This window comes from Anaerotignum sp. (assembly GCF_051877975.1).
Taxonomy (GTDB): domain Bacteria; phylum Bacillota; class Clostridia; order Lachnospirales; family Anaerotignaceae; genus Anaerotignum_A.
Window position 1 is genome coordinate 1 of record NZ_JBJEJK010000010.1, and the last position, 56,306, is coordinate 56,306.

At 45.6% G+C, this 56,306-nt stretch carries 59 protein-coding genes and 4 tRNA genes (1 of these 63 running past the window's edge); 32 read left to right on the forward strand and 31 right to left on the reverse strand.

The window, feature by feature from the left end; genetic code table 11:
* Positions 1-339 precede the first annotated feature (339 nt).
* The 5 genes from ACI39P_RS01060 to ACI39P_RS01080 form a co-directional block, all read right to left on the reverse strand.
* Positions 340-427 (reverse strand) — tRNA-Ser (locus tag ACI39P_RS01060).
* Positions 428-618: 191 nt separating this feature from the next.
* Positions 619-692: transfer RNA gene (locus ACI39P_RS01065), tRNA-Met, on the reverse strand.
* Positions 693-705: 13 nt separating this feature from the next.
* Positions 706-786: transfer RNA gene (locus tag ACI39P_RS01070), tRNA-Tyr, on the reverse strand.
* A gap of 12 nt (positions 787-798) precedes the next feature.
* Positions 799-871, reverse strand: a tRNA-Thr gene (locus tag ACI39P_RS01075).
* A gap of 83 nt (positions 872-954) precedes the next feature.
* A complete protein-coding gene (locus tag ACI39P_RS01080) occupies positions 955-1,164 on the reverse strand; it encodes a hypothetical protein (protein WP_439718868.1) in 210 nt (69 codons plus the stop codon).
* Between the two features lie 183 nt (positions 1,165-1,347).
* On the opposite strand from ACI39P_RS01080, the gene ACI39P_RS01085 reads away from it, so the two are divergent.
* Genes ACI39P_RS01085 through ACI39P_RS01095 form a run of 3 tightly spaced genes read left to right on the forward strand, consistent with a single transcriptional unit; the run spans position 1,348 to position 3,303 of the window.
* A complete protein-coding gene (locus tag ACI39P_RS01085) occupies positions 1,348-2,295 on the forward strand; it encodes an alpha/beta fold hydrolase (protein ID WP_439718869.1) in 948 nt (315 codons plus the stop codon).
* A 30-nt stretch (positions 2,296-2,325) separates the two neighbouring features.
* Positions 2,326-2,796, forward strand: coding sequence for a hotdog domain-containing protein (locus ACI39P_RS01090; protein ID WP_439718870.1), 471 nt, complete (start codon positions 2,326-2,328; stop codon positions 2,794-2,796).
* 12 nt (positions 2,797-2,808) lie between these two features.
* Positions 2,809-3,303, forward strand: a complete 495-nt coding sequence (locus tag ACI39P_RS01095; protein WP_439718871.1) for a hotdog domain-containing protein — start codon at positions 2,809-2,811, stop codon at positions 3,301-3,303.
* Positions 3,304-3,379: 76 nt separating this feature from the next.
* Here the strand turns inward: ACI39P_RS01095 and ACI39P_RS01100 are convergent, their stop codons facing one another.
* The 3 genes from ACI39P_RS01100 to noc form a co-directional block, all read right to left on the reverse strand.
* Complete coding sequence (locus tag ACI39P_RS01100) at positions 3,380-4,492, reverse strand: integrin alpha (protein WP_439718872.1); 1,113 nt, start codon at positions 4,490-4,492, stop codon at positions 3,380-3,382.
* A 45-nt stretch (positions 4,493-4,537) separates the two neighbouring features.
* Positions 4,538-4,795 carry a helix-turn-helix domain-containing protein gene (locus ACI39P_RS01105; protein WP_439718873.1) on the reverse strand — a complete coding sequence of 86 codons (258 nt, stop codon included), beginning with the start codon at positions 4,793-4,795 and terminating at the stop codon, positions 4,538-4,540.
* 63 nt (positions 4,796-4,858) lie between these two features.
* Positions 4,859-5,707 (reverse strand): nucleoid occlusion protein, encoded by an 849-nt coding sequence (noc, locus tag ACI39P_RS01110; protein WP_439718874.1) that lies wholly within the window; start codon positions 5,705-5,707, stop codon positions 4,859-4,861.
* Positions 5,708-5,765: 58 nt separating this feature from the next.
* On the opposite strand from noc, the gene ACI39P_RS01115 reads away from it, so the two are divergent.
* Entirely contained in the window at positions 5,766-6,050 is a 285-nt protein-coding gene (locus ACI39P_RS01115) for a hypothetical protein (RefSeq protein WP_439718875.1), read from the forward strand.
* On the opposite strand, the gene rsmG is transcribed toward ACI39P_RS01115, so the two are convergent.
* The 11 genes from rsmG to rpmH form a co-directional block, all read right to left on the reverse strand.
* Positions 6,028-6,747, reverse strand: coding sequence for a 16S rRNA (guanine(527)-N(7))-methyltransferase RsmG (gene rsmG, locus ACI39P_RS01120; protein ID WP_439718876.1), 720 nt, complete (start codon positions 6,745-6,747; stop codon positions 6,028-6,030). The two genes, ACI39P_RS01115 and rsmG, sit on opposite strands and share 23 nt — an antisense overlap.
* Positions 6,748-6,749: 2 nt before the next feature.
* Positions 6,750-7,190 (reverse strand): hypothetical protein, encoded by a 441-nt coding sequence (locus ACI39P_RS01125; protein ID WP_439718877.1) that lies wholly within the window; start codon positions 7,188-7,190, stop codon positions 6,750-6,752.
* A 14-nt stretch (positions 7,191-7,204) separates the two neighbouring features.
* Positions 7,205-9,085 (reverse strand): tRNA uridine-5-carboxymethylaminomethyl(34) synthesis enzyme MnmG, encoded by a 1,881-nt coding sequence (mnmG, locus tag ACI39P_RS01130; RefSeq protein WP_439718878.1) that lies wholly within the window; start codon positions 9,083-9,085, stop codon positions 7,205-7,207.
* A 97-nt stretch (positions 9,086-9,182) separates the two neighbouring features.
* On the reverse strand, positions 9,183-10,550 hold the full coding sequence (locus ACI39P_RS01135) for an MATE family efflux transporter (RefSeq protein WP_439718879.1): 1,368 nt from the start codon (positions 10,548-10,550) through the stop codon (positions 9,183-9,185).
* A gap of 167 nt (positions 10,551-10,717) precedes the next feature.
* Positions 10,718-11,515: a carbon-nitrogen hydrolase family protein gene (locus ACI39P_RS01140; protein WP_439718880.1), complete on the reverse strand. Its 798-nt coding sequence runs from the start codon at positions 11,513-11,515 to the stop codon at positions 10,718-10,720.
* A 30-nt stretch (positions 11,516-11,545) separates the two neighbouring features.
* The gene (mnmE, locus tag ACI39P_RS01145) at positions 11,546-12,937 is read right to left on the reverse strand and encodes a tRNA uridine-5-carboxymethylaminomethyl(34) synthesis GTPase MnmE (protein WP_439718881.1); all 1,392 of its coding nucleotides are present in this window, start codon (positions 12,935-12,937) and stop codon (positions 11,546-11,548) included.
* Positions 12,938-13,083: 146 nt separating this feature from the next.
* Positions 13,084-13,701: an RNA-binding cell elongation regulator Jag/EloR gene (jag, locus tag ACI39P_RS01150; protein ID WP_439718882.1), complete on the reverse strand. Its 618-nt coding sequence runs from the start codon at positions 13,699-13,701 to the stop codon at positions 13,084-13,086.
* A complete protein-coding gene (locus ACI39P_RS01155; RefSeq protein WP_439718883.1) occupies positions 13,701-14,735 on the reverse strand; it encodes a membrane protein insertase YidC in 1,035 nt (344 codons plus the stop codon). Before ACI39P_RS01155 ends, jag begins: the two co-directional genes overlap by 1 nt.
* A gap of 48 nt (positions 14,736-14,783) precedes the next feature.
* Entirely contained in the window at positions 14,784-15,008 is a 225-nt protein-coding gene (gene yidD / locus ACI39P_RS01160; RefSeq protein WP_439718884.1) for a membrane protein insertion efficiency factor YidD, read from the reverse strand.
* Between the two features lie 4 nt (positions 15,009-15,012).
* Positions 15,013-15,411, reverse strand: coding sequence for a ribonuclease P protein component (gene rnpA, locus ACI39P_RS01165; protein ID WP_439718885.1), 399 nt, complete (start codon positions 15,409-15,411; stop codon positions 15,013-15,015).
* Between the two features lie 96 nt (positions 15,412-15,507).
* Positions 15,508-15,642 (reverse strand): 50S ribosomal protein L34, encoded by a 135-nt coding sequence (gene rpmH, locus ACI39P_RS01170; RefSeq protein ID WP_290715678.1) that lies wholly within the window; start codon positions 15,640-15,642, stop codon positions 15,508-15,510.
* Between the two features lie 605 nt (positions 15,643-16,247).
* Between rpmH and dnaA the strand changes: the two genes are divergently transcribed.
* The 8 genes from dnaA (at position 16,248) to gyrA (ending at position 27,086) form a co-directional block, all read left to right on the forward strand.
* Complete coding sequence (gene dnaA, locus ACI39P_RS01175) at positions 16,248-17,582, forward strand: chromosomal replication initiator protein DnaA (protein ID WP_439718886.1); 1,335 nt, start codon at positions 16,248-16,250, stop codon at positions 17,580-17,582.
* A 510-nt stretch (positions 17,583-18,092) separates the two neighbouring features.
* The gene (dnaN, locus tag ACI39P_RS01180; protein ID WP_439718887.1) at positions 18,093-19,196 is read left to right on the forward strand and encodes a DNA polymerase III subunit beta; all 1,104 of its coding nucleotides are present in this window, start codon (positions 18,093-18,095) and stop codon (positions 19,194-19,196) included.
* A 255-nt stretch (positions 19,197-19,451) separates the two neighbouring features.
* Positions 19,452-19,670: an RNA-binding S4 domain-containing protein gene (locus ACI39P_RS01185; protein ID WP_439718888.1), complete on the forward strand. Its 219-nt coding sequence runs from the start codon at positions 19,452-19,454 to the stop codon at positions 19,668-19,670.
* 40 nt (positions 19,671-19,710) lie between these two features.
* Positions 19,711-20,592 (forward strand): EamA family transporter, encoded by an 882-nt coding sequence (locus tag ACI39P_RS01190; protein ID WP_439718889.1) that lies wholly within the window; start codon positions 19,711-19,713, stop codon positions 20,590-20,592.
* Positions 20,593-20,624: 32 nt separating this feature from the next.
* A complete protein-coding gene (locus ACI39P_RS01195) occupies positions 20,625-21,062 on the forward strand; it encodes a hypothetical protein (RefSeq protein WP_439718890.1) in 438 nt (145 codons plus the stop codon).
* Between the two features lie 64 nt (positions 21,063-21,126).
* Positions 21,127-22,224: a DNA replication/repair protein RecF gene (gene recF / locus ACI39P_RS01200; protein WP_439718891.1), complete on the forward strand. Its 1,098-nt coding sequence runs from the start codon at positions 21,127-21,129 to the stop codon at positions 22,222-22,224.
* A gap of 302 nt (positions 22,225-22,526) precedes the next feature.
* Positions 22,527-24,428 carry a DNA topoisomerase (ATP-hydrolyzing) subunit B gene (gene gyrB / locus ACI39P_RS01205; RefSeq protein WP_439718892.1) on the forward strand — a complete coding sequence of 634 codons (1,902 nt, stop codon included), beginning with the start codon at positions 22,527-22,529 and terminating at the stop codon, positions 24,426-24,428.
* A gap of 165 nt (positions 24,429-24,593) precedes the next feature.
* Positions 24,594-27,086 (forward strand): DNA gyrase subunit A, encoded by a 2,493-nt coding sequence (gene gyrA, locus ACI39P_RS01210; protein ID WP_439718893.1) that lies wholly within the window; start codon positions 24,594-24,596, stop codon positions 27,084-27,086.
* 79 nt (positions 27,087-27,165) lie between these two features.
* Here the strand turns inward: gyrA and ACI39P_RS01215 are convergent, their stop codons facing one another.
* Positions 27,166-27,726 (reverse strand): nitroreductase family protein, encoded by a 561-nt coding sequence (locus tag ACI39P_RS01215; protein WP_439718894.1) that lies wholly within the window; start codon positions 27,724-27,726, stop codon positions 27,166-27,168.
* 152 nt (positions 27,727-27,878) lie between these two features.
* On the opposite strand from ACI39P_RS01215, the gene ACI39P_RS01220 reads away from it, so the two are divergent.
* The 8 genes from ACI39P_RS01220 (at position 27,879) to ACI39P_RS01255 (ending at position 35,507) form a co-directional block, all read left to right on the forward strand.
* Positions 27,879-28,313 carry an Rrf2 family transcriptional regulator gene (locus ACI39P_RS01220; RefSeq protein WP_439718895.1) on the forward strand — a complete coding sequence of 145 codons (435 nt, stop codon included), beginning with the start codon at positions 27,879-27,881 and terminating at the stop codon, positions 28,311-28,313.
* Between the two features lie 15 nt (positions 28,314-28,328).
* Positions 28,329-29,036 (forward strand): ion transporter, encoded by a 708-nt coding sequence (locus tag ACI39P_RS01225; RefSeq protein WP_439718896.1) that lies wholly within the window; start codon positions 28,329-28,331, stop codon positions 29,034-29,036.
* A 178-nt stretch (positions 29,037-29,214) separates the two neighbouring features.
* Positions 29,215-30,462: a stalk domain-containing protein gene (locus ACI39P_RS01230; protein WP_439718897.1), complete on the forward strand. Its 1,248-nt coding sequence runs from the start codon at positions 29,215-29,217 to the stop codon at positions 30,460-30,462.
* 497 nt (positions 30,463-30,959) lie between these two features.
* Complete coding sequence (locus ACI39P_RS01235) at positions 30,960-32,090, forward strand: hypothetical protein (RefSeq protein ID WP_439718898.1); 1,131 nt, start codon at positions 30,960-30,962, stop codon at positions 32,088-32,090.
* Complete coding sequence (locus ACI39P_RS01240; protein WP_439718899.1) at positions 32,087-32,962, forward strand: TPM domain-containing protein; 876 nt, start codon at positions 32,087-32,089, stop codon at positions 32,960-32,962. The genes ACI39P_RS01235 and ACI39P_RS01240 overlap by 4 nt, the downstream gene beginning before the upstream one ends.
* A gap of 88 nt (positions 32,963-33,050) precedes the next feature.
* Positions 33,051-33,371 (forward strand): hypothetical protein, encoded by a 321-nt coding sequence (locus tag ACI39P_RS01245; RefSeq protein WP_439718900.1) that lies wholly within the window; start codon positions 33,051-33,053, stop codon positions 33,369-33,371.
* Positions 33,372-33,514: 143 nt separating this feature from the next.
* Positions 33,515-34,693, forward strand: coding sequence for a CapA family protein (locus ACI39P_RS01250; RefSeq protein ID WP_439718901.1), 1,179 nt, complete (start codon positions 33,515-33,517; stop codon positions 34,691-34,693).
* Positions 34,694-34,775: 82 nt separating this feature from the next.
* The gene (locus tag ACI39P_RS01255; protein ID WP_439718902.1) at positions 34,776-35,507 is read left to right on the forward strand and encodes an FCD domain-containing protein; all 732 of its coding nucleotides are present in this window, start codon (positions 34,776-34,778) and stop codon (positions 35,505-35,507) included.
* Between the two features lie 173 nt (positions 35,508-35,680).
* Here ACI39P_RS01255 and ACI39P_RS01260 read toward each other — a convergent pair whose 3' ends face one another.
* Positions 35,681-35,920, reverse strand: a complete 240-nt coding sequence (locus ACI39P_RS01260; RefSeq protein WP_439718903.1) for a hypothetical protein — start codon at positions 35,918-35,920, stop codon at positions 35,681-35,683.
* A 520-nt stretch (positions 35,921-36,440) separates the two neighbouring features.
* Here ACI39P_RS01260 and argS point away from each other — a divergent pair.
* From argS to ACI39P_RS01305, 9 genes are all read left to right on the forward strand, one after another.
* The gene (argS, locus tag ACI39P_RS01265; RefSeq protein WP_439718904.1) at positions 36,441-38,141 is read left to right on the forward strand and encodes an arginine--tRNA ligase; all 1,701 of its coding nucleotides are present in this window, start codon (positions 36,441-36,443) and stop codon (positions 38,139-38,141) included.
* 209 nt (positions 38,142-38,350) lie between these two features.
* Positions 38,351-39,322 (forward strand): YegS/Rv2252/BmrU family lipid kinase, encoded by a 972-nt coding sequence (locus ACI39P_RS01270; RefSeq protein WP_439718905.1) that lies wholly within the window; start codon positions 38,351-38,353, stop codon positions 39,320-39,322.
* Between the two features lie 303 nt (positions 39,323-39,625).
* Positions 39,626-40,141, forward strand: coding sequence for a hypothetical protein (locus ACI39P_RS01275; RefSeq protein ID WP_439718906.1), 516 nt, complete (start codon positions 39,626-39,628; stop codon positions 40,139-40,141).
* Positions 40,142-40,306: 165 nt separating this feature from the next.
* The gene (locus tag ACI39P_RS01280; protein WP_439718907.1) at positions 40,307-41,080 is read left to right on the forward strand and encodes an AAA family ATPase; all 774 of its coding nucleotides are present in this window, start codon (positions 40,307-40,309) and stop codon (positions 41,078-41,080) included.
* 1 nt (position 41,081) lies between these two features.
* Positions 41,082-41,984 carry a ParB/RepB/Spo0J family partition protein gene (locus ACI39P_RS01285; RefSeq protein WP_439718908.1) on the forward strand — a complete coding sequence of 301 codons (903 nt, stop codon included), beginning with the start codon at positions 41,082-41,084 and terminating at the stop codon, positions 41,982-41,984.
* A gap of 11 nt (positions 41,985-41,995) precedes the next feature.
* On the forward strand, positions 41,996-42,937 hold the full coding sequence (locus ACI39P_RS01290; protein WP_439718909.1) for a DUF4446 family protein: 942 nt from the start codon (positions 41,996-41,998) through the stop codon (positions 42,935-42,937).
* A gap of 172 nt (positions 42,938-43,109) precedes the next feature.
* Positions 43,110-43,916, forward strand: a complete 807-nt coding sequence (locus ACI39P_RS01295) for a Cof-type HAD-IIB family hydrolase (RefSeq protein ID WP_439718910.1) — start codon at positions 43,110-43,112, stop codon at positions 43,914-43,916.
* A 672-nt stretch (positions 43,917-44,588) separates the two neighbouring features.
* Positions 44,589-45,884: a serine--tRNA ligase gene (gene serS, locus ACI39P_RS01300; RefSeq protein ID WP_439718911.1), complete on the forward strand. Its 1,296-nt coding sequence runs from the start codon at positions 44,589-44,591 to the stop codon at positions 45,882-45,884.
* A 187-nt stretch (positions 45,885-46,071) separates the two neighbouring features.
* Positions 46,072-46,452 (forward strand): nuclear transport factor 2 family protein, encoded by a 381-nt coding sequence (locus tag ACI39P_RS01305; RefSeq protein ID WP_439718912.1) that lies wholly within the window; start codon positions 46,072-46,074, stop codon positions 46,450-46,452.
* 76 nt (positions 46,453-46,528) lie between these two features.
* Here ACI39P_RS01305 and ACI39P_RS01310 read toward each other — a convergent pair whose 3' ends face one another.
* The 7 genes from ACI39P_RS01310 to ACI39P_RS01340 all read right to left on the reverse strand — a co-directional run bounded on the left by ACI39P_RS01310 (position 46,529) and on the right by ACI39P_RS01340 (position 52,016).
* Positions 46,529-48,265: a recombinase family protein gene (locus ACI39P_RS01310; RefSeq protein WP_439718913.1), complete on the reverse strand. Its 1,737-nt coding sequence runs from the start codon at positions 48,263-48,265 to the stop codon at positions 46,529-46,531.
* Positions 48,258-48,653: a hypothetical protein gene (locus ACI39P_RS01315; RefSeq protein ID WP_439718914.1), complete on the reverse strand. Its 396-nt coding sequence runs from the start codon at positions 48,651-48,653 to the stop codon at positions 48,258-48,260. Before ACI39P_RS01315 ends, ACI39P_RS01310 begins: the two co-directional genes overlap by 8 nt.
* A 458-nt stretch (positions 48,654-49,111) precedes the next feature.
* Positions 49,112-49,339: a plasmid mobilization protein gene (locus ACI39P_RS01320; protein ID WP_439718915.1), complete on the reverse strand. Its 228-nt coding sequence runs from the start codon at positions 49,337-49,339 to the stop codon at positions 49,112-49,114.
* A gap of 30 nt (positions 49,340-49,369) precedes the next feature.
* Positions 49,370-49,687 carry a hypothetical protein gene (locus ACI39P_RS01325; RefSeq protein WP_439718916.1) on the reverse strand — a complete coding sequence of 106 codons (318 nt, stop codon included), beginning with the start codon at positions 49,685-49,687 and terminating at the stop codon, positions 49,370-49,372.
* A gap of 27 nt (positions 49,688-49,714) precedes the next feature.
* Positions 49,715-49,945 carry a hypothetical protein gene (locus tag ACI39P_RS01330; RefSeq protein WP_439718917.1) on the reverse strand — a complete coding sequence of 77 codons (231 nt, stop codon included), beginning with the start codon at positions 49,943-49,945 and terminating at the stop codon, positions 49,715-49,717.
* 14 nt (positions 49,946-49,959) lie between these two features.
* Positions 49,960-50,775: a hypothetical protein gene (locus ACI39P_RS01335; protein WP_439718918.1), complete on the reverse strand. Its 816-nt coding sequence runs from the start codon at positions 50,773-50,775 to the stop codon at positions 49,960-49,962.
* Positions 50,776-51,287: 512 nt separating this feature from the next.
* Positions 51,288-52,016, reverse strand: coding sequence for an SIMPL domain-containing protein (locus ACI39P_RS01340; protein WP_439718919.1), 729 nt, complete (start codon positions 52,014-52,016; stop codon positions 51,288-51,290).
* A 175-nt stretch (positions 52,017-52,191) separates the two neighbouring features.
* Between ACI39P_RS01340 and ACI39P_RS01345 the strand changes: the two genes are divergently transcribed.
* Together ACI39P_RS01345 and ACI39P_RS01350 are read left to right on the forward strand one after the other, a co-directional pair.
* Entirely contained in the window at positions 52,192-53,115 is a 924-nt protein-coding gene (locus ACI39P_RS01345; protein WP_439718920.1) for a PfkB family carbohydrate kinase, read from the forward strand.
* Between the two features lie 294 nt (positions 53,116-53,409).
* Entirely contained in the window at positions 53,410-53,856 is a 447-nt protein-coding gene (locus ACI39P_RS01350) for an Hsp20/alpha crystallin family protein (RefSeq protein WP_439718921.1), read from the forward strand.
* 96 nt (positions 53,857-53,952) lie between these two features.
* Here ACI39P_RS01350 and ACI39P_RS01355 read toward each other — a convergent pair whose 3' ends face one another.
* The 3 genes from ACI39P_RS01355 to dapD form a co-directional block, all read right to left on the reverse strand.
* Positions 53,953-54,375, reverse strand: coding sequence for an immunoglobulin-like domain-containing protein (locus tag ACI39P_RS01355; RefSeq protein WP_439718922.1), 423 nt, complete (start codon positions 54,373-54,375; stop codon positions 53,953-53,955).
* A gap of 116 nt (positions 54,376-54,491) precedes the next feature.
* Positions 54,492-55,205 carry a hypothetical protein gene (locus ACI39P_RS01360; protein WP_439718923.1) on the reverse strand — a complete coding sequence of 238 codons (714 nt, stop codon included), beginning with the start codon at positions 55,203-55,205 and terminating at the stop codon, positions 54,492-54,494.
* A 205-nt stretch (positions 55,206-55,410) separates the two neighbouring features.
* Positions 55,411-56,124 (reverse strand): 2,3,4,5-tetrahydropyridine-2,6-dicarboxylate N-acetyltransferase, encoded by a 714-nt coding sequence (gene dapD / locus ACI39P_RS01365; protein WP_439718924.1) that lies wholly within the window; start codon positions 56,122-56,124, stop codon positions 55,411-55,413.
* A gap of 135 nt (positions 56,125-56,259) precedes the next feature.
* Between dapD and ACI39P_RS01370 the strand changes: the two genes are divergently transcribed.
* Positions 56,260-56,306: the beginning of an amidohydrolase gene (locus ACI39P_RS01370; RefSeq protein WP_439718925.1), read on the forward strand. The gene runs 1,090 nt beyond the window's last position; only the first 47 of its 1,137 coding nucleotides appear in the window; its start codon is at positions 56,260-56,262; the stop codon falls past the right edge of the window.

Sequence of the window (56,306 nt, forward strand, 5' to 3'; positions counted from 1 at the left end):
CGCCTTCCTCCTCCTTCCACTGGAAGCGGGCGGCGGCAAAGCCCGCGCCACTATGGCCCACGGGGTTCCCTTTTTTTTAAATACAAAAAAAGAGACCATCCTTCGATAGTCTCTCTCTTTACGGAGATGGAGGGATTTGAACGGCCCACCTCGTAACATAGTCGCCTGCTCTCCCTCTCTCCGTTCGCTCGGCATGCTCCTTGTTTCTCGCCTTTCCCGCCTTCCTCCTCCTTCCACCGGAAGCGGGCGGCGGCAAAGCCCGCGCCACTATGGCTCACAGGGTTCCCTTCTTTTTTTAAATACAAAAAAGAGACCATCCTTCGATAGTCTCTCTCTTTACGGAGATGGAGGGATTTGAACCCTCGCGCCACGTGAATGACCTATACCCTTAGCAGGGGCACCTCTTCAGCCTCTTGAGTACATCTCCACAAAATGCCTACTGCAAGAGACAGTATACTACAAGTCAAGATATTTGTCAAATCTTTTTTGCCGGAAAATATAACAAATACTTAAAAATTACAGTGATCCAATTTGAACCGGAAAAGTTCCGGGTTTCCCGAAGGTTATTTTGGTAAATAACAAAAAGGACACCATATATAAATGATGTCCTTCTGTTGATTGCGGAGGCCGGATTTGAACCGACGACCTCCGGGTTATGAGCCCGACGAGCTACCGGACTGCTCTACTCCGCGTTAGTATAAAAAGTGGGCGGAGAAGGATTCGAACCTTCGAAGCTATCGCAACAGATTTACAGTCTGCCCCCTTTGGCCGCTCGGGAATCCACCCACATAAGAAAAAAGCCGATGATCGGACTCGAACCGATAACCTGCTGATTACAAGTCAGCTGCTCTGCCAATTGAGCCACATCGGCGTAACTCGTACTGAGTACAGATGATATATTACCATCGTTTTATCCATCCGTCAAGCAATTTTTTTGCAAAAAAGGCGGTTTTTTTAAAAAAAATGTGCAAATGACCGCAAAATACCAAATAAATAAGACTGCATAAACCGCAAAACCGCCGCCAAACTGGCCAGATAACATCCCAATTCGATGGGCTTCTGCATAAAATTATTTTGCCATTTCGCCGCTGCCATGGCTTCCAGTACCGACTGGATGCACAAAATCAGAAACAACTGCCCCGCCAATGCCAAAAACCCATCCATATTCCTCTCCCCTTTGGAAAATCTTCAATTTATCTTATGAATTACCCCCTTTTCAAATGCGGGATTTGGGTTCATAATAGAAAAAGCAGCTGCAAAAACAGCTGTCCTGCAATTTTTTCTCATGAAAAACAAGTATAGAATCAAATACGAAATAAATTCCTCTAAAGGGAGGTTTTGAAAAATATGAAGAATAAAATCATTAAATATTTTCTAACGCTTTTCAGCGGCATAGGCGCGGTCATCGCCGGTTTGGCGGGCTATCAGCGGCTATGTCTGAAAAAAGCCCAAAAGAAAAAGGATGAGACCCATATGATGGAAACCTATGAAACAGAAGAAGGAACTGTTGCTTACCGTTCTCTTGGCCACGGCAAGCCTCTCCTTCTGGTCCACAGCGTCATGTTGGGGGCATCCTCCCGGGAATGGGATGATGTGATAGATGCCTTGGCGGAGGAATACCATGTTTACGCCATAGACCTGCCCGGCTTCGGCAATTCCTTTTGCCCGAAAAAACCCTGGACGGCATATCAATATGCCGCTTTCCTCCACAGCTTCATTGAACATATCGTGAAACGTCCTGTCTGCTTCTGCGGTGCCAACGCAGGCGCTGATTTCGGCCTGACCCTTTCCCTGCTGCATCCCGAGGATATCCGCCGCATGGTGATGATCTCCCCCGAAGGCATCGGCAAGGGCTTCGCCACAGATGAAGATACAAAGCCCCTTTCCCTGCTGCTGGCCCCCGTGGCAGGCACCCAAAAATTCCTTTTGGGCACCACAAAAAGAAAGATCAAAGCAGCTTTGGAAAACGCTTTCTACGCCAAAGAAACCATTTCCCCGGAATTGGTGCAAAGATATGCTGACGCCGCCCGCTACGGCATCCATGCCCAGGCAACCTTCGCCGGCATCGAAACCAGATTTTACGCCGCCGATACAAAGCCTGCGTTCCAGCAGCTTTCCATTCCCTTTCTGATGATCTGGGGGGAGGAAAATAAGATAAATCCTGTGGAATCTTTCGATACAGCGGAAAAAATGAAGGAATATGGTTCCTTCGCTCTCTTTGAAAAAACTGGCGCTTTGCCCCATATGGAAAACAGCAAGGCATTTTTGGAAAACGTAAAAGATTTTTTGAAATAAGAAATAATAAGAAACAAAGGAGAAACAGAAATGAACTGGACAAAAATTCCCGGCCTTTCCCAAGCGGATATGGAAACCTTTTTCCATAACGCCATGAAGCCCAATTCCGAGCTGAAACACCACGGTGTCATTCCCCGTATGGATCCCCGCTTCGTTTCCTGTGATTTTGAAAAAGGCACCGTAGATATGGCTTTTGATGTGCAGGAATGGGAACTGAATCCGGAAGATATCCTTCACGGCGGCATCACCTCTACAGCGTTGGATACTTCTATGGGGATGCTGGCTCTTTATTATACCCACCTGATCGCCCCTACGGTAGTGACCGTGACCATGAATGTAAGCTATCTGAAGCCTATCACTCCGGGGGACACTTTCCATATACAATGTCAGTTGGATTCCGTTGGGCGCACGCTGGCAACGGTAAAAGCAGAGGTGCGGCTGGAACGGGATGATATTCTGGCATGCATCGCCACAGCCACATTCATGGCTGTCGATGCTTAAGGAGGTGGAAAAATGGAACTGATTACATTAAAAGATGAAATTTCCTCTCAGGAAAATATGGAGCAGTGGCTTTCCCAGCTGGGGCACCCCGATAACCCCATTTCCAATAAGGGCGTGCTGGTGCATCTGGAACCCCATTTTGTTTCCTGTGATTTTGAAAAGAAAGAGGTCTGTATTGCTTTTGAAGCCCTGCCCTGGGAACTGAACCCCGGCGGCAGTCTCCATGGCGGCATCATTATGACCTGCTTCGATGTTTCCTTCGGCCTGACCTGCCATTATTACGCCAAACAACACATGATCACCACCGTCAACCTGACGACCACCTTCCTGAAGCCTGTCCTTCTGGGGGATATGGTGCAGTATCGTGTAAAGATCAACCACCTGGGCCGTACACTGGTCAGCATGGTGGCAGAAAGCTGGGTCAGCCGCAATGGGAAGGATATCCTTGTGGGAACGGCCACAGCAACTTTTATGAAACTGGATAAGATCTTTGAAAGACCGATCTAAAACAAAAATTTATTCCAAGCAAAAAAAGACCTTTGCAAAGGTCTTTTTTGTTTTTCTGCTAGATTTTTTCCTCTCCTCAAAACTCCTGCAGTATCAGGGAACCATCCATGCCGCTGATTTCCACAGCAAAGTTTCTTTTTTCACCATTGCTGTCCACATAAGAAATCCCATACTGGGGAATAGTGCCATGAATGGTCATGCCTGCCAGCAGGGGGCGTTCCGGTGTCAATTCTTCAAGGGCATACAGTTTTTCCGTGGAAAATGTGACCCTTCCGTTTTCTTCCACATTCTCCAGAGAAAGGGACAGCACCTGAAAATCCTTTACAGTGCTTTGGGCCATAAAGACGATTTTTTCCTGGGCTTCCTCCCTATCGGCAAGAAATTCTTCCCAGGCAAGCCCATCCATTTCCACATCCGAAGCAAACAGGGCAGTCACAGGCAATTCTGCCATGCTGCTGCCAGTGAACCCATAGGCGGAAAAAGGCGTCAGTGCGACGCTTTTTGTCTGTTTTGCCAAATCCTCCTGTATCTGCCAAAATTCTTCTTCAGAAAGATCCAGTTCTTCAGAAACGTCCTTTTCCCATGCACCGGAAGTATTATGATAAAACCCGATTTCAGAAAAACTCTCATCTTTTTCATAGGTAAAGTAGTAATCCTCACAAATCAGAGAGGTTCCATCGGGGGAAATGGCATAAGTAGCAAAAATGGCATACATCGCCCCATTGGAGCCCTGATAGAAGAATCTGCCGTCCCCCATAGAAGTATAGCCGCTTCTGCCCCAGCCGGAAAAGGTGCAGCTGGGGATATCCTTCCGGCAGGTATACACCGCATAAATCTCTTTGCCGGAATGGTTGTCCTCCATAGCCCCCACCAATAATTCGGGAATGCCGTCTCCGCTGATATCCGTTATACTGTATCCGATCCGTTCCAGGGCATTTTCCCCTTCCATGGCCCGCACTGCTTCCAATACCCCTTCGCCGCCTTCCAAAGCCGCAGCAGTATCCTCAGAACCAGTGACAATCAAGGTATAAAAACCATCCAAAATATCCCGATAAATCTCTGTATGCTCCCCTTCTTCCGCCATATCGGCAACAGATGTTTCGATGCTTTCCTCCTTCGCGCCGCAGCCCGAAATCATCAACATCCCCGCCATAAGGCATACGCCTAAAAATGCGCTTTTTCTTTTCATGCTTTCCTCCCTAAAACTGCTCTTTTCCAGAAAAACCAAATCTGTTTATCCTTCCTCCGCTCCTCCGGGAACATATCGCAGCAGATCTTCCGTGGTGCAGTCCAAAGCATAGCAAATGCGGGCGAGGATATCCAGATCCATTTTTTCCACTTCCCCCTGATACCATTTATTGACCACCTCAAACCTTGCATCAATCAGCTTTGCCAGCTGGTTTCTGGTGATGCCCCGCTCCTCCATGATCTCCTTTAACCGCAGTTCTACAGAGCCGTAATCGGCACGGATCAAAACAGGTCTTTCCTTCATGCTGTTCCCTCCTGTTTGTAACGTTCTTTAACGTAACTATTATAAAACGCCAACGGGAACAAATCAAGCGGAGATATTCTGGCCGCTGCGGCGGATCCGAATCACAATTTCACAGCCTTCTGCATCCTGCTTATCCTCATAGACCACATCCATACCGGAACGGCGGATGACCTCTACGCTCTGCTTGATGGTATTGGTAAACAGGCGAAAATCCGTGGAGCGGACATATCTTTTTTCCTTTCGCTCTCCTTTTTCCGTAAAACGGGGGCGCATCTGCTCCAAGGTAGCCTCCACCAGTTCTTCTGTTTTTTTCACGTTCATTTCTTCCTGTATCATCTGACTAAGAACCAACAGCCGTGTTTCCTCATCGGGCAGCTTTAAAAGGGCGCGGGCGTGGCGTTCCGTGAAATGATATTCCAAGAGCAGTTTTTTTACGCTATCCTCCAGCTTCAATACCCGCAGCTTATTGGCGATGGAGGACTGGCTTTTGGATAATTTTGCCGCCAATTCCTCCTGGGTCAGGCCATAATCCTCCATCATATTGCGGTAGCCTTCCGCCTCCTCCAGAAAACTCAGATTCTGCCGCTGGATATTTTCAATGAATGCCATAATGGCACTGTCGCTGTCGCTGACCTGCATCAGAATGGCGGGGATCGTTTCCAGGCCTGCCAGTTCCGATGCCCGCAGGCGCCGTTCCCCGGCCACCAATTCATAATAGCCGCCGCTCATTTTCCGGACGGTAATGGGCTGCAAAACGCCGTAGGCTTTGATACTGTCTGATAATTCCTCCAATGCGGCACGGTTAAAGTATTTTCTGGGCTGATAAGGGTTTGAGCGGATTTTATCAATAGGCAGCTGAAAGATGACCTTATCCTTTTTCAAGCGCATTTCCGAAAATTTCAAAACTTCCATAGTATTTCCTCCTTTTTCTGCGAGGCTCTGCCTCGCGCTCCGCAAGGGGGTAACCCCCTTGACCCTATATAGCAAAAAATATCACTGCTTTGCAGTTGGATATTTTTTGCGGATTTTTTCTTTTTTCCATCATAACACGGCTTTTTTCCCGATAGAAAAAAAGCGTTCCACAAAAAAAAGCCCCTATCGACAAAAATCATGTCAATATGAGCTTCTCATCTTATTTTTCCCCGCAAAAGCGTATGCTTTTGCAAATCAGGTCCAGGGCATGATGCCCTGGCAGGGGAATTGGGGACAGCGTCCCCAAGGTTTTAACGCCCTCAAGAAAGAGGGGATTTTTTGATTTTTCCAGCATTGCGGGGGTATTTCTTCGGCGTGGGAGATACCTTCTCGATAAATACTAATTTATGGGAAAGATCGGTGTACGGAATGGCAACATCCCTGATCTCCACCAGCCTGCCGCCCAGCTTCTCCAAGGCACCCTTGGCCTGAGCCACTTCCGCCTCCGCATCGGGGCCTTTCAAGGCCGCCAATCGGCCGCCCACCCGTACAAAAGGCAGGCAATATTCCGACAGAACCGCCAGATTCGCCACAGCCCGGGAAACACAAAGGTCGAATTTCTCCCGGTAATCGGGGTTCTGCCCGCCATCCTCCGCACGGCTGTGGACATAGTTTACGCCATCCAAATGCAGCTGTGTGCCCACTTCCTGCAGGAAACCAATACGCTTCTGCAAAGAATCCAGCAATGTCAGTTCGATTTCCGGACAGGCAATCTTCACAGGCACACCGGGAAAGCCTGCCCCGGTGCCCACATCGATGACCTGCATGCCGTTTTTCCATTCCACCAGAGGCACAAGGCTCAGGCAGTCGGCAAAATGCTTCAGCACAACCTCCCGTTTTTCCGTAATGGCGGTCAGGTTCATTTTTTCATTCCATTCCAGCAGCAGGGAAAGATAGGTCATAAACTGCTCCAACTGGGCTTCACTGAGGGCAACGCCCATCTGGTCACAGCAATCCTTGAGTAATGCTTGATATTCCATGCTCATTCCTTCCCTTCTCTTTCAATGCTGAAAATCTTCCATTTGCCATAGGAATCGGGCTCTGCCACCATACGGAAAGAGAAAATCTCCCCATCCTTCTGATTTCCTGTGACAGAAACCGTGCGGATGCCATTTCTGCTTTCCTCGGCAAAGCAATGGTATTCCTTCAAATCCTTCAAAAAGCCTTCCATTTCCTCATAATCCACCGCTTCCGCTACTCTGCTGGAAAAATAGCCCATGGCCTCCTCCTTTTTCCCGCTTTCTACCGCCTGCAAAAAGGAACGGAGGGTTCCCCTGGGGTTGGGCAGGGAAACATAGGCAGGCTTACGGTTATCGAAAACGGCATCCTCCAAAGAAAAAGTCCCCTTGGGCAGGTGCAGCTTTTTCTCTCCCCGTTTCTCCTGTTTGTTATTTTCATTCCATGGCAGAAAAAATCCTGTCATAGCATCACATCCTATCAATGTTTTCTTTTCATCTGCTCCATATAAATGAGCAATACGGAAATATCCGCAGGGGATACCCCTGTAATGCGGCTGGCCTGCCCCAAGTTTTGGGGGCGGACCAGATTCAGCTTTTGCCTTGCCTCCAAACGGAGCCCCTGAATGGTTTCATAATCCAAATCCATAGGCAGCAGGCGGCCTTCCAGTTTTTTGAACTGTTCCACCTGCTTCAGCTGCTGATCGATATAACCGGCATATTTGATCTGGATATTCACCTGCTCCCGCACATCGGCAGGCAGTTCCGGGCGTTCCGGGTCAATTTCCGCCAAAACGTCATAAGTCAGCTGGGGGCGTTTGATCAGATCGGAAAGGCGGGCGCCATTTTTGATAGGGGCTGTGCCGTATCTTTCCAGCAATGCCAATACAGCCTCGCTGGGGCCCATGGTCACGCCCTGTACCCGTTGGATCTCTTCTTTCACGAGACGTTCCTTTTCCCGCAGGGCCTGATATCTTTCCTCAGAAATCAGACCGATTTTATAGCCGATGGGGGTCAGCCTCTGGTCGGCATTATCCTGCCGCAGCAACAGGCGAAATTCTGCCCGGCTGGTCATCATTCTATAAGGCTCTCTGGTGCCTTTGTTTACGATATCATCGATCAGCACGCCGATATACCCATCGGAACGCTGTAAAATCAGGGGTTCTTTTCCCTGAATATACTGCACCGCATTGATGCCGCCGATGAGCCCTTGAGCCGCTGCTTCTTCGTAACCAGAAGAACCGTTGAACTGGCCTGCACTGAACAGACCGGGGAAATCCTTAAATTCCAAAGAAAGCTTCAGCTGGGTAGCATCGATACAATCGTATTCAATAGCGTAAGCAAAACGAGTGATCTCGCAATGTTCCAAGCCCGGGATGGTACGATACATTTGAATCTGCACATCCTCCGGCAGAGAAGAGCTCATACCCTGAATATACATTTCTTCTGTATTTTCCCCTTCCGGCTCTACGAAAAGCTGATGCCGTTCCTTATCGGCAAAGCGGACGATCTTATCCTCGATGGAAGGACAATAGCGGGGGCCTGTCCCTTCAATGACGCCGCCGAACATGGGAGAACGATGAAGGTTTTCCCGAATGACCTGATGAGTCTTTTCATTGGTATAGGTGAGCCAACAAAGGGCTTGAGGCTTTGCGATATCCTCGGGACTATTTTCAAAGGAGAAGGGCACGATATTTTCATCCCCATACTGGGGCTGCATCTTGCTCAAATCCAGCGAATTTTTATTCATTCTGGCAGGGGTACCTGTTTTAAAGCGGAAAAGGTCGATGCCCATTTCCTTCAGCCTTGCGGAAAGCTTTGTGGCAGGCATCAGGTTATTGGGTCCGCTTTCGGTGATATGCTCCCCTGTCAGGCAACGGGCTTTCATATAAGTACCCATACAAAGCACGACCGCCTTACAGCTATAGACTGCGCCGGAGGCTGTCACCACGCCGCTGACCTTCCCCTCTTCCATAAGGATATCCACGATTTCTGCCTGTTTGATTTTCAAATTTGGTGTATTTTCCAGACGATGCTTCATTTCTGTCTGATAGGCGATTTTATCGGCCTGGGCCCGCAGGGAATAAACCGCAGGGCCTTTGCCCGTATTCAGCATTTTCGTCTGGATATAGGTTTTGTCGATGACCTTGCCCATTTCCCCGCCCAAAGCGTCGATTTCCCGCACCAGATGCCCCTTGGAGCTGCCCCCGATGGAGGGGTTGCAGGGCATCATGGCGATGCTGTCCAGAGAAATGGCAAACATCACCGTATCCATGCCAAGGCGCGCCGCCGCAAGGGCCGCTTCACAGCCGGCATGGCCGCCGCCGATAACGGCAACGTCAATGGTTTCTGCATGATACATATTCAAATTCCTCATTTCTAGGATACAAAACAAATTTTACTCTAATTTTTAATTTTAAAAGAAAAATAGGGAAAACGCAACGGTTTTCCCTGTAAAATCAAGCATTTTCTGTTTTTGCTTCCAAGTCTTTCATGGCTTTTTTAAACTGCCAAGCGAAAAGGATGGCTGTCGTGGTCACGGCAATAAAATCCGCCACCGGCTCTGCCAAAAATACCGCCATATCCTTTTTCTCGAAGAAATGGGGCAAAATATAGATCAGGGGAATCAGCAGAATGATCTTCCTGTAGATCGCCAAAAACAGAGAGGTTTTCGCATTCCCGATGGCGATAAAGGTCTGCTGGCAGGCAATCTGAATCCCCATCAGGGCACTGGTGGCCATAAAGATCCGCAATGCCCAAACCGTATAATCCAAAAATGCTGCATCCTCCGCAAAAAGCATGGCCAGCGGGCGGGGGAACAGCATAATGATGAGCCACAATGCCGCAGAATAGCCCAAAGAACATTTCAGCAGGATAGAAAAAGATTCCCGCACCCGTTCCGGCTGCTTTGCGCCGAAATTATAGCCGGTGATAGGCTGGGCCCCTTGGGAAAGACCGGTCAGGGGCAGCATGGAAAACTGCATCATGCTGGTGAGAATCGTCATGGCACCTACCGCCGTATCCCCGCCATATTTCAGCAGAGAGGAATTGAAGCAGACATTCAAAATACTTTCCGTTGCCTGCATCACAAAAGGACTCAGCCCCAACAGGATACAGGGGAAAATGGTCTTTCCCCGCAGACGCAGATTTTTCAGCTGCAATTTTAAAATGGTCTGTTTTCCCAACAGGAAGGTCAGCACCCAAATGGCAGAAAGGGCCTGGGAAATGACCGTAGCCAAAGCTGCCCCCTTAACCCCCATGCCGAAAAAGAAAATAAAAATCGGATCCAGGATAATATTGGTCACCGCACCGATGAGGGTAGTTTTCATACTGATTTTTGCAAAGCCCTGGGCCGTAATAAAGGCATTCAAGCCCAAGGTCAGCTGAACAAAAATCGTCCCAAAGGAATAGATATGCATATAATCCATAGCATAGCCGATGGTATTTTCACTGGCGCCAAAGGTCAGCAAAAAGGGCTCCGCAAAGAACAGGAATACCACTGTCAATGTGAGAGAAATCAGAACCAGCAGAGCTGTACAGTTTCCCAAAATGCGCTCCGCTTCTTCCTTGTCATTCCGCCCCAGCATGATGGACGCCCGGGGAGCGCCTCCCATGCCCGCCAGCATGGCAAAAGCAGAAATCAGCATAATCAAGGGCATACAAACCCCTACCCCCGTCAGGGATAATTTCCCCGTCACCGGGATATGCCCAATATAGATACGGTCAACGATGTTATATAATACATTTACAATCTGGGCTGTGATGGCCGGCACTGCCAGCTTCCACAGCAGTTTTTTGATAGGCTTTACGCCCAATTCATTCTCCAAAATTTTCCACCTCTTTTTTTATGGGGCCTTGTTTTCAAGCAGGATTTATTTCGCAAGCCTTGCTCCTTCGGAGCAACCGCCGCATCTGTTCGGCGGTGCGTACCTCATCCCCCGCCCCATTTGCAGAAACTATCGTTTCTGCCGAAACTCTTTTATCTCATATTTCATTATCTATACAATTCCGTTCTTCTCAAATTGGTATAGGGCTTTCTATTCCGTGTCTCTTTTGCACCTGCCAGATCCACTTCCGCATAAAGGATGATTTCGGAATCATCCGCCAGTGCAACAGTATTGCCGTTATAATCGGAAACGATGGATTCACCGGAGAAATCCATAGTATCCTCCAGCCCAACCCGATTGCACATTGCCACATTGACAACGCTCTGGAAGGCCTGAATTTTGATTTCCCATTGGAACAGCTCCGAAGGCTCATCCTTGGTATTGGCTGTAGGCACAATAATCAGCTCCGCCCCATTCAGGGCAGAGGTACGGATGCTTTCGGGGTAATGTCTGTCGAAGCAGACCACGATGCCTACCTTGCCAAATTTGGTATCGAACACCTGAAAGCTTTCCTCGGAAGGAGTGTAATAATCCTGTTCATAGAATTTTTCCGCTTGGGCGATATGCACCATCTTTTGCTTGCCGATGATTTCACCCTTATCGTCCATAAGCAGGCTCATGTCGTAACGCTTGCCATTTTCTTCGATATAAAAATTGGGGGAAGCATAAATCCCGTTTTCCTTGCAGGCAGCGCAGATACCTTTTACATAAGGGCTGTCTAAATGCAGTACAGCATCGTCCACATTTTTCCCTTCATATTGGGGAAAGAAAGGCGTCAGCTGCACTTCCGGAAAGCAAACAAGGTCTGCCCCTCCCTTTGCCGCTTCTGCTATCAGTTCCAGGGATTTATGATAATTCTGCTCCATATCAGGAGCCATTTTCATTTGTGCCAATGCAATCTTCATATCCATACAACTCCTATCTTTTGTAAAAAATTATTTTCCTAAACAGAACTTGGTAAAGATTCTATCGATAATCTCTTCATCACTGGTGTCCCCGGTGATTTCGCCCAAGGCACGGTTGGCATCCTGAAGATCCATAGAAATGAAATCCTCCGGCATCCGCATGGTAATGGTCTCCATGCAATGTTCCATGGCCTCTTTGGCACGGTACAGGGCATCCTTATGGCGGGTATTCCCCAACAGGGCATCCTCCGCCGTGGCCGTATGTCCATCCAAAAACATATTTTTCAACGCATCAATGAGGCGGTCGAAGCCCTGATTTTTCTTCACGGAAATGAACAAAATCTGTTCCTTTGGCACAAAGCTTTCCAGCTCTTCCAGAGACAGCTTCTGTTCCAAATCCACCTTATTCAGCAGTACAATGGTCTTTTTCTCCTTGATAAAGGAAAGGATTTCTTTATCCTCCTCCTCCAAGGGACGGGAGGCATCCAGCATCATAATGACCAAATCGGCATTTTCCGCATAGGCCTTAGATTTTTCCACACCCATGCGCTCCACCACGTCGCCCGTTTCCCGAATCCCTGCTGTATCTACGATTTTGATGGGGATACCGTCAATATTCAAATATTCTTCTACGGTATCACGGGTGGTGCCGGGGATATCGGTCACGATGGCCCGATCCTCCTCCAGCAGCCAGTTCAGAAGAGAGGATTTCCCAACATTGGGCTTGCCAACGATAACCGTCTGCAGGCCTTCCCGGATGATTTTCCCCCGGTCTGCCCCTTCCAGCAGTTTTTCCATCTGGGCCAACAGCTTCGCTGCACCCTTTTCCATGTTGCCATAGGTCTCGTCCTCAATATCATAATCGGGATAATCGATGACCGCTTCGATGGAGGCGATCATATCCAGAATTTCCTCCCGCATTTCTCTGACTGCTGTTTTCAGCCGGCCTTCCAGCTGATTCACCGCCGCCTGCCGGGATAATTCCGTTTTAGAATGGATCAGGTCGATGACGGCTTCTGCTTGGGTCAGGTCGATCCGTCCGTTTAAAAACCCACGCTTGGTAAATTCCCCGGGCTCCGCCAGACGGGCACCGGTTTTCAATACTGCTTCCAATACCCTTCTGGTCACCAGAGAACCACCGTGGCAGTTGATCTCCACAATATCCTCTTTGGTATAGGTATGGGGTGCCCTCATAACAGAAACAAGGACTTCATCGATAACTTCGCCGCCCTTGCCATCGGTGATCTTCCCATAGGACAGGGTATGAGTGGCTTTTTCCGTCAATTTTTTCTTACCGATAAAGATATCATCCGCCATGGCGATACAGCCCGCTCCGCTCATACGGACAATGCCGATGCCGCCAACACCCATGGGCGTGGAAATGGCCGCGATGACATCGTCTAACATATATTCTCTTTTCATCGTTAACCTCTTTTCTTGGGACTCCGTCCCAAACCCTGCCAGGGAAATGATTTCCCTGGATCCTCATTTGCAAAAGCTTCGCTTTTGCGAAGAAATTTACAAAGAAACCCGATGTAATAAATTTACAACGGGTTTCAAAACTTTCATTATTTCAATGTGATTACAACGTTACGATAAGGTTCTTCCCCTTCGCTGTATGTTGTCACGAAACGATCATTCTGCAATGCGGAATGGATAATTCTTCTTTCGTAAGGGTTCATAGGTTCCAGAACTACATTTCTCTTTGTATGTTTTACCTTTTTCGCCAGGTTGAACGCCAGGCTTTCCAGGGTTTCTTTTCTTCTCTGACGGTAATTTTCCGTATCCAGCATTACGCTGATATAATAAGGGCTTTTCTTATTGACAACCAGATTTACCAGATACTGCAGCGCATCCAATGTCTGGCCTCTTTTGCCGATGAGGATCCCCATATCATCCCCTGTCAATTCGATGAACAGGTGTTTATCCTTCAGTTCTGTTTTGATCTTCACGATCAGGCCCATGGAAAGGAAAACTTCCTTCAGGAAAGTTTCTGCTTCCTTTTCAGGGTTAAAGTTTTTCTTCACCAGAACTACAGCATCCTTGCCGCCGAACATCCCCAAAAAGCCTTTAGAGCCTTCATCGATAACTGTGATATCCACTTCTTCCCTTGTTGCGCCCAATTCAGCCAGTGCAGCTGCAACGGCATCATCTACAGTTTTTGCGCTTTTTCTGATTTCTTCCATTACTGTGCTGCCTCCTCTGCAAATTTCTTTTTATAATATTTCTGCAGGACTACCTGCTGGATGATACCAAAGATATTACTGATCGTCCAGTACAGACCCAAACCTGCGGGCATGGAAATCGCAAAGAAGCCCATCATGATAGGCATCATATACAGCATGGATTTAGACATGGCTGCCGCCGGGTTATTGGGGTCATTCTGCTGAGGGTTCATCATCATCATGATCTTAGACTGCAGATATGTTGTCACACCGGCAGCGATGGGGATGATAATGCCAGGGAAAGAAAGACCTGCTTTACTTACCAGAGGAATGGTCAGGAAGGTTTCAATATTATTTTTGGTTTCCAGCAGAGGCGCCAAAGCATCCCCGGCAGAACCCAGATTCTGCAGGATCACTGCCCAGTCATCCGCTTTCAGGTAATTCACCAGCATGGTGATATCGCCCACCTGGCTCATATCAAAACCATCTTTGATGATGGCCACATTTTTGTAAGTATCCACAAATTCCTGAGCAAAGGGCTGGAATACTTCCATTCTGAGGGTTGTCGGAATGTTGATGATCGCATTGGCGATATCTGTATAATTTGCGCCGATAACATCTACATAAACGTATGCATTCTGGAACAGATAGAACAATGCATACAGGATAGGCAGCTGGATCAGCATAGGCAGACAGCCGCCCATCATGCTTACGCCGCTGTTTTTCTGCAGTTCCTGCATTTCAAAAGCCATGCGCTGCTGAGACATTTGGTCTGTCTTGCCTTCATATTTCTTTCTGATCTTCTGAAGTTCCGGCTGCAGCTGCTGCATCTTAAAAGAAGATTTCTGCTGCTTTACCATCAGAGGGAACAGAATCAGTTTCACGATCAATGTAAAAATAATGATAGCCAGACCAAGGGAACCTGCGCTTGTGCTGCTGTGAAGCAATTCAAAAAGCATGTTGTATACTTTCCCCATCAGGTTAGCCACAGGTCCGATGATCACACCGGGCTCTCTTACGGAAGGCAGTGCTTCCAGTAAATAGGAATGTAACATTTTTTCCTCCTTAAACAAACAATACGAGATCTTCGCCCCGAAGGACAGTTATTTTTTCTTTTCCGGAACAGGATCATACCCGCCTTCGTGGAAAGGATGGCATTTCAAAAGCCGCCGCACGGCAAGATACGTGCCCTTTATCGCACCGTGTCTGGATATGGCGATATACGCATATTGGGAGCATGTCGGCGTGAACCGACAGCAAGGCCTGAAATGGGGAGAGATCGCTGCCTGATAAAACCGGATCAACAACAAAAACAGTTTTTGAAACATTTCATTATTCCACTTCTTTTCCGTTTTCTGCTTCTAATTTATCCTGACGGTCCTTTCTTTCAGACACGCTCAGCAGAAGCTGTTGTTTTTTGAAAAGATGCCGCAAAGAACGGCACACCTCATGATAGGAAGCATCAGCGCAGGAAACACGGGCAATGACCACCATATCATACCCCGTTTTGATCTCCTCTTCCATACTGCGGTAGCTTTCCCGAATCAGGCGTGTCACATGGGAACGGACAACGCTTTTGCCCACCTTTTTGCTGACAGAAATGCCCAGCTTATTCCCCTGTGTCCCGTTTTTGACCAAATACAATACCAAATGGCGGTTGGCGATGGATCTGCCTCTGTTATATACATGGCGGAACTGAAAATTTTTTTTCAAAGATTCTGTATGTTTCATCGGCACAACCTCCTTTGCGGCCCGCTGAAAAAATCTTCCATGACGAACAAAAGGCCACACGAAAAACTCTGCGGCCTTAAAATAAACAGGAAAAGATTATGCGGATAATACTTTTCTACCTTTTTTTCTTCTTGCAGCAAGCACTTTTCTACCGTTTGCTGTTCTCATTCTTTTTCTGAAGCCATGTTCTCTGCTTCTCTGTCTTTTCTTAGGCTGGAATGTCATTTTCATGGTTGTTGCACCTCCTTCAATTTCCGGGTTCTGCTCACCCTTTTTATGAGCACTGCCCCTATTATAGTAAAAAAAGCAATGCTCGTCAAGAAAAAATTTTCCCCGGAAGGCGCGTATTTATTGGATTTGTCCACATTTCCACAGGAAATTTTCGAAAATTTTTTCGACAAAAAGGTATATTTAGATTTTTTGAGACTGGATTTACTATATCTTGTATACGGCATCGAGGGACAATTTTTTTGGACAAGTTTTTCGTTGAACCTGTGGATAACTTTTGTTATACTAGAACCAAGCATGCCCTTTTGCAATTCCACAGGTTTCACAATTCCTATATTATGTTATCCACAATCTGTTGACAACTCTGTTGATAACTTTTCCCAGCTTGTATAAAAAGCTGTGAATCCTTTCCCCAGAGGAACCGCTTTTGGCTTGATGACAGCCCCATTGACAGCTATGTGGAATTTGTGCAGAAGGGAAAAAAGAAAACCTGTTCATAACTTTAAAAAAGAAGGATGTCATATCTTGTTTTTCACAGAGATATCCAAAGAAACTGTGGATAACAGAAGGGTTCATCCACAGACAGGAAAAATATAGGAGGGAAAGAAATGGAATTGAAACAAATCTGGGAAGAAGCTCTCAAAATTATTGAAGAAGAGACTTCACCCGTTAGCTTTGAAACATGGATTCAGCCCATCATCCCCTGCGGCATTGATGGCAATCAGCTGATCCTGCAGGTTGAAAACGCATTTTTCAAAGAAATGCTGGAAAAGAGAAACCTGCCCATTATCCGAAATGCAGTCAAATTCGTGACAAAAAACGAATATGAAATCGTTATCACTACAGAAGAAGAACAGAAGGCCGGCGGTTTTGGCAAGCATAATCTGGTAAAAGAAAAGAAAACAGAAAATGAGCTGGCAAAAAACCTGAACCCGAAATATGTCTTTGATTCTTTCGTTGTCGGCAACAGCAACCGTATGGCCCATGCCGCTTCCCTGGCTGTTGCGGAAGCCCCTGCCCAAGCCTATAATCCTCTGTTTTTATACGGAAATTCCGGCTTAGGCAAAACCCATCTGATGCATTCTATCGGTCATTATATTTTGGATAAAAACCCCGATGCGAAAGTACTTTACGTTACCAGCGAAACCTTTACCATTGAGCTGATCAACTCTATCCAGAATAATAAAAACGAAGAATTCCGCAATAAATACCGCAATATTGATGTGCTGATGATTGACGATATCCAGTTTATTTCCAAAAAAGAAGGGACACAGGAAGAATTTTTCCATACCTTCAACGCATTATATGAATCCAATAAACAGATCATCATATCTTCCGACCGTCCCCCCAAAGAGATCAAAACACTGGAAGACCGACTGCGCAGCCGTTTCGAATGGGGTTTGATCGCCGATGTACAGCCCCCCGATTATGAAACTAGGATTGCCATTTTAAAGAAAAAAGCAGAACGGGATAACCTTGTGGTTCCCGATGATGTTATGGCCTATATCGCCAAAAATATTGCTTCCAATATCCGAGAACTGGAAGGGGCATTGACCAGGATCGTAGCCTTTGCCACCCTGACCAATCAGGATATTTCCATTGCTCTGGCGGAAAATAGCCTGAAGGATATCTTCAGCGAACATTCCTCCGCCCCCCTGACGCCGGAATTGATCCAGCAGGTGGTGGCAGAGCATTATAATATCCGGGTGGAGGATATTCAGGGCAGCAAAAAGCCTAAGAATATCGCCTTCCCCAGACAGGTATCCATGTATCTTTGCAGAAAGCTGCTGGATATTTCCCTGCCGAAAATCGGCGAAAGCTTCGGCGGCAGAGACCATACCACGGTTATTTATGCTATCTCGAAAATCGAGAAACAGCTGGAAACCGATACCGCATTGCAGAAAACCATCCTGCAGCTGGAAAAAGACATTAAAGAGGCATAAGACCTTGAGGGTTTCCCCCTCAAACTCCCACCAAGGGGGTCACCCCCTTGGAGCCCAATACGAAAAAGCTATCGCTTTTTCAAAGGAAAATCAGGAAATATGCGCCGCAGGCGAATAAAAGTTTTTGTCTCACTTTTTTCAAAAAGTGAGTAGGGTTTGGGGCAACGCCCCATAAAACTTACCTCAAGCGTGTTTTTGAAGGGGTTTAAGGGGAAACTTTTCACAAGTGAAAAAAGTTTTCCCTCTATATAAAATACCTTTCCACAACACTCCTGTAAAATTCCTCTGGACAAATTGTGGATAACCTTGTCCCCTTTCCCCCTTCTGTGGAAAACGTGGACAACCCCTATCCTTATTTCCACTTATCCACAGGGTTTTCCAAGATGTTTTTTCCTTGATTTTTGGGGCATCCCTCGGTTTTCCACAAACCCACAGCCCCTACTACTGCTACTACTGATTCCATTATTTTTATTTTATTTATATCTGTGAACAAAGGAGTTGTACACAATCATGAAGTTAACATGCAGCAAAGATCTGCTTCTGCAGTACATCAACATTGTAAACAAAGCGGTTTCCAACCGCACCACTCTGCCCATTTTGGAATGTATTTTATTGACAGCCGATGAAAGGGGCTTTGTGATGACCGGGAATGACCTGGAAATCGGCATCAAAACAGCGCCTATCGAAGCAGAAATTTCCGAAAAAGGCGAGGTTGCCATTGAAGCCCGTATCTTCAACGAAATCGTCCGTCGCTTGAATGGGGAATCTGTCACCATTGAAACTGATGATAAATTTGCCGTAAACATCCTCAGCGGTACCTCCGAATTTCAGATCATGGGGCAGAGCGGCGATGATTTTCCCAGCCTGCCAGAAGTGGAACAGGAAAAAATCTATTCCATGGAACAGGCGAAGCTGCGGGATATGATCCGTCAGACCATTTTTTCCATTGCACAGGATGGCTCTAAGCCTGTCCTGACTGGGGAATTATTTGAGTTGAGTGATACCTCTGTGCATGTTGTTTCTGTAGATGGCTATCGTATTTCCTTCCGGAGAAACGACCTGCTCACGGGCAGCGGGGAAACAGAAGTGATCGTTCCGGGAAAAACCTTGGCCGAACTGAATAAAATCCTTTCGCAGGAAGAGGAAGATACCCTTTCCATCTACCTGACAGAAAAACATATCCTCTTTGATCTGGGAACAGCTGTCATGGTATCCCGCCTGATCGAAGGCGATTTTATCCGCTATGCCCAGTCCTTCTCCGATGATTACAAAACAAAAATGATCATCGATAAAAGTGAACTGATCCAGGCTCTGGAACGGGCTTCTCTGGTTTCCAGAGATAATAGAAAAACCCCTGTCCGCCTGATGATTCATGGCGGCGGTATGGATATCACCGCCAGAAGTGATATGGGGACTGCCCATGAAAGTGTATCTGCAGAAGTGGAAGGGGATGACCTGACCATTGCCTTTAACCCCAGATATCTGATCGAAGCACTGCGTTCTATCGAGGAGGATTCTGTGAAGATGATCTTCATGGCATCCCTCAGCCCCTGCACCATCCTGCCTGTGGAAGGCGATGCTTTTAAATATTTGATTTTACCTTTGAGAATGTAAAAGAGATTGCTGGAGAAACTTTTTTCACTTGTGAAAAGTTTCCCCAGACCCCTTCAAAAACACGCTTGTGGGCAATTCTTTTTGTGAGGCTCTGACTCACACTCCGCAAGGGGTTACCCCCCTTGACCCGATTTGCCTTCGGCGTGAATGATTTTATTTCTCGCAGAAACGATAGTTTCTGCAAATAAGGTCAAGGGCATTATGCCCTTGCAGGGGTTATAGGGGGCAGAGCCCCCTAAAAAGGAGGTTACGAAAATGGAAAAAATTTATATTCATACTGAGTTTATTAAACTACAGCAGGCTTTGAAGCTGGCCGGCCTGGTGGATCAAGGTTCCGATGTGAAATTTTATCTGTCCGAAGGGATGGTAACAGTCAATGGCGCAATCGCCACAGAGCGGGGCAAAAAAATCCGCCCCGGTGATGTCATCGAACTGAAGGGGGTTGGCCGCGTGGAAGTGGCGGCAGAAGAATAAACAGAAGTTTATTGATACGAAAGAAGAGAGGAGTACGTTTATGGGGCACAAAGCAAGGATGGAATTGATCGCATCTATGGTGATTTTCGGCACCATTGGCATCTTTGTGCGATATATTCCCCTGCCTTCCAGCTTGATCGCCGTGGTGCGGGGCTTTGTGGGCGCTCTATTCGTGCTTCTTTTTCTTTTTTTGAAAAAAAGCAGTCCCAATGGCAGGGCAATTCAGGAAAATTTTATCCTGCTGGCTCTTTCCGGCATTTTTATCGGTATCAACTGGATATTATTGTTTGAATCCTATCACTATACCACCGTTGCCACAGCTACCCTTTGCTACTATATGCAGCCGATTTTCGTCCTGTTGGCTTCGCCTTTTCTGTTAAAGGAAACGCTGACAGTGAGAAAAGTCCTTTGTGTGGCGGTTGCGTTGGTGGGAATGGTGTTTGTTTCCGGGGTCATCCAAACGGGGATCCCTTCCTTTTCTGAGGCAAGGGGCATTCTTTTTGGCTTGGGGGCAGCGTTGTTTTATGCGGCTGTGGTGCTGATGAATCAAAAGATCACCGATATTTCTGCCTATGATAAGACTTTTGTGCAGCTGGGTACCGGGGCTGTTGTTCTGCTGCCCTATGTGCTTTTGACCCAGGAACTGGGAGAAGTGCGTTCTGCTCTAACGCCCTTTGTTTTGGCTATGTTGCTGTTGGTAGGCATTATTCATACGGGAGTGGCCTATATTTTGTATTTCGCTTCCATGAAGGATTTGAAAGCCCAGACCATCGCTATTTTCAGCTATATTGACCCTATCGTGGCGATCTTGCTTTCTGCCCTGCTGCTGAAAGAAAATATGGGTATTTTTGGCGTGGTTGGCGCCGTACTGGTGCTGGGGTCTACCTTTATCAGTGAGTTACCGGAAAGAGAAAAATACTAAACAAGTGTTTATAAAAATATAGGAGTGGTTTCATGTTTACAAAACCGAAAAGCGGTTGGACGGATATCCTCTTGGGAGATTTTGAAGGCCTTGGCAGCTATATTCAGGATGTGCCCGTGGAAGTGATGGATGCCTGCATCTGTGCTTTGCGGGATGGCGTTCCTGTGGAATTATATTTCGATGAGGAAGGTTCCGAATTTACTTTGACTGCCGATGAAACAGTAAAAATCGTTGCCCAAGGCTATTATGGCCCCGAGAAATATGAGGTGAAGCTTTCCAAGCTGGAATTGATTCAGGAAATCCTGGAGGATATGGAAAAATTCTTCGAGGATTGGGTGGAATGGCCAGCGGAATACGCCTTTTTTGAGGACGATGAGAAAGAAGCGAAGCAGGCTTTTTATGATGAAAGAGTGATTTTGCTGCAGGGGTTGCTGCAGGAATTGCGGGAAGAACTGGCAAAACAGAGTTGATTTACATAATATTTTATATCGAAAAATCAACTGATTCATATTTATGAATTGCAGGTGAATAAAAATGTATATCACAGAGGTTTCCCTTCAGGGGTTTCGGAACCTTGCACAACTGAAAATCGAACCATCCCGGGGGATCAATGTGATTTACGGCAGCAACGCCCAGGGAAAGACTAATTTTCTGGAATCCATCTATTTTTGTGCCATGGGTCGTTCTATGCGGGGCAAAAGCGATCAGCAGCTCATCCATTTCGATGCAGAGGAAAGCCATATCCGTATGATGGTACAGCGGAAAAATTGCTATGATCGGATCGATGTCCATTTGAAGCAGAATGAAAAAAAGGGGATTGCCGTCAATGGCCTGCCGGTGCGAAAACTTGGCGACCTTTTTGGGACATTGTATGCCGTTATTTTTTCTCCGGAGGATTTATCTATTGTGAAGGATGGCCCGGGGGAGCGCCGTCGGTTTCTGGATATGGAGCTTTGCCAGCTGAGCAAGGTCTATTATTATGATTTGCAGCAGTATCATCGCATTTTAAAGCAGCGAAACAATCTGTTGAAGGAGATTCAGAAAAAGCCGGACTTGGCAGAGACCCTTTTTGTTTGGGATGCCCAAATGGCGGAATACGGTGAGCGCATCATTTCCGCCAGAAAGCGTTTTCTCCTTCGGCTGGATGAAATTGCGGCGAAAAAGCTTTCCAGGCTGACAGGGGGCAGGGACCATTTGCACACCGGTTATAAGCCAAACTGCGAGGAAGGGATGCTGGCAGAAAAGCTGCGGCGGAATCTGGACAGGGATATTTATTTTGGTGCCACCCAAAGCGGCCCCCATAAGGATGATGTGATCTTTTCCATTAATGGAAGGGAAGTAAAGGTCTATGGTTCTCAGGGGCAGCAAAGGACAACGGCCTTGGCGGCCCGCTTGGCGGAAATCGACCTGATTCGGGAAGAAACCGGGGAGGAACCTGTTCTCCTGCTGGATGATGTATTTTCTGAATTGGATGAAAGACGGCAGAAATTCCTGTTGGAATCCATCGGCGGCCTGCAGGCTTTTGTGACCTGCACCGGCATCGAGGATTCTGTGAAAAAATATATTGCAAAAGATAACCTGTTTTATGTGGAAAATGGGATCATTACGCCCCAGGGAAATAAGTTGGGATAAGGACACTACATATTGTGGTGTCTTTTTTCAATGGTTTTGTTTTTTTCTGTATCCCCTCTAAATTATAAGGAAGGAATTTTTTAAAAAAATCCATGGAAAATCATTAGAAAACGTTGAAAAATCAATGAAAAAATGGTATAATTATATCAAAATTTTTATGTTTGTTTTTTTAGAAGGAAAGAGACCACATATATGGCCTTCTTTTTTCTTGTAAAGAACAAAATAGGATAAGCAAAGGAAACTTCTGTTTCACGGCTGGTTTCTTTTGTTTCAGAATAAATTGACCGAAAGAGAGGGATTTGATGTCATCCGAATATAATGCAAATCAAATTCAGGTCTTAGAGGGGTTGGAGGCTGTCCGCAAGCGTCCCGGTATGTATATTGGCTCCACCAGCTCCAAGGGTCTGCATCATTTGGTTTATGAAATCGTAGATAATTCCGTGGATGAAGCTCTTGCCGGCTTCTGCAATGAAATCACTGTAAAGATTCATCCCGATAATTCCATTTCCGTTATGGATAATGGCCGTGGGATCCCTGTGGATATCAATGAACAGAAGGGCATGTCCGCTTTGGAAATGGTATTTACCATCCTCCACGCCGGCGGGAAATTCGGTGGCGGCGGATATAAGGTTTCCGGCGGGCTGCACGGCGTAGGTGCTTCTGTTGTCAATGCCCTTTCTACAGAGCTGACCGTGCAGGTACACAGAGACGGCAAGATCCATCAGCAGAAATATTGCAGAGGCGATGTGGTCAGCCCTTTGACTATCGTGGGGGAAACAGATATCACAGGCACCTATGTCCATTTCCTGCCCGATGATACGATTTTCGAGGAAACGGTTTTTGATTATGATATCCTGAAACAGCGTTTCCGGGAAACAGCTTTCCTGACAAAGGGGCTGAAGATCAATCTCATCGACCTGCGGGAAGGCATGGAACAAAGTCAATCCTTCCATTATGAAGGCGGTATCAAGGAATTTGTCAGCTTCTTAAATCAGAGCCGTCAGCCCTTGTATGAAACGATTTTCTATGCTTCCGGGGAGAAGGACGGCGTGCTGGTGGAAGTGGCTTTTCAGCATAATGATGGCTTTACAGAAAGCATTTTCACTTTCGTCAATAATATCAATACCCCCGATGGCGGTACCCATTTGGTGGGCTTCAAATCCGGCCTGACAAAAACATTGAATGATTACGGCAAAAAAATCGGCATTATTAAGGATGCAGATAAAAAGCTTTCCGGGGAGGACGTCCGGGAAGGCATCACAGCTGTTGTCAGCATTAAGGTGGAAGATCCTCAGTTTGAAGGGCAGACAAAGGCAAAGCTGGGCACCAGTGAAGCAAAAGCCGCTGTAGAAAGCGTTCTCAGCGAATATCTGACCTATTTCCTGGAGGAAAATCCCAATATCGGCAAAATCATTATCGAAAAGGGGATGATGGCTTCCAGAGCCAGAGACGCCGCCAGAAAGGCAAGGGAACTGGTGCGCCGCAAAACAGGTCTGGAAAATACCCGTATGCCCGGGAAACTGACCGATTGTACCAGCAGAGATCCTTATGAATGTGAAATCTATATCGTCGAAGGGAATTCCGCCGGCGGCTCTGCCATCAAGGCCAGAGACCCGAAGACCCAGGCTGTCCTGCCCCTGCGCGGGAAGATTCTGAATGTGGAAAAGGCAAGATTGGACAGAATTTTGAATTCCGAAGAAATCAGAAATATGATTACTGCCTTTGGTACAGGCATTTCCGAGGATTTTGATATTGAAAAGCTGCGCTACCATAAAATCGTGATTATGACTGATGCCGATGTAGACGGTGCCCATATCCGTACCCTGCTGCTGACCTTCTTCTATCGCTATATGCCCCAGCTCATCGAAGAGGGAAAGGTTTATATCGCCCAGCCCCCTCTCTATCGTGTGGAAAAGAATAAACAGCATTATTATGTTTATGACGATATCCAGCTGGAGGCATTGTATCAGGAAATCGGCAGAACCGGCATTAAGGAAGTACAGCGGTATAAAGGTCTGGGGGAAATGGACTTCGACCAGCTGCGGGATACCACGATGGCGGTGGAACATCGTATTTTGAAATTGGTTACCATCGATGACGCAGTGCTGGCAGATCAGATTTTCAGTATGCTGATGGGGGATGAAGTAGAGCCTAGAAAAATCTTCATCGAGGAAAATGCCCAGTACGCTGAGATGGATTTTTAAGACCGTGGGGCGCTGCCCCACCACCCTGCAAGGGGGTCACCCCCTTGACCCGAATTGTGATTGCACGGTTGTGCAATCACAGTGTAAAAGTTTTTGGCTCGCTTTTTTCAAAAAGCGAGTAGGAGTTTGAGGACAACGTCCTCAAGGTTTTAAAGAGGTGAACTTATGAGTGACGAAAACAAAGAGATTGACAAAGTCATAACCATAGATATCAATAAAGAAATGCAGAAATGCTACATCGACTATGCCATGAGCGTTATTGTGGCCCGTGCGCTGCCCGATGTGCGGGATGGTTTAAAGCCTGTACAGCGGCGTATTCTGTATGCGATGAATGAAATGAACTTGGACCCTAACAAGAGCTATCGAAAATCCGCCCGTATCGTCGGTGATACCATGGGTAAATACCACCCCCATGGGGACAGCTCTATCTATCAGGCTATGGTGCGTATGGCGCAGAATTTCTCCATGCGCTATATGCTGGTAGATGGTCACGGGAACTTTGGCTCCATCGATGGCTATGGCGCTGCTGCCAGCCGTTATACAGAGGCCAGAATGTCCAAGATCACGGCGGAAATGCTGGCGGATATCGAAAAGGATACCGTGGATTTCGTGCCCAACTATGATGAGAATGAAAAAGAGCCTACGGTTCTGCCTGCCCGTATCCCCAATCTGTTGGTGAATGGCTCCAGCGGTATCGCCGTTGGTATGGCCACCAATATCCCGCCTCATAATCTGGGGGAGGTGATTGATGGTATCGTCTGCATGATCGATAACAAAATCGAAGGCAGAGAGACCGATGTGGAAGAGCTGATGCAGTATATCAAAGGCCCTGACTTCCCTACAGGTGCCAATATTCTGGGCAAGAGCGGCATCCGTGCGGCTTACAGAACAGGCAGAGGAAAGATTATCGTTCGTTCCACGGCGGAAATCGAGACCCATAACGGCAGAGAACGGATCGTGGTAACAGAAATCCCCTATATGGTCAATAAACTGCGCCTGATTGAAAAGATTGCGGATCTGGTCAAGGAAAAACGAGTGGAGGGTATCAGCGATCTGTATGATGCTTCCGCTGGGGATGATATCAAAATCATCATTGAAGTAAAGAAAGATTACAATGCCAATGTCATCCTGAATCAGTTGTATAAATATACATCTTTGCAGGAATCTTTTGGGGCAAATATGCTGGCATTGGTTGACGGAAAACCTGTGGTGCTGAACCTGCAGCAGATGCTGGCAGAATATCTGAAGCACCAGGAAAACGTTGTCACCAGAAGAACCCGGTTCGATTTGGATAAGGCGGAAAAGAGAGCCCATATTCTGGAAGGCTTGCGGATTGCTATTGATAATATCGATGAAGTCATCCGCATCATCCGTACCAGCTATGATGATGCTAAGGAACGGCTGATGGAACGCTTTGGTCTGTCCGATGTGCAGGCACAGGCCATTCTGGAAATGCAGCTGCGCCGTTTGCAGGGGCTGGAAAAAGAAAAAATCGATGCAGAATATGCGGAATTGCAGAAAAAGATCGCTTATTATAAAACCATTCTGGCAGATGAAAAGCTGCTGCTGGGCGTGATCAAGGATGAAATTTCCGCAATCAAAGAAAAATATGCCGATGAACGCCGTACCAAACTGGTTCAGAACCCCGGTGAAATCGATGTGGAAGATTTGATTGACGAAGAGACCTGTGTATTTACCCTGTCCAACCTGAATTACGTGAAACGTACCCCTCTGGATACCTATAAGAGCCAGAACCGGGGCGGCAGAGGGATCATCGGCATGCAGACCAGAGAAGAGGATTATGTGAAAGACCTGTTCCTGGCATCTACCCATGATACATTGCTGTTCTTCACCAGCCGCGGCAAGGTTTACCGCATGAAGGGCTATGAAATTCCCGAAGCCGGCAGAACGGCCCGGGGCATTGCTATCGTCAACCTGCTGGAAATTGACCCCGATGAAAAAATTATGGCGGTCATCCCCGCAAATGAATTCAGGGAAGACCAATATCTGGTAATGGTTACCAAGCAGGGTCTGGTGAAGAAAACAGATATGACCTGCTTCGCCAATATCCGCAAGAGCGGCCTGATCGCCCTGAATCTGCGGGAAGAGGATGACCTGATTTCTGTTATGACAACAGAAGGCAAGGATGAGATTTTTGTAGCCACTAGGGGCGGCATGGGCATCAAGTTCTCTGAACAGGATGTACGCCCTATGGGCAGAGCGGCTACAGGCGTAAAAGCCATCACCCTGAAAGAGGGGGATTATGTGGTTTCCGCCGGGAAGATCGACCCTGATACCCAGATTTTGAATGTCACCGAAAAAGGCTTTGGCAAACGCACCAATGTGGAACAGTTCAATCTGCAGTACAGAGGCGGCAAGGGCTTGAAGATCCACCAGCTGACGGAAAAAACAGGACAGCTGGCAGGGGTGCTGATGATAGGCGAAAATGAAGAATTGATGCTGATTACTTCTGAAGGCGTTATCATTCGTCTCCGGGGCAGAGATATTTCTTCCATCGGCCGTGTTTCTCAGGGCGTGAAGCTGATGAATCTGGATGAGGGCGTCACCGTTGTGGGCATCGCGAAAATTTCCGAAGAGGATATTGAAGAGGAAGAAACAGCAGAAGCTGTGGATGAAATGGAAACAACAGAAGTGTAAATTTTAAACAGCAGATATTTTGAAAAAGATGAAAAAGACCGGATAGGATCAGATTCTATATACGGTCTTTTTCTTTTGCTCAATCGATATATGTGATTTTTTCCGGTTTAGGTTCATGGGGAGCATTGGGCTTTTCTGCATACCCCAGCAAAACGGCCAAGCCAAATTCATATCCTTCAGGGAAGTGGAATTTTTCTTCGAGGGATGCTTTCTTTTCCCCGGAAAAGGCAACATCGGCAATGGCAATGATTCTGCTGGCAATGCCAAGGGATTGAGCCGCCAGAGCAATGGTCTGGCTGGCGATTCCGCAGTCATATTTGGAATAGATATTGTTTTTATCAATAGGAAGCAGGATCATACAAGGGGCATTGTAAAATAATTTCATTCCGGTGGAAGTCACCATATCATAAAATGATTTAAATGCGGGCGTTTCTCCCATTTTATGGACAGTTTCCGTTTCCAGTTCTTCTATCAGTTTTTTATCAGAAACAACAATGACCTGCCAAGGCTGTGCGTTCATGGCACTGGGGGATTGAATAGCCGCTTCTGCGATGGCCTGCAGTTTTTCCTTTTCCGGAAGGACATCGGTAAACATCTTGCAGGAAGAACGTTCTTTGATTACGGTTAATGTTTCATTCATTTTATACACTCCTTTCATTTTTATGATTTTATTATAGTATGGTTTTATTGTAGCGTCAATAACTACAATAAAATAGTTTGTAAATTTTTGAGAAATTTGACGAAATATCTGATAGAATAAAAACAGTACTGCAGGCAGGGGGAATTTTTGAAATGAAAATGAGTACACAATTTACAGTTTCTGTCCAAATGATGATATTGATCGCAGTTTCAAAAGGAAAAAAAATAACCAGCAATATGATTTCGGAAAGCACCGGCTGCAATCCTGTCATGGTGCGGCAGCAGTTTATCAAATTAAAAGAAGCCGGCCTGCTGCATGTATCGGCAGGAAGAGGGAGCACAGCTTTGGCAAAGGATGCGGCAGAAATTACGCTGTGGGATATTTTTTCTGCTATTGAAGGCGGCAGCAGAACAGATTTGTTTGCCTTTCATCCCCAAATTTCAAAAACATGCAAGATCGGCGGCTCTTTTGAAATGGTTTTGGGAGCCCATTTGGATGATGCCATATCCGCATTGAAAGAAAATTTTGAAAAAGTAACATTAGCTCTTTTGATAGAAGAAATCATTCAGGCAGCAAAAGAAGCATAGAAGGGAGGAAATTTCATGCGTCGGCGCATCTATGAAATGATTGAAAAAGGGGAGCCTGACGATAGGCTCAGCGTCAATTATGATAGATTTATGATTTTCTGTATTTTGGTGAGTATCTTTCCTCTTTGCTTCAAGGACGCCAGCCGTCCCTCCTTTTTCTGGATGGATAAGATAACGGTTGTGATTTTTATTGTGGATTATATCCTGCGGTGGAGCACGGCGGATTTCAAATTAAAAGGGAAAAATGCCTTTTTGGAATATCCCTTTACCTTCTTTGCCATAGTGGATCTGGTGGCGATCTTATCTTCTTTAACGCCGCTGAATTCCACCTTTAAAGCAGTTCGTATCCTGCGCCTGCCCAAATGTATGAAGCCTTTGAAGATTTTGCGCTATTCCAAAGGGTTTCATTTAATGACCAGAGTGCTCCAGAAAGAGAAGGATAATCTTTTGACGATTTGTTATCTTGCCGTTGGGTATATTTTTCTGTCTGCCTTGGTCATGTTTCAGGTGGAACCGGATACCTTTCAAAATTTTCTGGATGCGGTTTATTGGTCTGCCATCACCCTGATGACAGTCGGCTATGGGGATATTCATCCGGTGACGGAAATCGGCAAGATCGTTGCCATTCTTTCTTCTTTTCTGGGAATTGCTGTATTTGCCCTGCCGACGGGTATCATTACAGCGGGCTATCTGGATGAGATCAGTCGGAAAAGAAATAAATGAAAATTGGAAGTAAATTGGAATTTGTTTGTTCAATGTATACATAGATAATTCTTAATTTTTTCTTAATTTTTAAAAGTGAATAAAAAGGTTGAAAATCACCATTGAGGATTTATGAAATGGTATGATATACTAAAATAGCAACAAAATCTTTTGTTTTAATGTTTTTAGGAGGGATATTATGAAAAAGTTTGTTACATTCGTATTAACAGCTGCAATGGCAGTTTCCGCTTTCAGTGTAAATGTATTTGCAGATGATACAACAGTACCTGCAGCAGAAGCTACAGAAGCAGAAACACCTGCGGAAGCACCCGAAGAAACACCTGCAGAAGCACCCGAAGAAACACCTGCGGAAGCAACCACAGAAGCACCTGCAGAAGCACCCGCAGAAGAACCCGCAGAAGTGCCCGCAGAAGCACCTGCAGAAGCACCCGCAGCTCCTGCAACAGCAAAGGCTGTTCTTTCCAATGCGAAAATAGCTGTAAACGGTACAGCAGTGGAATTCCAGGCTTACAACATCGGCGGCAACAACTACTTCAAACTGCGTGACGTTGCAGTTGCTGTAAACGGTACAGTTGCAAACTTTGAAGTTGGCTACGACAAAGATACAAAAGCAATCACACTGACAAAAGGCACAGCTTACACAGGCAGCAAAGAAGCAGTGACAGCAACAGCTGGTGACAAGACAGCAAAACTGTCCACACAGGTAGTTGTTCTGGATGGCGCAAAAGCTGATCTGACAGCATATAACATTGATGGCTACAACTACTTCAAACTGCGTGACCTTGGCACGGCTCTGGGCTTTGAAGTAACATGGGACAGCGAAGCAAAACTGATCGGTATCGCTGCTGATGCTGGTTACAGCGGTGGTGAAGATACTCAATCTCAGGCAGACAATAATCCAAGCGGTCAACAGGAAGAAAATGGAAGAAGTAAAGCCACGGAATTCACATTTGAGCTGGCTGCAGAAGAAGAGCGTATAGTTGAAAATCTCGTCTTTGATGAGGATGTAACAATCAGCGGAGATTTTGGAACTATCGTTTTTGAGAACTGCGAATTTAACGGTGATATTATCAATGCCGCAGAACAGTTTACCAAAGTAATTCTTCCTGATGGGACAACCGTAAACGGTAATTGTGTGTTCAAAAACACAATCAAAGAAGCAACAATGGACACTCCTATGCCTAAATTTGTCAGTCCTAATACATTGAACATTGTATGTGAGGACTGCATTGGTGCATGTATCTTGGATGGCACCGAAGATAACATTATATTCAACGGAGAAACATACTCCATGGCTGATGTGGAATTCTTTTACGATGCCAATACAAATGAGCTTGTTCCTTATGAAGGACAGGAGGCATCTGCACTCTTTGTTGGTCAATGGTGGGAAAATGGAGAAAAGATATTGCAAATGTTTTGTGAATGATTGGGAAATAGTATAATACCGAAATAGAACGGCACTATCCATTATGAACAGAAAATCAAACTGCGTGACCTGGGCACGGCTCTGGGCTTTGAAGTAACATGGGACAGCGAAGCAAAACTGATCGGTATCGCTGCTGATGCTCTGGAAGCACCCGCAGAACCTGAAGTACCTGCAGAACCTGAAGCACCTGTAGAACCCGAAGCACCTGTAGAACCTGAAGCACCTGTAGAACCTGAAGTACCTGCAGAAGCTGAAGTATCTGCAGAAGCATGAGTTACGGTATCGGTTTTTCGTATCATTACATAAAACTGTTTTTTATGATGAAGTGTATTAAAACAAAGGATTTTATACCTAGTTAAATCATAGGGAAGGATGGCAAAGCTCGAAATGGGGTTTTGCCATTTTTTCTTTTGAAAATGACCTTCGCTTTTTCATTGAAAGGAAAAAATGACTATGATACACTGAAGAAAAAGCCTTTTGAAAAGGATGTGAAAGAAATGGAAAAAACAGCTTTGACTTACCTTTGCCCCGATTGTATGGCTTATCTGCGCTATGATGGAAAAGAGGGGAAATGGGTCTGCGATTACTGTGAAGGCAAATTCACTATGGAGGAACTGGAGCAGAGGGGAGCCAAGACCAAAGAAGATGATTATGAGATACGCCCCCGGGCAGAAGCGGAAGAGGATACTGCCGATGTAACCTATCATTATGAAGAAAATATCCCCCAGCCGGAGGAAGATTTGAGCCATATGCGGGCCTATCTCTGTCCCTCCTGCGGCGGGGAAATCGTTACCGATGATGTGACAGCGGCTACCTTCTGCGTATTCTGCGGCAACCCCACCATCTTGCCCAAGCAATTGGAGGGGGAATATCGCCCGGCGGCCATCCTGCCCTTTGAAACAGATAAGAAAGATGCCCAGGAAGCCTTTTTGAACCTGTGCAAGGGTAAAAAGCTGCTGCCGAAGGGGTATACTTCTGAGCAGAGGCTGGAGAAAATCACCGGGGTGTATGTGCCGTTCTGGCTTTTCGACTGCAAGGCGGATTTCGATTACCATGCCACGGGGGAAAACGTGACCACGTGGACAGATACCCGCTTTATCTACACCAAAACAGACCTCTATCATATCCACCGGGCAGGGCGCATGGAATTTGAAAATATCCCCTTGGATGCTTCGGAAAAAATGCGGGATGACTTGATGGATGCCCTGGAGCCCTTCCATCTGGAAAAGAAAAAACCCTTTGATATGAGTTACCTGAGCGGGTTTCTGGCGGAAAAATATACATACGAACCGAAGGATTTATACGACCGCATGACTTCCCGTATTACCCCAGGCGTGGAACATAAAGCGGCAGAAGGAGGCAGAGGCTATCAGCGGGTCTATGGGGTGAAATGCCATACGGATTTTTCTTCCGACCGGCAGATATATATGCTGCTGCCTGTCTGGATGCTGATCAGTAAATATCAGGGGAAGGATTATCTCTTTGCTATGAATGGACAAACGGGGAAGATCGTCGGGGAGCTGCCTGTCAGCGGCGGGCAGACGGCAAAATGGTTCTGTATCATCTTCCTGATCACCTTTTTGATTGCGCTTCTGATCGTATTTGTGGCAGGGGGTGTCATCGGATGAAAAAAAGAATCTTTTGTTTTGTAACTTTTCTTTGTATGCTCCTTTCTTTTGTGCCTGCCTTTGCCGATGAAACCATGGAACAGCGTGTCTTTGACTATGCTGATCTGATTTCTGCAACCGAGGAACAGGAAATGAACCTTTGGATTGAGGAGATGCGGGAAAGCTGGGGGCTGGATCTGGCTTATGTGACGACTTATGATACAGAAGGCAAATCTGCCCGGAACTATGGTGCCGATTTCTATGTGGAGCACGAATTGGGGCTGGGAGAGACCTATGATGGTGTTATTTTCGTGTTGGATATGACGAACAGAGAAGGGCAGATCGTCACCTGCGGCAAGGCTATCGATATTTATACGGATGATTATATTGCCCTCATGTGGAATAATATGAAAGAATATCTTTCTGACGGGGAGTATTATGGGGCGTTCTTTTCCCTTTTTATGGATATGAACGATATTGCTGAGGAATATGCGGCCTATCAGGAAAACCCTGATTCTTATGTTTCCCCTTATCAGCAGGAATCCAGTGCCTATCTTTCCCAAAACCTGGCATTGCAAAAGAATAGCAGGGTGCCCATGTTTGTAGGCGTGGCGGCAGTGTTTTCCCTGGTGATTGCAGGAATCAGCGTGGCAAGCATGCGGAAATCCTGCAAAAATATCCGTCCCTTTACCGATGGGCGGGCATACCTAAAGGAAAATGGCTTCCATCTGCAGGTGAATCAGGATACCTTTGCCAATACCCATACGACTATGATGCCTGTTCCAAGAAATGATGATAACCATCACCACAGCGGCGGCAGCTGGGGCGGCCCTTCCACCACATTCCACGGCGGAGGCGGCAGAAGCTTTGGCGGAGGCGGCGGAAAATTTTAGATGCAAACAGTTCTGATTGACTTTAAGTTTACAGAATGATACAATAAAACACAGGGGCGTAAAATCTACAAAAACTGAGGTGTTTTTTATGTTAGAAACGATTTTAGGATACGGACAGATGATTTCTCTTTTTGCAGTCTTTATTATTATGGAAGGTGTGATTTCTGCCAAAACAGTATCCCCTTGGCCTGGTCTTATCTTTGCTTTTGGGATGATTGCGTTCTCTGTTTTCATGGGCATCGCGTTTGATGATATCCATTTCTTTGGATATATGATGGTTCCCACAGCCCTTTGTTTTGTGGCCTATTTTGTCACCAGATGGAATCGGCGGAAAAATATCGAGAAGGGTCTGCATTATAATGAAGATGGCCTGATTGAAGAAGAAATGAATGATATGAAACGGTTTTGATGAAAACAAGCCTTGGACTTTGGAATGTCCAGGGCTTTTTTATTGGGGAGGAAAGCAAAGAAAGAGGAAAGGTTTTCTTTCTCATATAAATATGATATACTTTTTGACAAATACATTTGTTTTTATTGGGAGGAGGGAGAAAGATGAAAAGAAAGACAGCATTCCTGCTGACGGCAATCCTGCTGTTTTCCGGCTGCGGCAAAAGCGAGCCGACCTTTACCGCCACAGCGGGAAAAGCAGAGCCTATCATCAAGACTGTGAAACTGGCAGTGGTGGGGGATATCATGGTACACGATTATCAATATAACGAAGCCTATGATCCTGCCACAGGGGAATATGATTTTATGCATAATTTTCAGGATGTGAAGAAATATTTTGCAGGAAACGACCTTGTCATTGGCAATCTGGAGCTGACCTTTGGCGGCCCGGATCGTCCCTATTCCTCCTATCCCTGCTTCAATACGCCGGACAGCTTTCTGGATGCGCTGCAGGATGCGGGCTTTGACCTGCTGACCACTGCCAATAACCATTGTATGGATACAGGGCAGGCGGGGCTCATCCGCACCCTGGATCAGCTGGATGCATACGGCATTTCCCATTTTGGTACCTATCGCTCCCAAGAGGAGAGGGATACCATTTTATATAAAGAGGTAAACGGCATTCGTTTTGCTTTTCTTTCCTATACCTATGGCACCAATGGCATCCCTGTGCCCCAGGATTATCTGGTGAACCTCATCGATACAGATGGAATGGTTTCTGATATCAAAGAAGCCAGACAGAATGCCGATGTGGTGGTGGCGATGCCCCATATGGGCAATGAATATGAAACCTATCCCAGAGATATTTTTGTGGAATGGGCAGATCTGATATTTGACGCTGGGGCGGATATTGTCCTTGCCAGCCATCCCCATGTGCTGCAAAAAATGGAATATCGTACCCTGGATCATGGGAATGGGATTCATGATGGATTCATCATTTATTCATTAGGAAATTTCCTTTCTTCTCAGACAACACCACCCAGAAATGCTTCCATTATTTTACATTTAACAGTAGAACAAATTGGCGAGGAAGCGCCTTCTGTAAAAGAAGTTTCCTTTGTGCCCATCTGGACGCAGTTTAGAAATGGGCAAAATGAAGATGAATTTGTGGTGCGCAGTGTCTATGAAAGGTTGAGTTTATCACAATCTGAGAAAGATTCTCAAATTCGGAAAAAAGACCAGAGCCGCCTGGAGGAAATCCACCGGGAGACTGCCTGCTTCCTTTTGGGAAGGGAAATTCCCCTTTCAGATATGCAGGAGGAATATATTTTTCCGAAACCATAAAATTTTATCTTGTCATGCAACAAAAGTTATGGTACGATAGTGTACATAATAATATACAAAAGATAAGGGAGGAATCCTGTATATGGAAGAAAGAGATTATTTATTGGAAAATGCCGCTTATTTAAAGAAAGATCTGGGGAGAAATAATATTTCCCAAAATCTGTTTCAGCGGTTCAAAGAATTGATCACCAGCGGTAAGCTGCCTGCGGGTTATATGATGCCCAATGAAAACATTGTCAGCGAACAGCTGGGCATTGGCAGAAGCACTTTGCGGGAAGCTTATACAGCTTTGTCAGTGTTTGGGTTTATCCGCCGTTCCAAGGCGGGGACATTTATTAATGAGATTGATAATATCGTAAATATTGCGCCTTTCAGCATTACCGTAGAAAATTCTGACTTGAGCGATCTGCTGGAATTTCGCTATATGCTGGAAGGGGAGACGGCCAGCTATGCGGCAAAGCGTGCAACCAGGGAAGATATTGCTCAGCTGGAATATTATTTTGAAAAGATGAAAGAATATCGCCATGATGTGAATCAGTTTGTAGATTATGATTCTATGTTTCACATGCAGGTAGCAGTGGCAACCCATAATAAGCTCTTGATGAGCACCATGATGGCATCTAAAGATTCCTTTGAAAAGGGGATTCGCCTTGCCATGCGGGAATCTCTGACCCAGAACCCCAGAGTTATCGATGTTACCATTGAATTGCACGGGAAGATCATCGAAGCCATTAAGGGTGGGGATTATCAGACGGCTTATTCGGCTATGCGGGAGCATATTTCTTATGTAAACCTGACGGTAAAATACGGTTAAGTATGAAAAAAGCATGAAAAAAGAAAAGGATAAATCCTTGTAAATGAAGGATTTATCCTTTTTTAGTTGCTGCATAGGGATATCGAATGCCCCCTTCCCTCGGTGGGTGTCGCTGGGAAAGAGATACAAATAGTATACATTCCCAGCGACAGACCACCTGCGCGGGGGCGGACTTATGCCGATGGCTTTAAATTTCTGAAAGCATCGAATAAGTCTTCCAGTAGCATATCTAGTTTTTCTTTAAAATTATTTAATTGTTCACTGATGTAAAATGAAGCCATGGAATAATGTACATTCAATTCATCTTCGTTTTCGCAGATTGCATCTTTTAATACATAAACCAAACCGCAGATACAATCTAATTCATGGGTCATTTTTTCTAAAACTCTTAATTTTTGGCGCATTTCTTCCATTTGTAAAACCTCCTTTTCCCCATAGAATAGCACAAAAAAACAAATCTTTGCCGAAATGCTACAATTCTGTTGCAGGCGCACCGCCGCCGCTTTTCTCCATGCCATAAGGCATTGTGGGGAAGGGATTATTGCGGAACTTTTGCACTGCAAAAGCAGGTTCCGCAGAAAACATTGTTCCCCTTAGACCATTAGAGGGTCTGGGAACCATTTGAAAGGGTTCTATGGCGGCTTGCCGCCTAGGAGCGAAGCGACCATTTGGTTTTTTGTTACTTTTTTTCAAAAAAAGTAGGGAAGAAGGTTTTTGTTTTGCCGATGCAGTTCCAAATGGGCGGTTAGCAGGTTTGTAGAAGCAGATTTTCGCCCGACTGGGCGCAATTAGAGATAATGGAATAATCGAGAACTCGAATTTAGAGCCGAAACCTAGAACTATTGCCCTTTCCCTTGATTTTCCGCCATTTTTATGCTACATTAAATAGAAGTATGTCCCTTTCTATAAAGGGATTTTTTGGAGGGAAAATATATGGATTTTAAAATAGAAATTGCAAAACTTCTGGCTGCTGCTGCGGATATCCCCGTGGAAGATGCGGCTGCTGCTGTGGAAATTCCTGCAAAGAAGGAAATGGGGGATTTTGCCTACCCTTGTTTCCGTTTGGCAAAGGTTTTCCGCAAAGCACCCCCGATGATCGCCAACGAGCTGATTGAAAAGATTGAAAAGCCCGATTTCATTGCAAAAATGGAAGTGGTCGGTGCCTATATTAACTTCTTTGTGGATAAAGGGGTTTATGCGAAACAGGTGCTTTCCGCTGTTTTGGAACAGAAAGAAAATTACGGCAAAAGTGATATGGGCGCAGGGAAAACCATTGTCATCGACTATTCTTCCCCTAATATCGCAAAGCCTTTCCATGTAGGCCATCTGCGCTCTACGGTGATTGGGAATGCCATCTATAAAATTCATGAAGAGCTGGGCTATCATTGCGAAGGCGTCAACCATCTGGGGGACTGGGGCACCCAGTTCGGCAAGCTGATCGTTGCCTATAAAAATTGGGGCAGCAAGGAAGCTGTGGAAAAAGACGGGATTCAGGAATTGATGCGAATTTATGTAAAGTTCCACGATGAAGCAGAAAAACATCCTGAGCTGAAAATGGACGATGAAGCCCGTCTGTGGTTTGTAAAAATGCAGGAAGGGGATGAAGAAGCCCTGACCCTGTGGAAATGGTTCTATGATATCAGTATCAAGGAATTTGAACGGGTTTATGAAATGCTGGGCGTAAAATTCGATGCTTATACCGGCGAATCCTTCTATAATGACAAAATGGATGCCGTTGTGGAAGAATTGAAGGAAAAAGGTCTGCTGAAGGAATCTGAAGGTGCCATGATCGTGGATCTGGAGGATAAAAATATGCCTCCCTGCCTGATTATCCGTAAGGATGGCGGTACACTGTATGCAACAAGGGATATTACTGCGGCACTCTACCGTAAGAAAACATACAATTTCGACAAGTGCATTTACCTGACCGCACTGGACCAGAATCTGCATTTTGCCCAGTGGTTCGAAGTTATTCATAAAATGGGCTATGATTGGTATAAAGATCTGATTCATGTACCTTTTGGTCTGGTTTCTCTGGACAGCGGCAAGCTTTCCACTCGTCATGGCCATGTGGTTCTGATGGAAGATCTGCTGAATCAGGCCTGCGCCGAAACAAAACGTATTATTGAAGAAAAAAATCCTGATTTGGAAAATAAAGAAGAAGTTGCAAAACAGGTTGGCATCGGTGCGGTTATCTTTAACGACCTGTATAACACAAGAATTAAGGATGTTGTGTTCTCTTGGGAAAGAATGCTGAACTTCGATGGTGAGACAGGCCCTTATGTGCAGTATACCCACGCCCGCGCCTGCTCCATCCTGAAACGGGCAGGGGAACTGAACTTTGAAAATATTGATTTTACAACCCTGTCTGATGAAGCATCTTTGGATGTCTGCAAGCTGCTGGAAGCTTTCCCTGATAAGATTAAGGATGCGGCGGCAAAACTGGAACCCTCCGTGGTAACAAGACATTTGGTTGCCATCGCACAGGCCTTCAATAAGTTCTACCACGATAATCCGATTCTGAACAGCGAACCGGAAGTAAGACAGGCTCGTTTGGCTGTGGTTGTGGCAGTAAAGACCGTATTGAAGGAAGGTCTGCGTCTTCTGGGCATTTCCGCACCGGAACAGATGTGATGAACGAGTTGTCAAAATGGCTAACAGCAGGATGATTGCTTGCAGAAATTCCTCTGCATAATGCATGAGACAGCCTGATGATATGAGTAAGCATGGGGCTGCTTTGTAAGCCTCCAAGGGTGTACGTAAGCCTTAGTTATTGGCAGCGGTATCTGCCGCATTTCATGCATGAAAGTTTAAATTTCTTTTTGAAAGAAGGAAATGTTTGTATGAAAAAATTGAAATTGTTTTACAATCCCTTTTCTGGGAATAAAAGTTTTAAATTTGATCTGGATGTCTGCATTGGCATTTTTCAGGAAGGCGGCTATGAAGTCCATCCCTTCCGTACCCTGCACCCTGGGGATATCGATAAGCATATTGCCCAGATGGACCCCAATTACGATATTATCGTTGCTTCCGGCGGCGATGGTACGGTCAATATTGTGCTGAATGCCATGATGAGAAGGGGACTGCATATTCCTTTGGGCATTATTCCTTCCGGCACTGCCAATGATTTTGCCACTTATTTGGGGTTTAAGAGCGGTCAGGTGGAAGATGTCTGCAAGACCATCGTCTCCACGAAACCTGTGGATATCGATTTGGGTCTGGTGAATGATTCTATTTTCTTTATCAATGTCTGCGCTGGCGGTTTCTTCACCAATGTTTCCAAGACGGTAGATAAAGATGTGAAAAATGCACTGGGCAGTCTTTCTTATTATTTAAAGGGAGTGGAGCAGCTGCCGCAGTTCCGCAAGATTCCTTTTCGCATTACCACCAGTAAGGAAGTCATTGAAGAAGATTTGTATTTTTACATGATCCTCAATTCTGCTGGAACGGGAGGATTTACGAATCTTTCCCCCGAAGCTTCTATTACCGATGGAGCATTTGAGTTTATTGCCATTAAGGGACGCCCCCTTTACGAAATGACTCCTGTTCTGATGAAGATGATTACAGGGGAACATATTCATGATAAAAATGTACTGTATCTGAAAGATCATTATTTTAAGATAGAATGTCTGGATGAAACTTTTAAAATCATGGAATCTACAGTAGATGGGGAAATGGGGCCGGATATGCCCTTCGATGTGAAGGTGATCCCCAAGGCAATTCCTGTATTCGGTAAATTTGAAGAATTGGAAAATAAACATGAGCTGAAGCTGAATAGCTGGCTGAAAAATGTGGGGACCCCTGCAAAATTATGATTAGAAAGCCATTTTATTGCCTTTGACGGAATGAAATGGCTTTTTCTTTTGCGCCCTTTGTTTGCAGGAAAAAACACTATGCGCTTTTTATACAAAGAAAAATGAAAAAAATTTAAATTTTTCGGTTTGCAATCGATTCCAATTTCGTATACAATATCTTGGTAGAGAGGATATCAAAATATTTGGTGCGTATAAATACAGAAACGGAATTTTTCCGGGAATGAGAACCAGCACAGAATTTTTCAGATGAAAAATTCTGAGTTGGTATTTTTTTGCGCCAAAAAAGAAAAGGAGAAAATGAAAATGGATTTTTACATGAAATTACCTAGAAACAAAAAAGAGCAGGCACTGTTTATGGCAATCATCTCTATTATCTCTGTAAACATCATTGCACCTGTGATTACCATGATGGAAATGGGATTTTGCTTGGACGTATATAAAGATGCATTGCATACGGTTCCCCTGATCTGGCCCGTTGTGATCCTTTTGGTCCTGCTGACAGAAAAGCCTGCCGGAAAACTGACTTTTAAGATCGTTCAGGAAGGGGACAGCTTCCATGCTGTGATTTTGGCAAATATTCTTTCCTGTGTGCTTATGATGTCTGTGGTTTTGACGGTTGTTGGTACATGGATTGGCATGCGGCAGATTTCCATGGCTCCTATTTATGGCTTTATCCATAATTGGCCCAGAAATTTTGCTATTTCCTTTGCGGTTGAATCTTTGATCGCACAGCCCATTGCCAGATTTGCTATGCTGAAATTCCATCTGGCAACAGAAAAATCCTTGCCGAAATTTTCTCATGCGGAAATGGATTTTTGATAGAGTTTACAGCTTTTCACAATGTTTCACGTGAAACATAAACAAAAAAATATAGAAAAAAACGAGGAATGTTTCACGTGAAACGTTCCTTTTTTATTTGCATCATCAAATTATTATGATATAATCAATATATTGAGAAAATAAAGGAAGAAAGGCGGGAAAAATATGAGCAAAGTAAGAGTCATTGCGGTGACAAATCAGAAAGGCGGCGTGGGAAAAACCACAACAGCCATCAATCTTTCCGCCTGTCTAGCGGCAGAGGGGAAGAAGGTGCTTGCTGTGGATGCAGACCAGCAGGGAAACACCACCAGCGGCCTTGGCCTGGATAAAAACAGCGTCCCTCTGACGATTTACGATGTATTTTTGGGAGAAGCTACCATAGCAGAGGTGAAACAGCCTACCTGTGTGGAAGGTTTGGAAGTGGTTCCTGCAAATATCAACCTGACCGGAGCAGAAATTGAACTCATCGGCAATGAAAGACGGGAATTTATCCTGCGGGAGGCTCTCTCCGAATGGAAGGATGGGTATGATTTTATCATCATCGATTGTCCTCCTTCTTTAAATATGATTACCGTCAATGCCCTGGTGGCGGCGGATACGGTTCTGGTTCCCATCCAATGTGAATATTTTGCGCTGGAGGGGCTGGAACAGCTGCTGCATACAGTAAACTTGGTGAAAAAACGCCTGAATCCGGATTTGGATATCGAAGGCATTGTTTTTACGATGTTCGATGCCAGAACAAACCTTTCTCTACAAGTGGTAGAGGAAGTGAAACGTTCTTTGGGTCAGAATGTATACCGTACCATCATTCCCAGAAATGTGCGCCTTGGGGAATCCCCCAGCCACGGTCTGCCTATCCATCTTTACGATCCAAAATCCAAGGGGGCAGAGGCTTATGCATTGCTGGCAGAGGAAGTCATGGAAAAGGAGTGGAATTGATATGGCTGTAAAGAAAAAAGGGTTAGGCTCCAAGGGGCTTGGCATCAATGCCCTCATCAATACAGAACTGGAAGATATGCGGGTGGCTCAGCCCAATGCAAAAAAGGAGGAGGCTGTTGTAGAGCTGGAATTGGATCAGATTGAGCCAAACCGCAAACAGCCCAGAAAATATTTCGATGAAACAGCCTTGGAAGAATTGGCAGTTTCTCTGAAAACCTATGGCATGATTCAGCCTATCGTTGTAAAAAAATCCGGTGACTATTATGAAATCATCGCCGGAGAAAGACGTTGGCGGGCGGCCAAAATCGCCGGTATGGAAAAAGTGCCTGTTGTCGTAAAAAAATGGGAAGAAAGCGAGGCTTTTGAAGCCGCTTTGGTGGAAAATCTCCAAAGGGAAGACCTGAATCCTATGGAAGAAGCGGAAAGCTACCTGCGTTTGCAGGAGGAATTTGGCTTAAGCCAGGAAAAAATCGCGGAGAAGGTGGGCAAAAGCCGATCTGCCATTACAAATTCCCTTCGCCTGCTGCAGTTGGATCCCCGTGTCCGTAATTTTGTTGTGGAAAATAAGCTGACCGGCGGACACGCCCGCACGCTGCTTTCTATTACTGATGGGGATGCGCAGTTTGAACTGGCGGAGCATGTTATTGAAGAGGGGCTCAGTGTGCGTGCTGTGGAAGCATTGGTAAAAGCACGTTTGTCAAAGGCGGAAAAAGCGGATGACGTGCAGCCAGAAACAGGGAAGGCCGATGAAACGGCTTATCGTGCCATTGAGGACGATTTGAAAAATCTGTTTTCTACAAAGGTAAAATTAAAACCAATGGGAAAACGGAATAAAGGCAAAATTGAAATCGAATACTATTCCGAAGATGATTTGGAACGCCTGCTGGCGCTCCTGAAACGATAAGGATGAAGCGTATGATAGAATTGACACAGGAAACGATAATGATTCTGCTGTTGGTACTGGCAGCGGCAGTGGTGGTGTTATTCATCCTCTGCATTGTGCTGTTTGTAAAGTTCAGCGGGCAGAAGAAAAAATATGATTATTTTATGGGGGCAAATCGCAGACCCTCCCATAATCTTGAAATGAAAATTGAAGAATATTTTGAAACCTCCAAGCGCATCGAAGAAAAATATTCTAAGCTGTTGGATATGGTGACGGATATGGATCAGACCGATAAATCCAAGATACAAAAGGTGGGGCTGATCCGGTATAATCCCTTCGATGAAATGGGAGGCAATCTCTGCTTTGCCCTGGCTCTTTTGGACGGCAATGATAATGGGGTTGTGCTGAACGGCATCCATAGCCGAACCGGTTCCTTCACCTATGCGAAGCCCATTGAAATGGGGGTCAGCACCTATATGCTTTCTGAAGAGGAGATCAAGGCGGTAGATATGGCGAAGAATCAGGCATATCAGCCGGAGCATGAAAAGGTTGTAAAGGTTCGCTTCAAGCCAACCTTCAGAAGAAAAGATAAAGATACTGCCATGGAGGAACAGATCACATTGGATCAGGTGGAAATGGTGGAAGTGGATGAAGCTGAAGAAAAAGCAAATACACCTAAAATGTCCTCCATTGGCGATGTGACCCAGGCGGAAAAAGAGCTGATCTTAAAGGAAGAAACCCTGGCGGGGAAGATTGCTGCGGCGGAATCTATTCTAAAAATGCGGGAAGAAGCAAGAGCTGCAGAAAGAGAAGCCGAGGAAGAAGCAAAGGAAGAAGAACAGAAGGCAGAGACAGAAGAAAAGGAACCTGTGGAAGAGGCAGGAATCCCCGAGCCTGTTTTCATGGAGCCTGTCTTTATGGAACCCTTATTTATCGAAAAAATAGAGGAAGAGGAAGAAAACAAAGAAAAATAAGAGAAAGGGGGAAACCCCTTTTTTCGTATCCAAAATGTGGATAACTTAAAAATTTTTCCACATTTTGTGGATAACTTTGAGGAAAATTGTAGTTATTCAGTGGTTTTTCCACAATATCAACAGGGTTATCCACAAGGATGAAGATAAATTTATGTAAACAAAGGAGGCCAAAATGGGCTATAAAATGGTATTTTCCGATATGGATGGCACATTATTATGGAAAGGAGTTAGTATTTCTGTGGAAAACTCTGCTGCCATCCGAAAAGCTGTGGATAAAGGCGTGGATTTTGTAATCTGCACAGGCAGAGGTGTTTTCGGCGTGGAACGCTTTCTGGAAGAATTGAACCTGATTGGCAGAAAGGGCTATGTCATCTGCCAAAATGGAGCCGCCGTCTATGATTTGCGGGATATGAAGCTGGTGATCCGGCGGAGTTTTTCTCCAGCCCTGATCGCGCCGGTGGCAAAAATTGCCCGGGAGTTGGGTTTGGAAATTTATTATTACGATGACCGCCGGTTCTTGGCAGAGCGGCATACGGAACGGGTGGAAAGATATACAAAAGTCATGGGTACCAATTTGCGCATTTTAAAAGACCCTATGGAATATGAAGGGGAATTTACAAAATGTCTGTTCAACGGCCCCAAAGAAAAGCTGCTGGAATTGAAAGAAAAAGCCTTGCCTCTGGTGGGGCAGCATGGGAATTTGTTCTTTTCCAGTGATGTCTATTTGGAATTTGTGCAAAAAGAGGTCACTAAGGGGAATGCCCTGGAGGCTACGGCAAAAGAAGCCGGCGTGGATTTGAAAGATGTGATTGCCATTGGGGACAGCGATAATGATTTATCTATGATTCAGCGGGCAGGCCTGGGGGTTGCCATGAAAAATGGGGAAGAACATGTGAAAGCTGCTGCCGATTATATTACGGAACGCACCTGTGATGAACATGGCGTGGCGGAAGTCATTGAAAAATTCATATTGTCATAAAAAAGGTGCCAATTTTTTATTGGCATCTTTTTTTATGCTTTTACGCAGTAAAAAGGGAAGGCCCAGTGCCAGGGGAGACACTGGGCCATGGGGTGCGCGCGCCACCCCGGGGCATATTGTGGTACAGGAAAAGGGGTTTTCTTGTACATATAATAGTATAACACGGATATGCCGCATTTGGCTTTATAAAAAAATTAAAATTGTATTAAAATTAGACCTTTTTTACAAAAAATCACGGTTTTTTGTGGGACAGATTTGACCCGGATTTCATAGAAATAGGGGTTGAAATTTTCCAGTATTGTGATATAATAAAGCAATCGAACCAAAATAGCGATGGCGGAAGCCTGAAGGAAAGCTAAATTTTTGAAGTCTCCCACAGAGAGCCGGTGGCTGGTGTGAATCGGCGGAGGATAAAAAATGTTCCACTTTCCAAGCTGCCGGTGAAAGCCGGAAGGGTAAGCCCTTTATAGCTGTTCAAGAGGTCCGGAAGATTTCCGGGCAATCTGGGTGGCAACGCGGGAAATTTACTCTCGTCCCTGAATTTGTTTAGGGATTGGGAGTTTTTTTTATGCTTTGAAAGAATGGGTAAAGAGCCGCCTGTCTTTCAGAAAATAAATATAAAAAACTTCCGAATCCAATCGATTTTCAACATTTTAAGGAGGTCATCAAACTATGTTAGACATCAAATTTGTAAGAGAAAACCCTGAAGTTGTAAAGGAAAATATCCGTAAAAAATTCCAGGATCAGAAACTGCCTCTGGTAGATGAAGTTTTGGAACTGGATAAAGAAAACAGAGCCATCAAACAGGAAGTAGAAGCTCTGAGAGCGGAAAGAAACAAACTTTCCAAACAGATCGGTGCGCTGATGGGCAAAGGCGAAAAGGAAGAAGCAGAAAAGGTAAAAGCACAGATCGCCGCTGAAGCAGAAAGAGTAGAAGTGCTGAGTGCAAGAGAAAAAGAAGTAGAAGATCGTATCAAAGTCATCATGATGACCATTCCCAATATCATCGATCCTTCTGTTCCCATCGGGAAAGATGACAGCGAAAATGTAGAAGTAGAAAGATTCGGTGAACCCGTTGTTCCCGATTTTGAAATTCCTTATCACACAGATATCATGGAAACTTTCGATGGTATCGATCTGGAAAGCGCAAGAAAAGTTGCCGGCAATGGTTTCTATTACCTGATGGGCGATATCGCTCGTCTGCATTCCGCAGTTTTGGCTTATGCCAGAGATTTTATGATTGGCAGAGGCTTCAAATACTGCATTCCTCCTTTCATGATCCGTTCCAATGTTGTAACAGGCGTAATGAGCTTCGCTGAAATGGATGCTATGATGTATAAGATCGAAGGGGAAGATCTGTATCTGATCGGTACTTCTGAACATTCTATGATCGGTAAATTCATCGATTCCATCAATAAAGAAGAAGACCTGCCTCAGACACTGACAAGCTACAGCCCTTGCTTCCGTAAGGAAAAAGGTGCTCATGGTATCGAAGAAAGAGGCGTTTACCGTATCCATCAGTTTGAAAAGCAGGAAATGATCGTGGTATGTAAGCCCGAAGAATCTCCCATGTGGTATGATAAACTGTGGCAGAATACAGTAGATCTGTTCCGTTCCATGGATATCCCCGTAAGAACACTGGAATGCTGCTCCGGTGACCTGGCAGACCTGAAGGTAAAATCCGTTGACGTAGAAGCATGGTCTCCCAGACAGAAAAAATATTTCGAAATCGGCAGCTGCTCCAACCTGGGCGATGCACAGGCAAGACGTCTGAATATCCGTGTACAGGGTGCAGATGGTAAGAAATATTTCGCACATACACTGAACAACACAGTAGCAGCACCTCCTCGTATGCTGATCGCATTCTTGGAAAATAACCTGCAGGCTGACGGTACAGTCAATATCCCCGAAGTTCTGTGGCCTTACATGGGCGGTACAAAGAAACTGATCCCTTCCAAAAAGAAATAATTAAAAATGAAATGAACCCCTATCTTTGATAGGGGTTTCTTTTTTTGAATACCTCCTGTGAGCCTGGTTTTTTCCCGCCCGATTCTCTGTTTTCATCCTTGTAAGGCAGTATTTTTTGTGCTAGAATGAGACTATAGAAATACATTTGTACATATATTGGGAACAGAACGAGATGGGGGTGCGTTTTATGATGCGTCAGAGAGAGGAAACAATCAAGGTTTGGTTCGATATGTGGCTGAGTGATGATGTCATGCCTATGAATGCCCTTTTTACAGAGGATGTGGTATACACAGAATGCTGGGGCAATCAGTATTTTGGCAAAGAAGAGATTGGCAGATGGTTCCAAGACTGGCATAAGAACAATCGCATGAATATATGGAAAGTCAATCGGTTTATGCATACAGAAGATAAGACCTTTGTGGAATGGCATATGGAAGCATTGGCCAAAAATGGTACTACCCGCTGGATGGATGGGGTCTATATTGTTGAATGGGATGAAAATGAACAGATCAAATCCCTGCGGGAATATGGTGCAAACAGCAGAATGATTCGCCCCTATGGAGAATAACGAAAAAAAGGATGTCCAAGGCCCCCTGCTGGTAAGACAGTAAAACTCAAATTTCTTGGAACAGGCATGATCTCGGTCATGCCTGTTCCGCTTTTAGCAGCTCATCCACGGGAATGTAGCCCACAAGGTCGTACTCGATATGTACCTTCTGCCTGCGCTTGCCGCTGGACTTGTCCGGTGCATCCACATAGACCGCCTTGACAAGCTCTCTGAGGGCATAGGGGGTCAGCTCCGTAAGGGCGCTGTTCCTCTTTACCCGCTGAACAAACTGCTCTATATTCTCTGCCTGTTGTTCCTGTTCATGTATTTGCTGTTGCAGACCCATGACCTCGGCTTTGAGGTCTTTTTGTTCCTCGGTGTAGTTCTTGCTCATCATGGCAAAGCGCTCATCATCCAGCCGTCCGGCTACATTGTCCTCATAAATGCGGATGAAAAGGCGGTCAAGCTCGCCGATTCGCTTCTCAGCCTGTGCCAGCCGCTTCTGAGACAGTCGCAGCGATTCCTCGCTCTGTATACGGAGCTTTTGCTCCATTTCAGAACGGAAATACGCCTCATAGCGAGTGACTACCGATATGACCTCCTGAATGTGCTTCCAGACGATTTGTTCCAGCACAACGGCACGGATATAATGTCCGCTGCACTTGTCCTTATTGGCACGATGGGTGGAGCAGATGAAGAAGTCCTGCCGCTTTTCAAAATAGCTGGTGGTGGAGTAGTAGAGCTTCTGCTTGCAGTCGTTGCAGAACACCAAGCCGGAGAACATATTGCTCTTCCCCGTCGCTGTTCTGCGATGCCGCTGCTGCCTGATCTCCTGCACCTTATCAAAGACTTCCGGAGAGATGATTGCCGGGTGGGTGTTATAGAAAATCTTGCGATTCTCCATTGGATTTTCCCGCTGCTTCTTGTCCCAAATGGAGTTGGTGTAGGTCTTGAAATTGACCGTGCAGCCTGTGTACTCCATGTATTCGAGGATGTAAGCAACGGTGCTTTCGTGCCAGCGGTACTCATTCTCCGGAGTCTGATGCGGTGTTTTTCTGCCCTCCCGCTGCTTGTATGTGGTTGGGTTCAGCACCTTCTCCTTTTCCAGCAGGGCGGCGATCTGACTCGGTCCTTTTCCCTCCATACAGAGTGCGAAGATCCGCTTCACAATCTGCGCCGCTTCCTCATCAATCACCCACTTCTTAGGATCGTCAGAGTCACGCTTATAGCCGTAGGGAATGTTGGTGGTCAAGCGCTCTCCGCGCTCTCCCTTTGCCTTGTTGACGGCACGGATTTTGCGGCTGGTATCCTTGGAATACCACTCGTTGAACCAGTTCTTGATACCTGCCATGTCGCTGTCGGTGCTGTTGGGGTCAATAGTGTCGAAGTGGTCATTGATGGCAATATACCGCACGCCGTACTGAGGAAACGTGTAGTTGATATAAAGCCCTGTCAGCGAAGAATTACGACCGAGTCTTGAAAGATCTTTCGTAATCACCACTTCCACATGACCGGCTTCAATTTCCGCAAGCATCTTCTGAAAGCCGGGGCGGTTGGAAAAATCCACGCCGCTGTACCCATCATCAATAAAGAACGTCGGGTTCGGAAAGTGCTGAGATTTTGCATACTCCATTAACATGATCTGCTGATGCTGGATGGAGTTCGACGGGTCATCCTTGCCGCCTTTTTCTTTGGTGTCCTCCACGGACAGTCTGCAATAAAGCGCTGTGATTTTGTCGGTTGCCCTTAACATATTGTTGTCCTCCTTCGGCGGGGCAACTGTCTGAACAGGATTGGATTCTTTGTTTATATCAAGAGAAACGTCGTTACTCATCGGCGTCCTCCGTGATACCGTTTTTATCATCGGCAGCGTTCTGTTCCATGATGCGTCTGAGCTTCCTGTCGAGGGTTTCCGTTCCCTCGTAGCTGCCGGTTACGGTGTATTCCGTGCCGCCGTGTTCCTCCACGATTTTGACGTCGGGCAGCCAAAAGGCGGACGGGTTTTTCACCACGATGTTGCCCTTTTCATCGAAAGAAAACTCCCTCTTGGGGGCATCGTCGGGGCGTGGCTTGACCTTTGCATACGGGTCAGGATTGGAGAAATAAAACGAGCGGATTTCACCGTCCTCCTCGCCGTTATCAAAATCATCATCGGCAAAAATCTCGTCCAGTTCCTCGTCGGTCAGTTCGATGATCTCATTGTCATTTTCTTTCGGATTCACTTCGTCAAGCCTCCTTCGCTTCGGTTCATTTCATGCAAAAATCCAGTTGGAATAGCAAAACAGACGAACGCCGTCAATGGTCAAGATGTACGGCTGCGCCGCCATTGACAGCGTCCGTCCGTTTCGCTTTTCGGCAGACAAGGCGGCGGTTGCCGCCGATTTCCATTTGGAAAATGGCGCTTGCTAATATGGGAAACGGAGAATAGCAAGCACAGCAAGTGTAGCTACACTTGCGAAATCCGGCGTGGCACGACCGGGATTTCCTTGCAGAATAGCAAGCAAATCCGGTGAGTACCCACACCGGAGCTTGCCATTCCGGCAAGCAATGCACGGCGGTACCCACTCGCGCGTTTTGCAAAATTTCAGCCGTGCTTACCTTTTGCAAAACCTTGTTGGGAAACATCCCAAACCCTTTAACAATTTCAAGGAAATTGGCTGCGCTCCTGCGGAGCTGAACATCAATCTATCTTCGGAAAGTGAGTCAGGGATTTTTGGGGTTCACGGCGTTCAGGCAAATCCAGTTTTGACGCATATCCGTCGATCGCCACTTGGCGAAGGTAAGCGCTCATATTCTCTATCCCAAGCTGCGCCATCCTCGCCTTTATCAAGCCGAGTTCTTTTTCATCTACGAAGAATTTGACCTGTATCGGTCGTTGACGGATTGCGGGTTTTCGCTTTTCTGACATTAACTGTACCTCAAAATCAGAATCGAGCCATTAAGAGCACGAATTTTTTTGTTCAAGAACTTCTTTGCAATATGCTATTTCTTCGGGAGAGAACAGGGATTGATATTCAGGCTTGCAAACAGAATTTTCCATCGTTAAATCTAATCTCCCGTAAAGACACAGCGTAGTAAAACCGTCTGATGTATTTCCTGTTTGGAGAGCATTTGCAATTAGCCGTTTAGCCGTTTCAACACCACCATACTTGGCTATCATCTGGTTAAAACGTGTGGGATTGTATCTACATTCTTTTTTTGCATGAAGCATCTTGGCGCGGATTTCCTCTTCAAATTTAATAGCCAATGGGTCCATGTGCCTACCCTCTTTGCAACGTCTTTGTCAAACTTTTCGCTCAAATACTTTTCCGCATTTTTGACATATAAATTTTGTTTTCCCATGTTTTCCGTTAATACCTGTTGCAATACCGACAGCAGTTCCCAATGGATTGAATAAACTGCCAATTGCTCCACCGACAGCGGCTTTGCCAAAAGAAAACTTTGTCTTAGTTGAAATGGGAACTACATTTGTGCTGTTGCAGAATATATTGGGACAACGAATTGTTTTCGCCACTTTGATGCGCCTCCTTATTGTTCAAGTGGTTCAAGGGTAATAATCCCCGATACCGTCAGGCTCACATAGTATCCATCTGGAATAAAGATTTCTTGAATTTCACCATATTGTGAAAAAGAGTAAGTAGCATATTCATCGTCATTTTCTGGATTGCCAACATACACGTTACAGGCAGTTGCCACGTAATCGTATTGCTTGGGGTTAGAAGCATTCATAACTAAATACTTTCCACTGGGGATATAATATTCGTAATCGCCGTATTCCGTTTCTTTGCCCCAAGGACCCCTCATTGAAGAGTTAAGATAGTAAATGTTGGGGTTCCTGCTGCTCTCGTTTACACCGCTGCCGTAAGGATTATTTCCCGGAACAGCAGGAAATTTTCCGTCTGCTACACAATCGGCATATTCGCTTGACGCAAGCCACTTCTCTGTCTCAGTGCTGTAATTTTCAGGGGGCGTACTTGTTTCTGAGTGTCCCGCCGAATCGGTTGTAACCTCCTCGTTCTTGCTTGGAAAGGTATGATAAGAAACTATGATTGCAGCAGTTTTATCAAACGTGTCTCCCGCACGAAACGAACCGTCTCCGTCAATAGTTACTTCTTCTACTTCCCCATCTTTCGTCAGCCATCCCGTAACGAGGTCCTCTATTGTTTTTGTCTGGATATTTACGAATCCTGCCGCAGATATATCGTTCACTACGTCTTGATAATTTTTGCCTTTGCAATCATTTGCAGACACTGGAACTTTCAGAAGATCCGAGGAATCCTGCGAACAAGCAGCTAATAACAAACACAACATTATGGATAGCCACAATGCGATAGTACGTTTCATAGAAAAGCCCTCCAAAATCGTCAGAGTGTGTACACATATTATAGCACAATAACAAGAGCTCTTTCAAGCTGTCTGCGGAAATTTATCGTTTATAGCAGGTCATTTGCTACAAGCATTCGGCGTTTGCGCGTTTTTGATGAAGTCGTGTGTACTTCGCATCGATCCTTGATCTATCAGCTTTACGATTTATAGGGAAAGTTATTGCAAACGGAAAAGTTCATTCTATTCAGCGAACGCTGTTTATTGTAGCGCGATTCACTATTCAGGAGTGCTTTCATTACCGAGATGACAACTATTTCACCCTTTTCACTATCCTTACCTTACAGAACAGAAAATAGGCGATTTTCAACCCTTAGCTGTGCAAAAACAGGCAGCACCCAACCGAAGTTGAGTGCCGCCTGTTTTGTTGTCCAATCCTGCTTGGCAGATGCCGATTTTGTAGTTTTCTCAGATTACTGTCTTATCGGCACACGGCTAAAGGACATCCTTTTTTTGTTGCCAAATGATACTTCTTAGAAATCATAGGTTACGGAAATATTTGCTGTGATCTTGATCTTGCCATAGCTGATGGAAGTGCCGCCATAGCCCCCTGCGCTGTCTGCCGCAGCTTCTTCTACAGCCATGGATAGTTTGGCATTTTCCACATAATAAGCGTTGCGGGAAGTTTCTGTCACGCTCTTCACGACCCCTAAAGATTTTCCGTATGCCTGGGCGATGGAAGTGGCGGATTTTTCTGCATTTTTCACTGCTGCCTGCAATGCCTGCCCATAATAGGCGCTTTGGTCAGAAAGGGAGAAGGAAACGCCATTGGTGCCTGTTGCTCCCGCCTTCAGGGCCGCATCGATATATTTCCCTGTATTGTCGATATCTTTTGTGGCCACCTGTAAATCTGTGCTGGAACGATAGCTGTCAACGGTACGCTTGCCCGTTGTATCGTCGTAGTTATACATGGGATAGACAGAAGTGTAGGTGGTCACGATATTTTCTTTTGATACACCCAGTTCTGTCATAGCTTTTGTGACAGCCTCCACGATTTTATTATTTTCCTTCTGAGCCGCCTGGGAGGTTTTCCCTGTGGTTTCCACGCTCAGGTAAATTTCCGCCGTATCGGGGTCTGCCTGCACGATGCCGGTGCCGGTTACGTTGATTTCCCCTTCTGCGGCGTAGGCCATGCAGCTGCCGCCGATGGCCAGAGCCATTGTTGCCGTCAAAACAGCCAATGCTTTTTTCCATTTTTTCATACCCATTCTCTCCTTTCAACTAGAACATATTTTGTGTACAAATGTCTTTTTCTCATTGGACGGATGAAATTGGAAACAGTTCCCATTTTTTTGAAAAAATATCGTTTTCAAGTATACTTTTTTCTATTATACTAAATGCAGGAAAACGTTTAAATATCATTTGGAGTGATTTTCTATGAAACAGACCTTAGTCATCGGCTCTGCGGTGGTCGATGTGATTGTAAATATTCCCCATTTGCCGAAAACAGGGGAGGATGTCCATATTAGCAGCCAGACCCGTTCTTTGGGGGGCTGTGCCTATCTTGTTTCCGATATCCTGCATCATTTTGGCGCGCCCTATAGCCTTTGCACGGCGGTAGGTACAGGCATCTATGGGGATTTTGTCCATAAAAAATTGGAGGAACGGGGGGTTCCCATTTATGTGACCCGCCCGGAGGAAAATGGCTGCTGCTACTGTATGGTGGAAACCGGCGGAGAGCGCACCTTTATCGTAGACCATGGCATTGAATATACCTTTTACGAGGAATATCTGGAGAAAATCGATACCGCCTCCATTGACAGTGTCTATGTCTGCGGCTTGGAAATTGAGGAATACACCGGCTGGAACATCATCGAATATCTGCGGAAGCACCCGGCATATACCATCTATTTTGCCCCCGGCGCCCGTATCATGGAAATCCAGCCCGACCGTATGGAGGCTATGCTGGCGCTGCATCCCATTCTGCACATGAATGAAGGGGAAAGCCTTGCTTTTACGGGGAAAAAGACCGTGGAGGAAGCGGCTCGCGCCATTTATGGAAAAACGGGAAATGCTGTCATCATTACCTTGGGGGAAAAGGGCGCCTATTGCTTCGATGGGGCAGACCATTTTGCACCCCCTGTTCCCGCTCAAGTCAAAGATACCATCGGCGCAGGGGACAGCCACATGGGGGCGGTCATTTCCGCCAGACGGCTGGGGCTTTCCTTTGCCGATGCCATCCAGGCGGCGAATCATATTTCTTCCGCTGTGGTGGGCAATGCCGGCGGTTTGCTGGAAGAAGAAGATTTTGAAAGGGCGTTGGCATCGATGCCCCTGGAATTGCAGGAAAAACTGAGATAATCGAAACCCGGCCATGCATTTGCGCCGGGTTTTTCTATATTATGTAAAGGGGGAAGAGGGGATAAGTGGGAAAAACAAGGGGGTTTTTTTGATTTAAAATATTATGTTAAGTTTTTGTGAACATTAGCACTCACCTGTTGACAGTGCTAACAAATGGTGTTATATTGTATTTGAACAAAAGAGAGAGAGAAAAATGAGAAAGATATCTTCCCCTAGTTCAAAGAATAAAACACCTCGGCTCTCACCGATCGTGCGAATCCAATTTAATATATCTTTTGAAAGGAGATATGACATATGATGATGCATAGTATTTTGGGAGACAATTTATTTGATGAAGATTGGGCAGATTCACCGCTGAACAGAGAATTTTTCGGAAAAGGGAATTTCCTCTATGGCAGACATGCCAAAAACCTGATGAAAACAGACGTAAGAGAAACAGAAGATGCCATCGAAGCAGATATTGATCTGCCCGGCTTCAAAAAAGACGAGATTCAGGTACATTTGGAAAATGGCTATCTGACCGTTTCCGCAGAAAAACATCAGGAAACCAATGAAGAAAAAGGCAAATATCTGCGTCAGGAACGTTATTCCGGCACCATGAGCCGCAGCTTTTATGTAGGCGAAGATTTGACAGCAGAAGACATTAAAGCAAGATATCAGGATGGCATCCTGACCATCAGCCTGTCGAAAAAAGTACCTCAGGTGATTGAGCAGAGAAGCCAGATTGCGATTGAAGGGTAAGGCTTCCTTCCCGGGGCGTGAAAGCGCCCCTTTCCTTTTGGCATCAAAAAACCCCTGTCTGTTTCCGGACAGGGGCTTTTCTTTTAGATCACGTTTTTATTTTTCAAATGTACAAGCAATGGGCTGGTCATTTACGATCAGGATCATACGATGTTCGCCGCCGCCGATGCTGCCGCACAGACCTTTCCAGTCAACTTCCCTTTCGATGGAAGTGCCGGCAGGGATGGTTTCTGTGGTATCCCGTTTCCATTTGGATTCTCTGGTACCGACGCTTTCTTCCCATACACCGTCTTTGTTTTTGCTTTCCAGATGAAATTCCACAGGGTCAAACAGCACATCTTCGTCAGAATCATTGTGAATGACAAAAGTGGCTTTGGAACCCTTCAGGGTATCTTCCATCAGTGTCAGCGATACGCCTTCCACGGTGTTCACCTCTTCAAAAACAGTTGCATAATCTCCGCCGCAGCCGGCCAGTGCCAGTATGCAGATCGTCAGTAATGCCAAAAATTTTTTTCTCATATTGAATCATCCCTTCTTGTTTTCGCTTGTACAAAATGGTGATACAAGGTGCATCTATTATACCATAGTTTCCTAATCCATACAAGAAAAGGAATGAATGTAAAAGAAATGGATGCTCATCTTTTTGCAGAGTAGTATTTTCCTACCAGCTGCTCTGTTTTTCCGTCGATCAGGTCAAAATTTTTTTCCGCCGCATTATAATGGTAACGGAAATTGCGGTTTAACTTTGCCCGTCTGCTCTTATCCCCCCAGAGAAGGGGACGTTCTTTTTCATTTACCTGGGGATTGACCCAGCCCGCATATCCGCTGTAGCGGGGTACGCCGCCATAGCGGATCAAAAGCGCGCGATATTTTCGGCGGAAAAGATCCAATTCCGTCCAGTTATTTTTTTTCTCTGCTTCATGCAGGGATTCTTCCAGATAATCTAAAGGAGTTTCATTTTGATAACGGGCATTGACTTTTGCCCCTTTTTGCAGAAGCAGTTCTGCCGCCTCCAACATGCCTTCATCCATAGCCGTAGGCCAGATAAAGCACCATACGGCACTCATATCATCTTCATTTTTCACCTTTACATCCAGATCATAGCGGAAGAACAGCTCCAGCAGAGCGGGAAGATATTTTCCTGTTTCTTTTACATCGCCGTTTTCATCTACATATTCGCCATAATATTCCAGAATAGTGAGAAATACATTTCGTTCTGCCCCAGTTTTGTTTAAATCTGCTCCCGCCTGCAGAAGATTTTCTATCGTTTCCATATTGGGCGGGATCATTCTGGCTTCATAGATCAAACGATTTTCCAAATCGGAAAACGCAGCGTCATATTTTTCCATGCCCGTTTCACCCTTTCCTTTCCTCCAGTTTAATTGTGATTTGAATTTTATTTTACACTATCTCCTTGAAAATGTCACTATTTGTGTCTTTAAATCCTGGAAACAATTTTGCAAAATGAAATGTTTTTTTAAATGAAAAAGGAAAAGATTCGCATAAAAAAACCGCTTCTTTTCAGAAACGGTTTTTCTTTTTTATCTATTAAGTTTATTTTCTCAGATCATCCAGCAGCTGTGTTTTGCTTTCTGTTTTTTCATCTTTCATTTTTACGATTTTTGCAGGAGAACCGGCTACAACCGCACCGGCAGGAACATCTTCTGTTACTACAGAGCCTGCAGCAACAACTGCATCCTTTCCAATATGGACCCCTTCCAGAACCACAGCATTTGCGCCGATCAATACACCATCTTCCACGATAACAGGGCTTGCAGAAGGGGGTTCCAAAACGCCTGCCAGCACAACGCCTGCGCCAATATGGGCATTTTTGCCTACGGTTGCCCTTGCGCCCAAAACAGCATTCATGTCGATCATGGTGCCTTCGCCGATTTCTGCGCCGATATTGATGACAGCGCCCATCATGATGACAGCGTTTTTGCCGATGGAAACACGGTCGCGGATGGTGCAGCCGGGTTCGATACGCGCTTCAACGTTTGTGATATCCAGCAGGGGGATGGCAGAGTTTCTTGTATCATTTTCTGTGAATGTATCTTTTATTTGATCTGCATTGGCTTTCAGCACTTCCTGCACCAAAGCATTGTCGCCCACCAAAAAGTAAAAATCACCGGTACCAAAGAGTTTCACGCCTGCGGGCACTTTCGCAGCGGAAAGGTCGCCTTTCACGTAAATCTTTACAGGGGTTGCCTTTTTTGCATCCTTGATATATTTTGCGATTTCGTAGGGATTTGTCATATCGTATTCCATGAATTTTCACTCCTTTTTCTTTTGAAAAAATAAATCGAATCCATTATATCTTAAAAAACCGGACTTTCCAAGGTATTCATTGACAAAAATAAAAAAACATGAAAAAATCTAAACAGAATAAAGGAGTGAATGGATATGGATACATATTTTGAAAATATCAAAGAAGAACTGAAACAAATACG

Bases quoted from the DNA above. Each gene is read 5' to 3' on its own strand.
- ACI39P_RS01320 (WP_439718915.1), bottom strand. From the start codon at position 49,339: ATGTCAGAAAAGCGAAAACCCGCAATCCGTCAACGACCGATACAGGTC.
- ACI39P_RS01215 (WP_439718894.1), bottom strand. From the start codon at position 27,726: ATGAATGAAACATTAACCGTAATCAAAGAACGTTCTTCCTGCAAGATG.
- dnaN (WP_439718887.1), top strand. From the start codon at position 18,093: ATGAAGTTAACATGCAGCAAAGATCTGCTTCTGCAGTACATCAACATT.
- gyrB (WP_439718892.1), top strand. From the start codon at position 22,527: ATGTCATCCGAATATAATGCAAATCAAATTCAGGTCTTAGAGGGGTTG.
- ACI39P_RS01190 (WP_439718889.1), top strand. From the start codon at position 19,711: ATGGGGCACAAAGCAAGGATGGAATTGATCGCATCTATGGTGATTTTC.
- ACI39P_RS01250 (WP_439718901.1), top strand. From the start codon at position 33,515: ATGAAAAGAAAGACAGCATTCCTGCTGACGGCAATCCTGCTGTTTTCC.
- ACI39P_RS01235 (WP_439718898.1), top strand. From the start codon at position 30,960: ATGGAAAAAACAGCTTTGACTTACCTTTGCCCCGATTGTATGGCTTAT.
- ACI39P_RS01345 (WP_439718920.1), top strand. From the start codon at position 52,192: ATGAAACAGACCTTAGTCATCGGCTCTGCGGTGGTCGATGTGATTGTA.
- ACI39P_RS01100 (WP_439718872.1), bottom strand. From the start codon at position 4,492: ATGAAAAGAAAAAGCGCATTTTTAGGCGTATGCCTTATGGCGGGGATG.
- ACI39P_RS01295 (WP_439718910.1), top strand. From the start codon at position 43,110: ATGGGCTATAAAATGGTATTTTCCGATATGGATGGCACATTATTATGG.
- rnpA (WP_439718885.1), bottom strand. From the start codon at position 15,411: ATGAAACATACAGAATCTTTGAAAAAAAATTTTCAGTTCCGCCATGTA.
- yidD (WP_439718884.1), bottom strand. From the start codon at position 15,008: ATGTTTCAAAAACTGTTTTTGTTGTTGATCCGGTTTTATCAGGCAGCG.
- rsmG (WP_439718876.1), bottom strand. From the start codon at position 6,747: ATGGAATATCAAGCATTACTCAAGGATTGCTGTGACCAGATGGGCGTT.
- ACI39P_RS01085 (WP_439718869.1), top strand. From the start codon at position 1,348: ATGAAGAATAAAATCATTAAATATTTTCTAACGCTTTTCAGCGGCATA.
- ACI39P_RS01095 (WP_439718871.1), top strand. From the start codon at position 2,809: ATGGAACTGATTACATTAAAAGATGAAATTTCCTCTCAGGAAAATATG.
- ACI39P_RS01185 (WP_439718888.1), top strand. From the start codon at position 19,452: ATGGAAAAAATTTATATTCATACTGAGTTTATTAAACTACAGCAGGCT.
- ACI39P_RS01260 (WP_439718903.1), bottom strand. From the start codon at position 35,920: ATGGAAGAAATGCGCCAAAAATTAAGAGTTTTAGAAAAAATGACCCAT.
- ACI39P_RS01310 (WP_439718913.1), bottom strand. From the start codon at position 48,265: ATGAGTAACGACGTTTCTCTTGATATAAACAAAGAATCCAATCCTGTT.
- serS (WP_439718911.1), top strand. From the start codon at position 44,589: ATGTTAGACATCAAATTTGTAAGAGAAAACCCTGAAGTTGTAAAGGAA.
- argS (WP_439718904.1), top strand. From the start codon at position 36,441: ATGGATTTTAAAATAGAAATTGCAAAACTTCTGGCTGCTGCTGCGGAT.
- mnmG (WP_439718878.1), bottom strand. From the start codon at position 9,085: ATGTATCATGCAGAAACCATTGACGTTGCCGTTATCGGCGGCGGCCAT.
- mnmE (WP_439718881.1), bottom strand. From the start codon at position 12,937: ATGAAAAGAGAATATATGTTAGACGATGTCATCGCGGCCATTTCCACG.
- dnaA (WP_439718886.1), top strand. From the start codon at position 16,248: ATGGAATTGAAACAAATCTGGGAAGAAGCTCTCAAAATTATTGAAGAA.
- ACI39P_RS01355 (WP_439718922.1), bottom strand. From the start codon at position 54,375: ATGAGAAAAAAATTTTTGGCATTACTGACGATCTGCATACTGGCACTG.
- ACI39P_RS01325 (WP_439718916.1), bottom strand. From the start codon at position 49,687: ATGGACCCATTGGCTATTAAATTTGAAGAGGAAATCCGCGCCAAGATG.
- noc (WP_439718874.1), bottom strand. From the start codon at position 5,707: ATGGAAGTTTTGAAATTTTCGGAAATGCGCTTGAAAAAGGATAAGGTC.
- rpmH (WP_290715678.1), bottom strand. From the start codon at position 15,642: ATGAAAATGACATTCCAGCCTAAGAAAAGACAGAGAAGCAGAGAACAT.
- ACI39P_RS01280 (WP_439718907.1), top strand. From the start codon at position 40,307: ATGAGCAAAGTAAGAGTCATTGCGGTGACAAATCAGAAAGGCGGCGTG.
- ACI39P_RS01080 (WP_439718868.1), bottom strand. From the start codon at position 1,164: ATGGATGGGTTTTTGGCATTGGCGGGGCAGTTGTTTCTGATTTTGTGC.
- ACI39P_RS01275 (WP_439718906.1), top strand. From the start codon at position 39,626: ATGGATTTTTACATGAAATTACCTAGAAACAAAAAAGAGCAGGCACTG.
- gyrA (WP_439718893.1), top strand. From the start codon at position 24,594: ATGAGTGACGAAAACAAAGAGATTGACAAAGTCATAACCATAGATATC.
- ACI39P_RS01340 (WP_439718919.1), bottom strand. From the start codon at position 52,016: ATGAAAAAATGGAAAAAAGCATTGGCTGTTTTGACGGCAACAATGGCT.
- ACI39P_RS01230 (WP_439718897.1), top strand. From the start codon at position 29,215: ATGAAAAAGTTTGTTACATTCGTATTAACAGCTGCAATGGCAGTTTCC.
- ACI39P_RS01285 (WP_439718908.1), top strand. From the start codon at position 41,082: ATGGCTGTAAAGAAAAAAGGGTTAGGCTCCAAGGGGCTTGGCATCAAT.
- dapD (WP_439718924.1), bottom strand. From the start codon at position 56,124: ATGGAATACGATATGACAAATCCCTACGAAATCGCAAAATATATCAAG.
- jag (WP_439718882.1), bottom strand. From the start codon at position 13,701: ATGGAAGAAATCAGAAAAAGCGCAAAAACTGTAGATGATGCCGTTGCA.
- ACI39P_RS01255 (WP_439718902.1), top strand. From the start codon at position 34,776: ATGGAAGAAAGAGATTATTTATTGGAAAATGCCGCTTATTTAAAGAAA.
- ACI39P_RS01270 (WP_439718905.1), top strand. From the start codon at position 38,351: ATGAAAAAATTGAAATTGTTTTACAATCCCTTTTCTGGGAATAAAAGT.
- ACI39P_RS01105 (WP_439718873.1), bottom strand. From the start codon at position 4,795: ATGAAGGAAAGACCTGTTTTGATCCGTGCCGATTACGGCTCTGTAGAA.
- ACI39P_RS01350 (WP_439718921.1), top strand. From the start codon at position 53,410: ATGATGATGCATAGTATTTTGGGAGACAATTTATTTGATGAAGATTGG.
- ACI39P_RS01125 (WP_439718877.1), bottom strand. From the start codon at position 7,190: ATGACAGGATTTTTTCTGCCATGGAATGAAAATAACAAACAGGAGAAA.
- ACI39P_RS01195 (WP_439718890.1), top strand. From the start codon at position 20,625: ATGTTTACAAAACCGAAAAGCGGTTGGACGGATATCCTCTTGGGAGAT.
- ACI39P_RS01225 (WP_439718896.1), top strand. From the start codon at position 28,329: ATGCGTCGGCGCATCTATGAAATGATTGAAAAAGGGGAGCCTGACGAT.
- ACI39P_RS01245 (WP_439718900.1), top strand. From the start codon at position 33,051: ATGTTAGAAACGATTTTAGGATACGGACAGATGATTTCTCTTTTTGCA.
- ACI39P_RS01140 (WP_439718880.1), bottom strand. From the start codon at position 11,515: ATGAAGATTGCATTGGCACAAATGAAAATGGCTCCTGATATGGAGCAG.
- ACI39P_RS01090 (WP_439718870.1), top strand. From the start codon at position 2,326: ATGAACTGGACAAAAATTCCCGGCCTTTCCCAAGCGGATATGGAAACC.
- ACI39P_RS01335 (WP_439718918.1), bottom strand. From the start codon at position 50,775: ATGAAACGTACTATCGCATTGTGGCTATCCATAATGTTGTGTTTGTTA.
- ACI39P_RS01220 (WP_439718895.1), top strand. From the start codon at position 27,879: ATGAAAATGAGTACACAATTTACAGTTTCTGTCCAAATGATGATATTG.
- ACI39P_RS01290 (WP_439718909.1), top strand. From the start codon at position 41,996: ATGATAGAATTGACACAGGAAACGATAATGATTCTGCTGTTGGTACTG.
- recF (WP_439718891.1), top strand. From the start codon at position 21,127: ATGTATATCACAGAGGTTTCCCTTCAGGGGTTTCGGAACCTTGCACAA.
- ACI39P_RS01240 (WP_439718899.1), top strand. From the start codon at position 32,087: ATGAAAAAAAGAATCTTTTGTTTTGTAACTTTTCTTTGTATGCTCCTT.
- ACI39P_RS01305 (WP_439718912.1), top strand. From the start codon at position 46,072: ATGATGCGTCAGAGAGAGGAAACAATCAAGGTTTGGTTCGATATGTGG.
- ACI39P_RS01155 (WP_439718883.1), bottom strand. From the start codon at position 14,735: ATGTTACATTCCTATTTACTGGAAGCACTGCCTTCCGTAAGAGAGCCC.
- ACI39P_RS01360 (WP_439718923.1), bottom strand. From the start codon at position 55,205: ATGGAAAAATATGACGCTGCGTTTTCCGATTTGGAAAATCGTTTGATC.